47 protein-coding genes (2 of these 47 cut by a window edge) are annotated in these 57671 nt (G+C 52.9%); 39 read left to right on the forward strand and 8 right to left on the reverse strand.

The window, feature by feature from the left end; genetic code table 11:
- The 12 genes from secA to B5F54_RS01975 form a co-directional block, all read left to right on the forward strand.
- Positions 1–730, forward strand: partial view of a preprotein translocase subunit SecA gene (gene secA, locus B5F54_RS01920; RefSeq protein WP_087229759.1) — the end only. Its footprint begins 2024 nt before the window's first position; only the last 730 of its 2754 coding nucleotides appear in the window; its start codon lies off the left edge, out of view; its stop codon occupies positions 728–730.
- A gap of 313 nt (positions 731–1043) precedes the next feature.
- Positions 1044–1949: a phosphate ABC transporter substrate-binding protein gene (locus B5F54_RS01925; RefSeq protein ID WP_087229762.1), complete on the forward strand. Its 906-nt coding sequence runs from the start codon at positions 1044–1046 to the stop codon at positions 1947–1949.
- A 124-nt stretch (positions 1950–2073) separates the two neighbouring features.
- The gene (gene pstC / locus B5F54_RS01930; protein WP_087230285.1) at positions 2074–3432 is read left to right on the forward strand and encodes a phosphate ABC transporter permease subunit PstC; all 1359 of its coding nucleotides are present in this window, start codon (positions 2074–2076) and stop codon (positions 3430–3432) included.
- On the forward strand, positions 3422–4294 hold the full coding sequence (pstA, locus tag B5F54_RS01935; protein ID WP_087229765.1) for a phosphate ABC transporter permease PstA: 873 nt from the start codon (positions 3422–3424) through the stop codon (positions 4292–4294). Before pstC ends, pstA begins: the two co-directional genes overlap by 11 nt.
- Before the next feature lie 15 nt (positions 4295–4309).
- Positions 4310–5068 (forward strand): phosphate ABC transporter ATP-binding protein PstB, encoded by a 759-nt coding sequence (gene pstB, locus B5F54_RS01940; RefSeq protein WP_087230288.1) that lies wholly within the window; start codon positions 4310–4312, stop codon positions 5066–5068.
- Between the two features lie 86 nt (positions 5069–5154).
- Complete coding sequence (gene phoU, locus B5F54_RS01945) at positions 5155–5820, forward strand: phosphate signaling complex protein PhoU (RefSeq protein WP_087229768.1); 666 nt, start codon at positions 5155–5157, stop codon at positions 5818–5820.
- 87 nt (positions 5821–5907) lie between these two features.
- On the forward strand, positions 5908–6594 hold the full coding sequence (locus tag B5F54_RS01950) for a response regulator transcription factor (protein ID WP_087229771.1): 687 nt from the start codon (positions 5908–5910) through the stop codon (positions 6592–6594).
- A 75-nt stretch (positions 6595–6669) separates the two neighbouring features.
- Positions 6670–8403, forward strand: coding sequence for an ATP-binding protein (locus B5F54_RS01955; RefSeq protein ID WP_087229774.1), 1734 nt, complete (start codon positions 6670–6672; stop codon positions 8401–8403).
- Between the two features lie 264 nt (positions 8404–8667).
- Positions 8668–9975 carry a phenylacetate--CoA ligase family protein gene (locus B5F54_RS01960; RefSeq protein ID WP_087229776.1) on the forward strand — a complete coding sequence of 436 codons (1308 nt, stop codon included), beginning with the start codon at positions 8668–8670 and terminating at the stop codon, positions 9973–9975.
- Between the two features lie 61 nt (positions 9976–10036).
- Positions 10037–11779 carry an indolepyruvate ferredoxin oxidoreductase subunit alpha gene (gene iorA / locus B5F54_RS01965; RefSeq protein WP_087229779.1) on the forward strand — a complete coding sequence of 581 codons (1743 nt, stop codon included), beginning with the start codon at positions 10037–10039 and terminating at the stop codon, positions 11777–11779.
- Complete coding sequence (locus tag B5F54_RS01970; protein WP_087229782.1) at positions 11776–12357, forward strand: indolepyruvate oxidoreductase subunit beta; 582 nt, start codon at positions 11776–11778, stop codon at positions 12355–12357. Before iorA ends, B5F54_RS01970 begins: the two co-directional genes overlap by 4 nt.
- A 96-nt stretch (positions 12358–12453) precedes the next feature.
- Positions 12454–12885 carry an ACT domain-containing protein gene (locus tag B5F54_RS01975; protein ID WP_087229785.1) on the forward strand — a complete coding sequence of 144 codons (432 nt, stop codon included), beginning with the start codon at positions 12454–12456 and terminating at the stop codon, positions 12883–12885.
- 221 nt (positions 12886–13106) lie between these two features.
- Here B5F54_RS01975 and B5F54_RS01980 read toward each other — a convergent pair whose 3' ends face one another.
- The 3 genes from B5F54_RS01980 to B5F54_RS01990 form a co-directional block, all read right to left on the reverse strand.
- A complete protein-coding gene (locus B5F54_RS01980) occupies positions 13107–13655 on the reverse strand; it encodes a flavodoxin domain-containing protein (protein ID WP_087229788.1) in 549 nt (182 codons plus the stop codon).
- A gap of 84 nt (positions 13656–13739) precedes the next feature.
- Positions 13740–14111 (reverse strand): VOC family protein, encoded by a 372-nt coding sequence (locus B5F54_RS01985; RefSeq protein ID WP_087229791.1) that lies wholly within the window; start codon positions 14109–14111, stop codon positions 13740–13742.
- Between the two features lie 87 nt (positions 14112–14198).
- Positions 14199–15821, reverse strand: a complete 1623-nt coding sequence (locus B5F54_RS01990; protein WP_087229793.1) for a peptide ABC transporter substrate-binding protein — start codon at positions 15819–15821, stop codon at positions 14199–14201.
- A gap of 262 nt (positions 15822–16083) precedes the next feature.
- Between B5F54_RS01990 and B5F54_RS01995 the strand changes: the two genes are divergently transcribed.
- Positions 16084–16473 carry a desulfoferrodoxin family protein gene (locus tag B5F54_RS01995; RefSeq protein ID WP_087229796.1) on the forward strand — a complete coding sequence of 130 codons (390 nt, stop codon included), beginning with the start codon at positions 16084–16086 and terminating at the stop codon, positions 16471–16473.
- Between the two features lie 201 nt (positions 16474–16674).
- Here the strand turns inward: B5F54_RS01995 and gpmI are convergent, their stop codons facing one another.
- The 4 genes from gpmI to B5F54_RS02015 all read right to left on the reverse strand — a co-directional run bounded on the left by gpmI (position 16675) and on the right by B5F54_RS02015 (position 20957).
- On the reverse strand, positions 16675–18195 hold the full coding sequence (gene gpmI, locus B5F54_RS02000) for a 2,3-bisphosphoglycerate-independent phosphoglycerate mutase (protein WP_087229798.1): 1521 nt from the start codon (positions 18193–18195) through the stop codon (positions 16675–16677).
- Positions 18196–18237: 42 nt separating this feature from the next.
- Positions 18238–19008, reverse strand: a complete 771-nt coding sequence (gene tpiA, locus B5F54_RS02005) for a triose-phosphate isomerase (protein WP_087229801.1) — start codon at positions 19006–19008, stop codon at positions 18238–18240.
- Between the two features lie 115 nt (positions 19009–19123).
- Entirely contained in the window at positions 19124–20320 is a 1197-nt protein-coding gene (locus B5F54_RS02010; protein ID WP_087229805.1) for a phosphoglycerate kinase, read from the reverse strand.
- Positions 20321–20453: 133 nt separating this feature from the next.
- Positions 20454–20957, reverse strand: a complete 504-nt coding sequence (locus B5F54_RS02015) for a tRNA (cytidine(34)-2'-O)-methyltransferase (protein ID WP_087229808.1) — start codon at positions 20955–20957, stop codon at positions 20454–20456.
- A gap of 206 nt (positions 20958–21163) precedes the next feature.
- Between B5F54_RS02015 and B5F54_RS02020 the strand changes: the two genes are divergently transcribed.
- From B5F54_RS02020 to B5F54_RS02125, 22 genes are all read left to right on the forward strand, one after another.
- The gene (locus B5F54_RS02020) at positions 21164–21349 is read left to right on the forward strand and encodes a hypothetical protein (protein ID WP_237966721.1); all 186 of its coding nucleotides are present in this window, start codon (positions 21164–21166) and stop codon (positions 21347–21349) included.
- 307 nt (positions 21350–21656) lie between these two features.
- Positions 21657–23402 (forward strand): hypothetical protein, encoded by a 1746-nt coding sequence (locus B5F54_RS02025; RefSeq protein WP_172749506.1) that lies wholly within the window; start codon positions 21657–21659, stop codon positions 23400–23402.
- 20 nt (positions 23403–23422) lie between these two features.
- Positions 23423–24724, forward strand: a complete 1302-nt coding sequence (locus tag B5F54_RS02030; protein WP_087229814.1) for a hypothetical protein — start codon at positions 23423–23425, stop codon at positions 24722–24724.
- A gap of 354 nt (positions 24725–25078) precedes the next feature.
- Positions 25079–27688: a hypothetical protein gene (locus B5F54_RS02035; RefSeq protein WP_087229817.1), complete on the forward strand. Its 2610-nt coding sequence runs from the start codon at positions 25079–25081 to the stop codon at positions 27686–27688.
- Between the two features lie 504 nt (positions 27689–28192).
- A complete protein-coding gene (gene ptsP, locus B5F54_RS02040; RefSeq protein WP_087229820.1) occupies positions 28193–29818 on the forward strand; it encodes a phosphoenolpyruvate--protein phosphotransferase in 1626 nt (541 codons plus the stop codon).
- Between the two features lie 64 nt (positions 29819–29882).
- Positions 29883–31334: an N-acetylglucosamine-specific PTS transporter subunit IIBC gene (nagE, locus tag B5F54_RS02045; RefSeq protein ID WP_087229823.1), complete on the forward strand. Its 1452-nt coding sequence runs from the start codon at positions 29883–29885 to the stop codon at positions 31332–31334.
- Positions 31335–31592: 258 nt separating this feature from the next.
- On the forward strand, positions 31593–32069 hold the full coding sequence (locus B5F54_RS02050) for a PTS sugar transporter subunit IIA (RefSeq protein WP_087229826.1): 477 nt from the start codon (positions 31593–31595) through the stop codon (positions 32067–32069).
- 239 nt (positions 32070–32308) lie between these two features.
- On the forward strand, positions 32309–32809 hold the full coding sequence (locus tag B5F54_RS02055; protein ID WP_087229828.1) for an RNA polymerase sigma factor: 501 nt from the start codon (positions 32309–32311) through the stop codon (positions 32807–32809).
- Positions 32810–33450: 641 nt separating this feature from the next.
- A complete protein-coding gene (locus B5F54_RS02060; protein WP_087229831.1) occupies positions 33451–34368 on the forward strand; it encodes an ABC transporter permease in 918 nt (305 codons plus the stop codon).
- Between the two features lie 18 nt (positions 34369–34386).
- A complete protein-coding gene (locus B5F54_RS02065) occupies positions 34387–35445 on the forward strand; it encodes an ABC transporter permease (protein WP_419761401.1) in 1059 nt (352 codons plus the stop codon).
- 12 nt (positions 35446–35457) lie between these two features.
- A complete protein-coding gene (locus tag B5F54_RS02070; protein ID WP_087229834.1) occupies positions 35458–36480 on the forward strand; it encodes an ABC transporter ATP-binding protein in 1023 nt (340 codons plus the stop codon).
- Entirely contained in the window at positions 36477–37445 is a 969-nt protein-coding gene (locus B5F54_RS02075) for an ABC transporter ATP-binding protein (protein WP_087229837.1), read from the forward strand. Before B5F54_RS02070 ends, B5F54_RS02075 begins: the two co-directional genes overlap by 4 nt.
- Positions 37446–37556: 111 nt before the next feature.
- Positions 37557–39200 (forward strand): peptide ABC transporter substrate-binding protein, encoded by a 1644-nt coding sequence (locus B5F54_RS02080; protein WP_087229840.1) that lies wholly within the window; start codon positions 37557–37559, stop codon positions 39198–39200.
- Between the two features lie 81 nt (positions 39201–39281).
- Positions 39282–39443, forward strand: a complete 162-nt coding sequence (locus tag B5F54_RS17480) for a hypothetical protein (protein WP_172749507.1) — start codon at positions 39282–39284, stop codon at positions 39441–39443.
- A gap of 214 nt (positions 39444–39657) precedes the next feature.
- On the forward strand, positions 39658–40836 hold the full coding sequence (locus B5F54_RS02090; RefSeq protein ID WP_087229846.1) for an ABC transporter substrate-binding protein: 1179 nt from the start codon (positions 39658–39660) through the stop codon (positions 40834–40836).
- A 124-nt stretch (positions 40837–40960) separates the two neighbouring features.
- Positions 40961–41842: a branched-chain amino acid ABC transporter permease gene (locus tag B5F54_RS02095; protein WP_087229849.1), complete on the forward strand. Its 882-nt coding sequence runs from the start codon at positions 40961–40963 to the stop codon at positions 41840–41842.
- 12 nt (positions 41843–41854) lie between these two features.
- On the forward strand, positions 41855–42832 hold the full coding sequence (locus B5F54_RS02100; protein ID WP_087229852.1) for a branched-chain amino acid ABC transporter permease: 978 nt from the start codon (positions 41855–41857) through the stop codon (positions 42830–42832).
- Positions 42833–42835: 3 nt separating this feature from the next.
- A complete protein-coding gene (locus tag B5F54_RS02105) occupies positions 42836–43597 on the forward strand; it encodes an ABC transporter ATP-binding protein (RefSeq protein WP_087229855.1) in 762 nt (253 codons plus the stop codon).
- 10 nt (positions 43598–43607) lie between these two features.
- Positions 43608–44312, forward strand: a complete 705-nt coding sequence (locus B5F54_RS02110) for an ABC transporter ATP-binding protein (protein WP_442856099.1) — start codon at positions 43608–43610, stop codon at positions 44310–44312.
- Positions 44313–44471: 159 nt separating this feature from the next.
- On the forward strand, positions 44472–45941 hold the full coding sequence (locus B5F54_RS02115; RefSeq protein WP_172749508.1) for a polysaccharide deacetylase family protein: 1470 nt from the start codon (positions 44472–44474) through the stop codon (positions 45939–45941).
- Positions 45942–46231: 290 nt separating this feature from the next.
- Positions 46232–48850, forward strand: a complete 2619-nt coding sequence (locus B5F54_RS02120; protein ID WP_087230297.1) for a cation-translocating P-type ATPase — start codon at positions 46232–46234, stop codon at positions 48848–48850.
- Positions 48851–49079: 229 nt separating this feature from the next.
- Positions 49080–49580 (forward strand): hypothetical protein, encoded by a 501-nt coding sequence (locus tag B5F54_RS02125; RefSeq protein ID WP_087229864.1) that lies wholly within the window; start codon positions 49080–49082, stop codon positions 49578–49580.
- Positions 49581–49670: 90 nt separating this feature from the next.
- On the opposite strand, the gene spoIID is transcribed toward B5F54_RS02125, so the two are convergent.
- A complete protein-coding gene (gene spoIID / locus B5F54_RS02130; RefSeq protein WP_087229867.1) occupies positions 49671–50651 on the reverse strand; it encodes a stage II sporulation protein D in 981 nt (326 codons plus the stop codon).
- Between the two features lie 320 nt (positions 50652–50971).
- Between spoIID and B5F54_RS02135 the strand changes: the two genes are divergently transcribed.
- From B5F54_RS02135 to B5F54_RS02150, 4 genes are all read left to right on the forward strand, one after another.
- Entirely contained in the window at positions 50972–52309 is a 1338-nt protein-coding gene (locus B5F54_RS02135) for a citrate/2-methylcitrate synthase (protein ID WP_237966730.1), read from the forward strand.
- Positions 52310–52469: 160 nt separating this feature from the next.
- Positions 52470–53339 carry a hypothetical protein gene (locus tag B5F54_RS02140; protein ID WP_087229873.1) on the forward strand — a complete coding sequence of 290 codons (870 nt, stop codon included), beginning with the start codon at positions 52470–52472 and terminating at the stop codon, positions 53337–53339.
- A gap of 126 nt (positions 53340–53465) precedes the next feature.
- A complete protein-coding gene (gene gap, locus B5F54_RS02145; protein WP_087229876.1) occupies positions 53466–54485 on the forward strand; it encodes a type I glyceraldehyde-3-phosphate dehydrogenase in 1020 nt (339 codons plus the stop codon).
- Positions 54486–54942: 457 nt separating this feature from the next.
- On the forward strand, positions 54943–57671 hold the 5' portion of the coding sequence (locus B5F54_RS02150; protein ID WP_087229879.1) for a discoidin domain-containing protein. Its footprint extends 2644 nt past the window's final position; 2729 of the gene's 5373 nt are visible here — the first part of the coding sequence; it begins with the start codon at positions 54943–54945; the stop codon falls past the right edge of the window.

Genomic DNA, 57671 nt, shown 5'->3' on the forward strand with positions numbered 1-57671 from the left:
CGACGTCATGAGCCGCCAGCGTGAGATCGTCTATGGCCAGCGCGACCAGGTGCTCAACGGCGAGGATTTGCGCGACCAGATTGTCAAGATGATCGAGCAGGCGATCGAGGCGCAGGTGGACAAATATTTGCCCGCTGCAACCCTGCGCGACGACTGGGATTTGAACGGCTTGCGCGAGCATTATATGGGCTGGCTGATCGGCCCGGACGATTTGCAGTATGACGAGACCGAGATGGAGAAGCTGGAACCCGGCTTTGTGAAGGATGAACTCACAAAGAAGGCAATGGAACAGTACGAAGCGCGTGAGCAGGCGTATGGCGACAAGGTCATGCGCGAGTTGGAGCGCGTCATCCTTCTCAAGAACGTGGACCGCGAGTGGATGGACCACATCGACGCGATGGAAGAGCTGCAGAAGGGTATCCGCCTGCGCGCCTATGCCCAGCGTGACCCGGTTGTGGAATACCGTCTGGAAGGCTTCGATATGTTCGACGAGATGATCGCGACCATCCGCGAGAACACCGCCCGCATGATGCTCACCGTGCAGCTGCGCACGCAGGAGGAGCCGAAGCGCGAGCAGGTGGCGAAGCCCACTGCAACCAGCGCCGACGGCACCGATACCGCCCAGCCTGTGCGCAAGGGCAAGAAGATCGGCCCGAACGATCCCTGCCCCTGCGGGAGCGGCAAGAAGTTTAAGAAGTGCACCTGCGCAGAATACCATCCTCAGAATTGATGGATTAAGTTAAGCGCGTTTAACCGTTTTGTAAAAAGAAATGGCATAGTTACCCCTTGGAATAACCGGTGGTTCCGGGATTCCAAGGGGATTTTTTTATGCCAAGAACGGGGAGAATCGGTCATTTTTCACACATAAATAGAGGGATTTTTCAAGCAATTGGACAGGACGACCACTGGTTAAATCATGGCTCAAAAATGCATATTAATTTTATTTTGATCTAAACTAAGCTTAACCTGTTTTTAACATTCCGCCGATAGAATAAGCTCGTACTTAAAGAAACCATGAAGAAAAATGTAAGGAGCAATGAAACATGAAAAAAGTTCTTTCGATTCTAATGGTACTGGCTATGATGTGCACGAGTATGGCGTTCGTTGGATGCAGCTCTGCGGTAGAGGGACAGTCTGAGACTCCGTCTTCCCAGGCAGCGGACAATGCGGCGGGCGACGATGCGGAAGCGCCTTCCTCTGAGGAAGCGACCACAGAATTGAGCGGCGACCTCACGCTGAATGGTTCCACCTCGATGGCGAAGGTTTGCCAGGCACTTGGCGAAGCATTTATGGCGAAATATCCGGATGTGACCGTGACGAAGAGCGGCAATGGTTCCGGCGATGCACCGGAAGCTGTTAACTCCGGCACAGCCCTGATCGGCGACCTGTCCAGAAACCTGAAGGATGAAGAAAACCCGGATCAGTTTGAAATCAACCAGATCGCAATCGACGGCATCGCGATTGCAGTTAACAAGGATAACCCGGTCACCGAGTTGACCAGCGAGCAGATTACGCAGATCTTCACCGGCGAAATCACCAACTGGAAAGATCTCGGCGGCAATGACCAGGCGATCACCGTGATCGGCCGTGAAGCGGCTTCCGGCACGAGAGACGGTTTCGAATCCATCTTTGGTTGCGAAGGCAACTGCAAATATGCAGCGGAAGTTACTTCCACCGGTGAGGTTGTCTCCAAGGTCGGTTCTGACCCGTCTGCAATCGGCTACGTTTCCCTCGACTCTGTAAACGATTCCATCACGGCTTGCAAGGTTGACGGTGTAGAAGCTACAGAGGAAAACATCATTGATGGTTCCTACAAGGCACAGCGTCCGTTCATCCAGATCTATAAGAAGGGCTCTGACAGCGAGCTGATTAAAGCTTGGTTTGACTTTGTATACTCCGACGAAGGACAGCAGATCATTTCGGATGTAGGGCTTGTACCGGCACAATAAAAAATAGCCCCGGAGCGCTTGCTCCGTATGAAATGCTCCGGCGCTCGGTTTGGGTGCCGAAGCATTTTGCTGCATCCAAAGGAGTTTGACAAATGGGGCTCAATAAAGAATGGAGGACCTGCTGATGCAGACATCTTTGACTGATGAACATGTTGAACAAAAGCGAGCGATTGCCAACCGGGTCAAAACGATTGTGGCGATTGCCTTGAGTGCGGTGATCATTGTTTCTTTCTTTTTTCCTTACATTCGGTTTGTATTTCGAGATACATCCTATCCGTTGACCGGTTTGCAGCTAGCTACGGTCCGTGGTATGATGGTTTACGGGCCGCAGATGAGCGGATTGGTAACAATCCCTTTACTTACCCGCATTGCAGTCATCGCGGGCGTGGTGTTAGCGTTAGCTGGCATTGTGCTTCTTTTGGTTAGAAAGCCGGTTTGGGCTGGCGTTGCTTATATCCTTGCCGGCGTCACGCCCCTGGTTTCCCTGATTACAACTTCGAATATTCAAACCGCGGTTACTTCCCTGAATATTAGTGAGATCGAAATTCAGTACCTTTGGCCTTTCCTCTGTACATTAGCGTTTGGTATCGCTGGTGCCATTCTGTCCCTTTGGACCCAAGGCACAGAACGCTTGGCGCAGTCGATTTTTAAGGTGTTTTCCTGTGTGTCCGTGGGGTCGGTGGCAGTCATCACCATCTATATCATTGTTTCCGGCGCCCCAGCGTTGGCAGAAATCGGCGTGGGCAATTTCCTGTTTGGTACGGAATGGGAAGCAAGTTCAGAAATTTTTGGGATCTTGCCCATGATTCTCTCGTCGATTGTGGGCACGATAGGCGCCATCATCATCGGTGTGCCGGTCGGCCTGCTGACGGCGATCTTCCTTTCGGAGACGGCAAACCCGATCTTGGCAAAAATTGTGCGCCCGGCAGTCGAGCTTTTGGCGGGCATCCCTTCTGTAATTTATGGCTTCTTCGGTATGTTGGTGATTGTGCCGGCAATCCGTACGTTCCCGCCCTTCCAGGGGCATACAACGGGCGACAGCCTGTTGGCGGCCATTATCATTTTGGCGATTATGGTCCTCCCAACCATCGTCAATGTTTCGGAGACCGCTTTGCGCGCGGTTCCGGTTTCTTACCGGGAGGCGTCCTTGGCTTTGGGTGCTACGCCGACCACGACGATCTTTAAAGTGACTGTCCCGGCGGCAAAATCCGGTATCCTCTCCGGCGTGATCCTGGGTGTAGGCCGTGCGATCGGCGAAACCATGGCGGTCATTATGGTGGCGGGCAATGTGCCCAATATGCCGCGCCTGTTGGGCTCGGTACGCTTCCTGACCACGGGCATTGCGATGGAGATGAGCTATTCGACCGGCCTGCACCGTCAGGCGCTGTTTGCAATCGGCCTGGTGCTCTTTGTCTTCATCATGATTGTTAATATCAGCTTTACGTATATCTCCAAGAAGGGAGTGCAGATGGATGCCAACTAATTCACTTTATTGCAAGCACAGCCGCCCCAAAGACACTTTTTTGAAGGTCCTGATCAATTTGGCGGCAGGGATTACGGTTGTCGTCCTGGTTGGGATTCTGGGATATATCCTGGTGAATGGCGTCCCTTACATCACCTGGCAGTTTATCTCCACACCGTATTCGGAAATGAACCCGGATCAAAAGGGTATTTTGCCGATGATTATCAATACCCTGTACATTGTTGTGATTACGCTGCTGATCGCAGTTCCAATCGGCATTTCTTCTGCAATTTATCTAACCCAGTATGCCAAGCAGGGCAGGCTTGTCCGGTCCATCCGTTTTACAACGGAAGTGCTTTCCGGTATCCCATCGATCATTTTTGGCCTGTTTGGTTACACCGTGTTTTGTATTCTATTCCGTTTGCAGGTGTCCATCTTGGCGGGCTGCCTTACGATGGCGATCTGTATCCTTCCGACCATCGTGCGCACAACAGAGGAATCTTTGCTGTCGGTGCCGACTAGCTATAAGGAAGGGGCCCTGGCGCTTGGCGCAGGGAAATTGCGTGTGATCTTGGGAATTGTGCTCCCTTGCGCAATGCCGGGCGTATTGACGGCGGTCATCCTGGCTGTCGGGCGCATTGTGGGCGAAAGTGCCGCTTTGCTGTTTACCTCGGGTATCGGCTATAGCATGCCGAGAGGGTTCTTCCGCCAGATTATGACAAGCGGCCGGACACTGACATTGCACTTGTATCAGACAGCACGCGAGGCTTCTACACCGGATGCGATGAATATTGCATTTGGCACCGCAGCGGTGTTGCTGATTTTGGTATTCCTTCTAAATTGTTTGACAAAAGTAGTTACCAAAGCTGTAAAGAAGGGTTGAGAACATACAATGGAAATGGGAAATAGTAAAATTGTAATGAAGGATCTAAACCTCTACTATGGGGACTTTCATGCACTGAAAGGGATCAATATGGAAATTCCAGCCAATAAAGTTACCGCGTTTATCGGACCTTCCGGCTGCGGAAAATCCACTTGCTTGAAGACGTTAAACCGGATGAACGATCTGGTGGATAATTGCAAAATCACTGGTTTGGTGACCTTGGATGGGGAAGATATTTATGACCCGCGTACGGACGTGACCTTGTTGCGCCGCAGGGCCGGTATGGTATTCCAAAAGCCGAATCCATTCCCGATGACGGTATACGACAACATCGCCTATGGGCCGCGCGTCCATGGGATCAAGAACCGTCAGAAGCTCGATGAAATTGTGGAGACATCCCTGAGGAGCGCCGCTCTGTGGGATGAGGTAAAGGACCGCCTAAAGAAGTCCGCGCTCGGCTTGTCCGGCGGCCAGCAGCAGCGCCTGTGCATTGCGCGTGCTCTGGCGGTGGAGCCGGATGTCATCCTGATGGACGAACCGACCAGCGCCCTGGACCCGATTTCTACTTCTAAGATTGAAGATTTGATGGATGACTTGCGCGACCGGTATACGGTGGTCATTGTTACGCATAATATGCAGCAGGCAGCCCGTATTGCCGACCGCACGGCGTTTTTCCTCTTAGGGGAACTGGTGGAATATTCCGATACGCTGTCCATGTTCAATAAGCCTAAGGACGAACGGACAGAGCGCTATATCACCGGCCGTTTCGGTTAATTCTTCTTCCATTTTCAGCGGATTTGCTGTATAATATCTAAATAAGGCAAATTTATTGTGTATTATAAACGTAGGAGATTGGAATTATGGCAAGAAAACTATTTGACCGTGAGATTAACGATCTGATCCACTCGATGACTGAATTAGGGAACAAGGTGGACGGGCGCATTCAGATGACGATCGATGCCCTGCGTACGCTCGATATGGAAAAGGCGAAATATGTGGCGACTAGCGACGGTGAGATCGACGGCGAAGAGCATAAGATTGAGCAGATGTGCATGAATCTGATTGCGTTGCAGCAGCCGATCGCCAGCGACCTGCGTACGATTGCGGCCTGTTTGAAGATTTTGACCGATATGGAGCGTGAGGCTGACCAGTGCGCAGATATTTGCGACATTCTCACCATCGCTGAGCTTGACCGGAGCAGTTTGGCGCTGTCCCATGTGGTACAGATGATGGAAGCGGCGCATGATATGTTCCGCGGCGCATTGGATGTATTCCTGAGCCGTGACGTGGAGAAGGCGCGGGAAATCTGCAAGGCGGACGACAATGTGGATTCCATGTTTTCCAAGATTGTCCTGGAAGTTTGCGGGATCATCACGGAGAACCCGCAGAATGTTATGTGTGACGTCGATTTGATCTTCATCACGAAGTATGCGGAGCGTATGGCAGACCATGCGACCAATATCGCGGAGTGGGTCATCTATATGGAGACTGGCGTGCATCCGGACCTCAATACAAAAGTCGTTTGAGTTCGCTTGTAGGGCGGCAGGGCATCCGCTGGCCGCCCCATACATAGTTGTTGTGCGGAAGCGCGCAGAGAAAGAGAGGGGCATTTTATGCCTTTGGTATATATTGCAGACGACGAACCAAATATTCGCCGCCTGGTTGCGTTTGGCTTAAAGGACAGCGGCTTCGAATCCGCTGAGTTTGCAGATGGGGAGACGCTTTTGGCCGGGATAAAGGCGCGGAAGCCGGATGTTATTATCCTGGACTGGATGATGCCTCCGCCGGATGGTTTGGCAGTGTGCCGTACGCTGCGGTCCGATGCAGATACACGGGATATCCCGATCCTGATGCTGACGGCGCGCGGGGAAGAGATTGACAAGGTGTTGGGCTTAGAGCTCGGCGCGGACGATTATATCGTCAAGCCGTTTGGGATCAAAGAGCTTTGCGCACGTGTGCGGGCGGTTCTGCGCCGGACGGCGCGTTCCCAGGAGCCGGAGCAGAAGTTGGAAGCCGGCACGCTGCAAGTGGACATCGCGCGCCATACGGTTACAAAGAATGGAACAAAAATCGAATTAACCGCCAAAGAGTTTGACCTGCTGGCAATGTTGATGAAAAACCGTGGGAAAGTGCTCACACGCGACAGCCTGCTGGATAAAGTTTGGGGTGTGGAATATTTTGGAGACACCCGTACCGTGGATGTGCATGTGCGCTATTTGCGGCAAAAAGTAGAAGATGACCCGGATCATCCGGTCTTAATCCAGACGGTGCGCGGCGTTGGGTACCGGTTTTCCGAATAAAATTGTTGGCATGCCTTTTGGGGTGTGCCACTTTTTTTACATCGTATTTATCTGACAAGCAGAGGGGACAGCAAAATGAAAAAGCGGATGATGCTGTGCAACATCATCATAATTGTCGTAGGCTTTGTAGCCGCCTTTTTGACAGCCACATTGCTAGTACAAAATCAATACGAGCGGGAGTTCACCAGGCAATTGGATACCGCGCTGGCGGTACTCTCTACACAGATAGAGGATTTGGAAGATCCGGAAAAAGAAGCTTCTGCTTTGGGGGAAGCGCTGCAAGAGGCGGGGTTGCCCATCCGCATCACCATCCTGGATGAGGAAGGAAACGTCCTGGGGGATAGCGAGGGGCGGGAGATCACAGAAAACCACGCAGACCGCCCGGAGATCCTACAGGCGCGTGAAGAGGGTGTTGGGTATGATATGCGAAAGAGCAACAGCGTGGGAACACAATATTACTATGAGGCGCGGCACGTAGGGCAATATTATTTGCGTGCGGCGTTGCCTACAGGCGCGCTGGAGGAGACAATCCAGCAGATGTGGATGGATGCAGGGCTCGGTATGCTGTTTGGTATTGTGATGGTGTGTATGGCGTCGAGCATTTTTGTCACGTGGATCAGCGAACCAGTCAAACGGATGAGCGTTGCAGCACGCCGCTTGGCGGACGGCGAATTTTCCATCCGGGTGGAAGGGAAATTTAGCTATGAATTTGCAGAGCTGGCCCAGGCGTTTAATCAGATGGCAGACAGCACGGAACACGCGGTGAGCCTTCTCAAGACAAAGCAGGAACAGTTGGAAGGGGTCCTCCAGGGGATGAATGACGGGGTACTTGCAGTAGACGAGGGCGGGGAAGTGCTCTTCCTCAACCAGAGCGCACGCAAGTTGCTCCACTGCCCGTCGATGCAGGTCGGGGACCATCTGGAAGGTAGCCTTCTGTTGACAAAAGTTTCCGCCCTGCTGCAAGAAACGATCTGTGCCGGAAAACCGATCAATGACGAATGGATCAATTTGCCGGAGGATAAGCGGTATACCGTTTATGCAGCGCCGATGGAGGCGCGGCCCACAGGTTCGGCATTGGTGGTCCTTTCCGATGTGACGCGCATGCGGAAAATGGAGCAGATGCGCAGTGAGTTTGTCTCCAATGTCACCCATGAACTCAAAACGCCGCTGACCTCGATCCGCGGCAGCATCGAGCTTCTGAAGAGCGCGGACCGCGATGAGGAAACACGCCGGTATTTTTATGATGTATTGGATATTGAGACAGACCGCCTGACCCATTTAATTGACGACCTCTTGGTGCTCTCCCAGATTGAGAACGCCAAGGACGACCCCTCCATGCGCCCTTGCAATGTGAAAGAGGCGCTGGAAGCCTGTGTGGAGCGCGCAAAGTCGCTCGGCCAGGAGAACCATGTCCGCATGCATATCGATGCCGATCCGGAGCTCTATGTGGCTTGTACGCCGACACGCTTACAGCAGCTCTTTGGGAACCTGATCGACAATGCGGTCAAATACAACGTCAAGGACGGCAGCGTGTTCATCACGGCGCAGCGCCAGCGTCAGACCGCTGTGGTGCGGGTGAAGGACACAGGGATTGGCATTGCGAAAGAGCATTTCCCGCGCTTATTCGAACGTTTTTACCGCGTGGATACCAGCCGTTCCAGGGAGATCGGCGGCACGGGCTTGGGCCTTTCCATTGTCAAGCATTTGGTAGCGCTGTACGGCGGGGAAATTGGGGTGGAGAGCGAGCCCGGAAAGGGGACTGCCTTCACGATTTGCTTGCCGTTAGCACCAAAAGAAAAGGAAAAATAAGGAGTGTGTGGTGATATTTCCCTTTGCTTTTGTACTATATCACCAAAAAGCGTTAAAGAAACTGCACACATTGCTCGAAACCGTATGCCTTCCACAAAAAGCAGGTTGCATTTCGACGGAAAAAGAGTTAAAATAACAAAAGACAACCGCACCAGAGCTGGCCTTTGGTGCGGTAAATTTTACAGCATCGCCTCCACCAAACGACGGAGCACGGCCCCCGCCGTTTTTCCTGGAGCGGCTGTTGTGTGGAGGTGTACCCGATCCATGTTTTATCAAAAAGACGTGGAAACCATGCGCCGCGCAGATATTGAGGCGCTACAGCTGCAAAAGCTGAAAAAGATGGTGGATTATTGCTACAATAACATCCCGTTTTATCATGAGCGGCTGCAAGAAGCCGGCGTTACCGGCGATAAGATAAAGACCTTGTCGGATATCCAATATATCCCCTTTACCACAAAGGATGACATCCGCGACAATTATCCCTTTGGCATGATGGCGTGCCCAATGAAAAATATTGTGCGCATCCACGCCTCCTCCGGGACCACCGGCAAGCCCACGGTCGGCGTGTATACCAAAAAGGACATCGACACCTGGGCGGAGCTGATCGCCCGCATTGGGGCGGCTTCCGGCGTGACGGATGAGGACATCATCCAGATTTCCTTTGGCTACGGCCTGTTTACCGGGGCGCTGGGCCTGCACTACGGCTTGGAAAAGCTGGGCGCGACGGTTATCCCGGCATCCTCCGGAAATACGCAGAAGCAGCTGATGATGTTCCGCGATTTTGGCGTGACCGGGTTGGTGGCGACCCCGTCCTATGCGCTGTATCTGGGCGAGATGGTCAAGGAATCCCCGTATCCCGCCAGCGCATACAAGCTGCGCATCGGCCTGCTGGGGTCCGAGGGCTGCACCGAAGAGATGCGGACGCAGATCGAAAAGAACCTACATATGTTTGTCACCGACAACTACGGCATGACCGAACTCGGCGGCCCGGGCGTTTCCGGCGAGTGCGAACTGCGCTGTGGGCTGCACTTCGCGGAGGACCACTTCCTGCCGGAGATCATCGACCGGGATACCCTTGAGCGCAAGGGGCCGGGTGAAGTGGGCGAGCTGGTGGTCACCACGCTGTCGCGCGAAGGAATGCCGGTCCTGCGCTACCGCACCAAGGACATCACCCGCATCAATTATGAGCCCTGTGCATGCGGACGCACCCACGCGCGCATGGATAAGGTGATGGGGCGCACCGACGACATGATGATTATCAAGGGCGTCAACGTATTCCCGTCGCAGATCGAGAGCGTTTTGGTGGGGATGGAGCATGTCGGCCCGCACTATCAGCTGATCGTGCGCAAGAAGAACTTCCTGGATACCCTGGAGGTCAAAGTGGAGCTCAGCAACGGCGAACTGTTGCAGAGCTATGGCGAGCTGGAGGCGTTGCAGCATAAGATCCACGACCGCCTGAAGAGCGTCCTTGGCCTGGAGACAAAGGTCACGCTGGCCGAACCCAAGAGCTTGGAGCGCTTCCAGGGCAAGGCAAAACGCATCCTGGACCTGCGCAACGAGCCGGAGGAATAAGCGAACATGGGAATTTCATCCGTCCATGCGGCGGATAGGTCTGATATATAGGAGAGGTAAAATGAAAAAGTTACTGTTGGGAAACGAAGCGGTCGCGCGCGGCCTTTACGAGGCCGGTGTGCGGGTGGTGTCCAGCTATCCTGGCACCCCCAGCACGGAGATCACAGAGGCGGCCGCCACGTATGAGGAAATTTACTGCGAATGGGCTTCGAACGAGAAAGTGGCGGCGGAGGTCGCTGCCGGCGCGAGCTTTGCCGGGGCGCGCTCATTCTGCGCGCAGAAGCACGTGGGCCTGAATGTGGCTGCGGACCCGCTCTTCACGATGAGCTACATCGGCGTGAACGGTGGCATGGTGCTTGCCGTGGCCGACGACCCGGGCCTGCATTCGTCGCAAAACGAACAGGACTCCCGCAACTATGCGATTGCCGCAAAGCTCCCGATGCTAGAACCCGCCGATTCTGCGGAGTGCCGGGACTTCACGAAGCTGGCCTACGAGCTCTCCGAGCAGTTCGATACGCCGGTGCTCCTGCGCTTGACGACGCGCGTCGCGCACAGCCGCAGCCCGGTGGAGCTGTACGAGCGCGAGGAGCACGCACTCAAGCCGTACGAGAAAAACCCTGCGAAAAACGTCATGCTGCCCGCTTTTGCGAAGCCGAAGCACTATAAGGTGGAGGAGCGCACGCAGAAGCTTTCCGCCTGGTCGGATGAAGCGGACATCAACGTGTTGGAGGACAATCATTCCGAGGTCGGTGTGATTGCTTCCGGCGCGGTATATCAGTATGCAAAAGAGGCGTTGGGCGATACCGTGTCCTATTTGAAGCTGGGGATGGTACACCCGCTGCCCCTCAAGAAGATCCAGGAGCTGGCCTCCAAGGTCAAGACGCTCTATGTGATTGAAGAACTCGACGATGTGATCGAGTCGTTCTGCAAAAAGAACGGGATCGCCGTGCATGGCAAGGATGTGTTCCCGCGCTGCGACGAATTCTCGCAGAATGTGATCCGCCAGTGTATGCTGGGCAAAGTGCCGGAGAGCAAAAAGGTGGATGCGGAGACGCCGGGCCGCCCGCCGGTGATGTGCTGCGGCTGCCCGCACAGGGGCCTGTTCTATGCCTTGAAGAAGGCAAAGGTCTATGTCAGCGGCGACATCGGCTGCTATACCCTCGGCGCATCCGCCCCGTTGAGCGCGATCGATACCTGCATCTGCATGGGCGCGTCCGTCTCTGCGCTGCACGGCTACAACAAGGCCCGCGGCAAGGACGCGGAGCAGAAGAGCGTTGCGGTCATCGGCGACTCCACGTTCATTCATTCCGGTATTACGGGCTTGATCGACATCGCCTACAATCAGAGCAATTCCGTGGTCATCATCCTCGACAACTCGATTACGGGCATGACCGGCCACCAGCAGAACCCGACGACCGGTTACAACATCAAGGGCGACCCCACCACAGCGGTCGATTTGGAGGCGCTGTGCAAAGCGGTCGGCATCAAGCGGGTGCGCGTCTGCGACCCCTATAACCTCAAAGAGGTAGAGTCAGTTCTGAAAGAGGAACTGGCAGCGGAGGAGCCTTCTGTCATCATCAGCCGCCGTCCGTGCGCGCTGTTGAAATATGTGAAACATAAGCCGTCCCTTGTGGTGGATACGGAGAAATGTATTGGATGTAAAGCGTGCCTGGGCATTGGCTGCCCGGCGATCAGTGTGCACGGCGGGAAAGCTGCAATTGACCGCACGCAGTGCGTAGGCTGCGGCGTATGCACCACCCTGTGCCCGAAGAGCGCGATCACAGAACAGGAGGTACAGGCATGAGCAACGTGAAAAGTGTCATGATTGTCGGCGTAGGCGGGCAGGGAACGCTGCTGGCCAGCCGTGTGCTGGGCAGCGCGATGTTGAGCCAGGGCGTCGATGTAAAGGTTTCCGAGGTGCACGGCATGAGCCAGCGCGGTGGGTCCGTGGTGACGTATGTGCGCTATGGCGATAAGGTGTATTCCCCGATCATCGCGCAGGGTGAGGCGGACGTTCTGCTGGCGTTTGAAGCATTGGAGGCGGCCCGGTACCTGCCGTGGTTAAAGCCGGAGGGGACCGTGGTGGTCAACACCCAGCAGATGGACCCGATGCCCGTTGTAACGGGCGTGGCCGAATACCCGAAGGACATACTCGGAAAGGTGCGCGAGCAGGGCGTAAAGGTCGTTGCGCTGGACGCTTTGGGGATGGCGGAAGAGGCCGGTTCATCCAAGGCGGTCAATGTGGTTTTGATCGGCGCCATGGCCAAGAAACTGGATCTCCCCAAGGAGGTCTGGATCGATACCATCAAGGAGACGGTGCCGTCCAAATTTATCGATATGAACCTCAAAGCGTTTGAACTGGGGTACAACGCGGACGTATAAAAAAGCGCGAAGCTTGTTTCGGTTGGCGCCGGTCCCGCATGCGGGAAGCCCAAGCGCGTAACTGAAAGAGAATCAAACCATAAAGGAGGAATCGGTATGCAGATCCAGCAGATTTCCGTTTTTGTGGAGAATAAGTCCGGCCGCCTTGCAGAGATCACGGAGGCGCTTGCCGCAGCAAATGTGGATATCCGGGCGGTTTCCATCGCGGATACCAGCGATTTCGGTATTTTGCGGTTGATTGTCAATAAGCCAAAGGAAGCCGTAGAAGCTTTGAAGGCTGCGGGATTGACGGTTTCCCTCACGAGCGTGATCGCCATGGGGATCGACGACCACCCCGGCGAATTTGCCAAAGCCATGCGCGTGCTGGCGGACAATCAGATTGGCGTGGAATATATCTATGCGTTTGTCAGCCGCGAACATGGAAAAGCCTTTGTGATTCTTCGTGTGGACGACAGCGAGCGGGCAGTAAACATGCTCAGGGAGAATGGAATTACCATCTTGAGCGCGGAAGAAATCTACGATTTGTAATTTATTTAGATTTTTATACGAATTGGAGCGGATGGGGGAGTCTTCCTGTCCGCTCTTTTGTTTTAGCGGGGAACGGAAATTCAGGGGGATTTATAGAAAGGGACAGGGGGTTGCTAAAAAGGGAGAGGGAAGCGGTGTACTGTGCCACGCGGGAAGGATTACGGGAAAAGAAAACGGAAGGGAAAATTTTTCCCTTCCGTTTTATAATGAGATAAGAGGTCCTATTCCGCGCCTCTGCGGACAAAGGACACAATCGGTTCGATTTCGGAGCGGTCTATAAAATTCACGTCCTTGCCGTAGGTTTCCAGGAGCTGGCGGTCCTCCTCCCGCAGGGAAGAGGGAGCCTTTTTCAAGAGCATCTTCCGGAGCATGGCCATCATCGCCCGGTGTACCACCGTTAAGTGCGGATAGTCCAGCCGGCCGCGCAGGTGGAAAAAGGTGCATTGCGCTGCGATATTTGCTGGGAGCGCCTTGTGCAATTGGCTGCGGATCTGTTCGACATTCGCTGGGTCCTTTGGGTCTGCAATCCCACAGGTAAACAGGATCAGGGGTTTCCCTTCGCATTTGGAGAAATGCTTCAGAAAAGTGGGAAGCCCTTTGACCCCTCCGGCATAGAGGCCCCCGCCGTACAGGATACAATCATAGCCGCCCAATACATCGGCGGAAATCGCGCGGACTGCATAGAGATCTGCGTCCAGCGCTTCTGCCAGCCAGCGCGCATACTGTTCGGTTGCGCCGTATTGCGAACTATAGACAACGATCGTTTTCATAAATTCCCCCTTAGAAATGCAGAGCATGTGTAGCACGGGAAAGCTTTCGCTTGTGCGGCCTTTTATAAAAGATGAAGTTCTCCGCTATGTAAGCTGGAATCCATCGATTTTCTGGAATTCCACCGTGTAACCGTTCGGGTCCTCCAAAAAGAACGAATAGACCGGTTGGGATGGATGCTGCGCAGGGGCGCTCTGCGGCTGAATGCCGAGTGCGCAGATGCGCTGGTATTCCGCATCGACGCTCTCCCGGTTGGCGCAATTGAGCGACAAGCACAGGTGTTTGCGGGGGATTTTCCCGTCCCCATAGGCGACAAAGGCAAAATACCCTTGCTTTGCGTGGAAAATACGGACGGTATCCGAGGCGAAGACCGTGCGCAGGCCGACCACTTGGGTATAAAACATCTCGGTTTTTGCAAGGTCAAGGCAGGGATAAAACGCCATACAAGAGGTAATCATCGACTGGCCTCCCAGAAAGATATGGATGAAAGCACATGCGCATGCCGCATAGGAATCATGGAGATGTGCTGCCCGGCGTAAAGCGCTTTATAAGCTATCCTTGCCGGCATTGATAAAATCGACGCCTCCGCCATAGGGATGGAACACAATCCCCGTCACGCCGGGAGCGGTGGCAAAATAGTGGCTTTCGTAGAACAAGGGGTAAAAGATACATTGCTCGTTGAGGTGCCGCTCCATTGCGGCGCAAGAAACAGCGGCCTCCGTACCGCTCTGATTTTCCGCATTGGCGAGGTTTTCGTCGAACCCTGCGGAGCGCAGATGGGCCGGATTGTTCGGATTATCGCTGCGGAACAGGTTCAGGACGGCCAATGGGCCGGACGATTCCGGCGTAATGGAACAGATGGCGATCTGGTAATTCCCCGAAGAAACCCGGGACGCCAGTTCGTTGTCGCTGAGCGGTTCCATATTAAAATAGTCGTCAAATTGTGTATTCCATTCGGTCAGCATCTCGTTGACCATCAGCTTGACATCCGGATCGTCCGGGCACAGGATGGTCACCTTTGGGAGGGCCTCCAGGCCCAGCTCCTGGATACCGGCGGCCAGATACTGCGCCGCGGCTGTATCCTGTAGGGGATAGAAAGCGCCGCCGCCCGCCAATTCGCGGTAGTCGTGTCCGAAGAGCTTTGTGTCCGGCGGGATGATGTTTTCCGCAGCTGTTGCGCCCTCCGGAAGATGGGCCAAGACTTTTTCACGCGAAAACGCCTGGGTAAAAGCCTTGCGGATATTGAGGTTTTGCATCACCTCATCTTGCGTGTTAAAGCACAGCCCCCACGTGGTATCTTCAAAGCCGGTCACAGTGCAGCCCGCTTCCTTGGCTTCTTCGACCAGGTCGGAGGGCATGGCGATGGCGTCCACGGTTCCATCCGTCAAAGCGGCCACGGGGTCGGAAACATCGACCTTTTTGTTGCCGATGCTGAACTTGACGTCGGACGGGAGCGGCTGGCTATTGCCGGAATAGCTGGGAGAGCGGCGCAAATTGATGTAGGAACCGTGTTCCCAGCCGTACACGCCGTCGATGGCAAGGGGGCCATTGCACAGCAACGTAGAACGATCCAGGCCGTAGCGTCCGCCTGTGGTGAGGAAAAAATCCTTGTGACAGGGCATGAAGACGGCGGAAGCGGTACGCTCCGGGAAGTCTTCGCAGGAATATTCCAATTGCACCGATAGGGTATGGGCATCCAAAGCGGAAACCCCCAGCTGCTCCACCGGCAATTCCCCGGCATGGACGGCGCGAGCGTTTTGGATGCAATACATGGGGCTGCATGTGGACGAGTTGGTTGCGGGGTCCAGCGCGCGCTGGAAGGCATAGACGAAGTCGTCAGCGGTCACAGGCGTATTGTCATCGTCGTTCCAAACGGCGTCCTCGCGCAGCTGGAAGGTGAATTGGGTAAAATCGGCGTTGGAAGTCCAACTCTCCGCCACACCGGGCACAGCATTGCCGTCGGCGTCCAGGCGGGTTAATCCCTCAAAAAGGGCCTGGATGAGGATGATGCCGGATTCATCGGCGGCGATTTGCGGATCGAGCGTCTCCGGCTCCGCGGCCAGATGGTATTGGAAGGATTTGTTTGCATTGCTGGGTTCGTCTTGCTCACATGCGGCAAGGGAAAACAAAAGAATCACACACAAGAAAATTGCCGCAAAACGTTTCATTCCGTCACTCCTTCCCGTTTTTTCATTTATTCTAACATCTTTTCTGAGGCAATGCAATGTGGATACAAAATTGTCATAGAAACGTAAGCTTTGCGTAATCCAATGCCGGATGGAACCGAAAAATTGCCACTCGAAAAGGATTCGAAAAAATGGAAATGCTCCTATACAACCCCCGTTTCATAGGGTATAATAAATGTGTGGGAAACATGCATCCCACAAAAAATATTTATGACTAAGAAAAATCGGAATGGAGGTCAAAAGGATGAGCAAAGAAGTCAAGTTTTATATTTGCAAGCATTGCGGGAATATTGTCGGGTTGATTCATGATTCCGGCGTGCCGCTGGTTTGCTGTGGGGAAAAAATGAGCGAATTGGTCCCCAACACCACAGAGGGCGCAACGGAGAAGCACCTGCCGGTGGTTGAGATGGATGGGAATGTTGTCAAGGTCAGCGTGGGAAGCGTTGAGCATCCATCGACGGAAGAGCATTATATTGCTTGGGTATATCTGCAGACGGCGCATGGCGGCCAGCGCAAGGCCATCCAGCCGGGAGAGAAGCCGGTTGTATCCTTTGCATTGCAGGATGACGAGTTGATCGCCGTTTATGCGTACTGCAATCTTCATGGCCTGTGGAAAACAGAAATTAAGAAATAAATCTTCCATCTACAATCCACACATAGGAAAAGGGCGCTTCCCCTCTCGGGGAAACGCCCTTTTCCTGTTTGGAGGACGGATTGTCAATTTGTATTGTAGAACGGGATATTCCAGCAACTGCTAGTAGGTCCGCGTTCCACAAGCTGGGGCGGAAGCCTGTTTCCTTCCGCCCCCTCTAACACAATGGGAAGAACGGCCGGTTTATTCCTCGATGAGGGAACGGCCGTCCATTTCCGCAGGCTGGGGCAGGCCCAGGATCTGCAGCATGGTGGGGGCGATGTCCGCAAGGCGGCCGCCTTTGCGCAGCTTCTTGCAGGGATAGCCGACCACACAGAAGGGAACGGGGTTGGTTGTATGCGCGGTGAACGGGGAGCCATCTTCCTCGTACATCTTGTCCGCATTGCCGTGGTCCGCTGTAATCAGCGCCACGCCGTCCTGCTTGGCGATCGCGTCCAATACGCGTCCAACGCAGGTATCCACTGCTTCCACAGCGGCCTTTGCAGCGTCAAATACACCCGTATGGCCGACCATGTCGCAGTTTGCATAGTTCAGGATAATCACATCGTATTTGCCGGATTCAATGCGCTCGATCAACCGGTCGGTGACCTCGTAAGCGCTCATCTCCGGCTGCAAATCGTAGGTGGCCACCTTCGGGGAGTTGACCAGCACGCGGTCCTCGTTGGGATACTGCTTTTCGACGCCGCCGTTGAAGAAGAACGTCACATGCGCGTATTTCTCCGTCTCTGCAATGCGCAGCTGGGTCAGGCCCTTGTCGGAGATGTATTCGCCAAAGGTGTTCTTCAGGCTCTGCGGCTTAAAGGCCACCAGGACGTTCGGCATGGTAGCGTCGTACTGCGTCATGCAGACGTATTTGACCGGGAAGAAGCCCTTCTTGCGCTCAAAGCCGGTGAATTCCGGATCGACAAAGGTGCGCGTAATTTCGCGCGCACGGTCCGGGCGGAAGTTAAAGAAGATAATGGAATCGTCCGCGCCGATTTCTGCGCCCTCTGCGCAGACGGTTGGAACGACGAATTCGTCGGTTACATTCTCTTTATAGGAATCCTCTACCGCCTGGACCGGGTCGGCACACTGGATGCCTTCGCCGTATACCATGGCCGCATAGGCCTTCTCCACGCGCTCCCAGCGGTTGTCGCGGTCCATCGCATAGTAGCGGCCCATCACGGTGGCAATTTGACCCACGCCGATCTCTTTGAGCTTCTCGGCGCACTCGGCTACATAATCCTTGCCGGAGGAAGGCGGGACATCGCGGCCGTCGAGCAATGCATGGACATAGACCTTTTTCAGGCCGCGGCGCTTGGCCAATTCCACCAAGGCATACAGGTGGGTATTGTGGCTGTGCACGCCGCCGTCGGAGAGCAGCCCGATGAGGTGCAGCGCGGCCTTTTTCGCAATGGCGTTGTCCACTGCGGAGATGAAGGCGGAATTCTCAAAGAAATCGCCATCCTGGATGGCTTTGGTGATGCGGGTCAGCTCCTGGTACACAATGCGGCCGGCGCCGATGTTGGTGTGGCCGACTTCGGAGTTTCCCATCTGGCCATCCGGCAGGCCGACGTCCATACCGGAAGCCCCGATCTGGGTGATCGGGTTGCTGCCGAAGACGCGGTCCAGGTTCGGCTTGTTGGCCGCCTTGATTGCGTTGCCGTAATCGCCGCCAATGCCAAAACCATCTAAAATCATCAAAATCAGAGGTTTTTTACTCATGTATGATTCGATCTCCTACTCTATTAAACATTGCAGGGGATATTAGCCCTGCGTAGCAGCTTTGACAATCTCCGCGAAGTCTGCGGGTTTCAAGGAAGCGCCGCCGATCAGGCCGCCGTCCACATCGGGCTGCGCCAGCAGTTCCGCCGCATTCTTCGCGTTCATCGAACCGCCGTACTGAATCGTCATCGCATTGGCGGCCGCCTCGTCGTAGAGGCCCTTCACGGTCTCGCGGATGATGGCGCAGACCTCGTTGGCCTGCTCTGCGGTCGCGGTCTTGCCGGTGCCAATTGCCCAGACCGGCTCATAAGCGATGATCACGCGGGAGAGCTCGTCCTTGCTGACGCCCTGCAACGCGATTTTCGTCTGCATAGCCACCAGCTCGGCGGTGATGCCCTGTTCGCGCTGCTCCAAATATTCGCCCACGCAGAGGATCACGGTCAGGCCGCTGTCCAATGCAGCGCGCACGCGCTTGTTGACGGTGACGTCCGTCTCGCCAAAATAGGTGCGGCGCTCGCTGTGGCCGATGATAACGTATTTTACGCCCATTGCGGTGAGCATATTTGCGGAAATTTCTCCCGTGTAAGCGCCGGAAACTTCCCAGTGGCAGTTCTCCGCGCCCACGCCGATGTTGGTGCCTGCGGTTGCCTCCAGAGCGGTGGCAAGATCCACATACGGGACGCAAACAACGACGTCACAGCCTGCGCCAGCGACCAACGGCTTGATGCCTTCGATCAGCTCTTTGGCCTCGGCAGGGGTCTTGTTCATTTTCCAGTTGCCGGCGATGACGGCTTTTCTCAGTGCTTTGTTCATGGATGTCTATCCCCTTTTATATGATAGTCAAAAAAGAAGCCTCCGGCGGGAACCGCACAGCCGGGAACGAATCCCTGGCAGGCGGGAGTCCCCGCCGAAGGCGCGGATGCTCAAATTAGTCCTTATCGTTCAAGCAGGCAATGCCCGGGAGAACCTTGCCCTCCAGGAACTCGAGGGAAGCGCCGCCGCCCGTGGAGATATGGGTCATCTTGTCCGCGAAGCCGAGCTTCTCAACCGCAGCAGCGGAATCGCCGCCGCCGATGATGGAGATTGCGCCGCTGTCTGCAACAGCCTTCGCAACGGCGATCGTGCCGTTTGCAAAAGCATCCCACTCGGAGACGCCCATCGGTCCGTTCCAGACCACGGTTCCAGCACCCTTGATGGCGTCTGCGAACAGCTCACAGGTCTTCGGGCCGATGTCCATGCCCATCCAGCCGTCCGGGATTTGGTCGGAATCGACGACCTTGTTCTCTGCGTCGGCCTTATACTCGGTTGCAACAACGTTGTCCACCGGGAGCAGGAACTTGACGCCCTTTTCCTTGGCCTTTGCCATCGTGTCCTTTGCCAGCTCGACCTTGTCGCTCTCGCAGATGGAGGTGCCGATGGAATAGCCCAGTGCGTTCATGAAGGTATAAGCCATGCCGCCGCCGATGATGAGGGTGTCCACCTTGTCCAGCAGGTTGGTGATGACGCCGATCTTATCGGAGACCTTCGCGCCGCCCAGAATGGCGACGAACGGGCGCTTCGGGTCGGTGAGCGCGCCGCCCATGATGGTGATTTCCTTCTGGATCAGATAGCCGCAGACAGCCGGCAGATAGTCGGCAACGCCAGCGGTGGAAGCATGCGCACGATGTGCCGTGCCAAATGCGTCATTGACATAAATTTCCGCCAAGGAAGCGAGCTCCTTTGCGAAGGCCGGATCGTTCTTTTCTTCTTCCTTATGGAAGCGGACGTTTTCGATCATCTCGACCTCGCCGTCCTGCAGGGAAGCGGCGATGCTCTTTGCGCTCTCGCCGACAACGTCCTTCGCCATCTTGACTTCCTGGCCGAGTGCCTTGGAGAGGTATTCAGCGACCGGAGCGAGGGAATACTTCATGTTGAATTCACCCTTCGGGCGGCCCAGATGGGAGCAGAGGATGACCTTCGCTTTGTGGTCGATCAAATATTTAATGGTTTTCATAGCCTCGTTGATGCGCTTCGGGTCGGTGATGTTGCCCTCTGCATCAAACGGGACGTTAAAGTCGCAGCGGACGAGGACTCTCTTGCCCGCTACGTCGATGTCTTCGACAGTTTTTTTATTCAGGTAATTCATAACGTTTGCGCTCCTTTATTTGAATTTTCAGAGTCTTCTACGCTTGATTTTCAGTATACAATAAATGGGAATTATTTTCAAGAGAGAAGACCCGATTTTTGCAGGGTCCAAGGCGGTTTTCCGGCGCTTTCTGTCAATCCCAGGAGAGCCGGTGAAGCTGCCCGGCGCAGAGAAGATCCGGATAATTCCACTGCCGCAATACTTCATAGACGCCGATCGCCACCGAATTCGAGAGGTTCAGGCTGCGCGCGTCCGGATTGTTCAGCATGGGAATGCGGACGCAGTTATCCGGGTGCTGAAGGAGCAGCTCTTCCGGCAGTCCGGCAGTCTCCTTGCCAAACACCAGATAACAGCCGTCCGGATAGGTGACGTCGGAATGCACATGCCGCGCCTTTGTAGAAAAATAGTAGAAATTGCCGCTGTTTTGCCTGAAAAAATCGGAAAGACTATCGTAATAGGTGATGTCCAAAAGATGCCAGTAATCCAGGCCCGCGCGCTTGAGCTTCCGGTCGTCGATTTTAAACCCCATCAGCCCGACCAGGTGAAGCCGGGCGCCGGTGGCCGCGCAGGTGCGGGCGATATTTCCGGTGTTTTGCGGGATTTCCGGTTCCACCAGTACAATGTTGAGTGTTGCCATGTTTTTCATTCTCCCCCGGGACATGCCCGATTTCAGTTTTGCTAAGATGCATGGCCATTATACCATCAATCGCCAGAAACCGCAAAATTTTGCAAAAGGACCGGAAACAAACGGAACCGATATTCACCCATAAGGAGGGGAAACTAATGCGGGGGAACACCCTGATCGAATTGTTGGAAAAATCGAATGCAATTTGGAGGTCGTATATGATGTATAAGGAAACGATGGGCTTTGTCAAAGGAATCGGCGCGGGTATTGTCGCCAGTGTTGCGGTGGCGGCGGTCGGCAGCCAAATGATGAAGAAGAACCGCCATCTGCGCCGGGATGCACACCGCGCCATGCATGCGGTCGGCCATGCGATGCAGAATGTGGAGCATATGTTTAAAGCGTAATTGCTTTGCCATAGCTGTTTCAGGGGCTCCGCGATGATAGTAGCTCATAAAAATGGCGGTATGCTGGGAATGGCTCCCTGCATCTGCGGAAGCAGAGGAATCTTGCTCCAAAGAAACAGCGAGGCCCCTGTCCAGGAAATCTCCTGGGCAGGGGCCTCGTTTCTTGTTTTGCTTGTGCAGCGGACCCGTGAAAAGGCGCTGTGCGTCTGAAATCCTTGCGGAACCAGCGCGAAACATGTATAATGACCTTATATATAATGATAGAGATAGAAAGCCTTTGCTTTCTTTGATTAAGGAAGGATCGACTATGCAAAGCGAAACGGACATCCTTTTTTATGCCGTGTACCATCGGGACTACGACGGCCCTGCCGCCAAGCCCTCCCTACTGAGCCAGGCACGGCGCGAATGCTTTACACAGGACCGGACGGTGTCTGTGCGGGAAGAAGACTTCAACTCCGGCGTCAAGACGGTTTATCGTGGAAGAGTAGGCTGGCATCGCTTCACGTGGTCTGTCCGGCGCGGCGGCGCTTTGGTCCAGCAGGCTTTTCGCGATGAAAATGGATTTGAACTGGTTCATTTCGGGGAGCGCGGCGAGCCGGTGAGCAAAGCGCGTTTTTCGTTGGAATTGCGTTGGGAGAGCACCGCTTATTATATGGACGGCCGGAGGGATCAGCTTCCGGCGGCTGTGCTATCCCCAATTGCAGGCGGCCTGCTTTTGACGGAGTGGAACCCGGACAGCGGGAAATACAGCCGGATCAAACTGGTCCCCTGCGCGCTGCGCCGCGGCACGCCGGAACAAAGCTTGGCGGATGCGCGCTTGGGAGAGCCCCGCGTCTGGGCGGAGACCTCGGAAGGGGATTTTTGCTACTGCACGGAGGAAGAAGCGGCGTTGCGCCGTTCTTTGGTGGAACGCCCGCCGGAGGCAATCCCTGAAGATCTTGTTTATCGCCCGGAGGATTCGGAAACCGGCGGGGAAGAGCCCGCCTTCGCAGGGTTTACATACATCGCCAATGATGCGGATACTCCTGAGACAGAGACGGAAACAGCGGGGGCGGAGCCCGAGGAGGCCATCGCAGAGGGACCCTCCCCGGAGCTACCGGCTTCAGAATCCCCTGCGGCTGCGCAAGAGGGGGACTATGCGGCGGACCATGAGCTTTTTTCCGCGGGCCAGGACGCTGCAAAACCGGCCCAGTGGGGCACGGCCTGCCCGCCGACTTTGGACGTTCCGCAGCCCTCCTGGCAAGAAAAGGAGCTTCCGCTTCCTGCGTTGAATTCCGGCCTTTCCCAGCTTTTAAAGTTGGTGCAAGCGGAGCTCAAGGCCCAGGAACAAAAGGAGCCGGAACCTGCCGCGGAGGAAAAGCCGGCAGAGGACGATGCGTTCGAAGAAGTCGTACGCCCGCCGCATGCGGAGCGCTACGCGGTGGCGGCGAAAAACCGGCACGGGATTGTTGTGCATGCGCCGGAGTTAAAGCAAAAAGCTTCGCAGCAAACCGGCGAGGAGGCCGATGGATCGCCAAAGCCCGCCGCTATGCCGGTCAAACGCATTATTATCAGTGCGGAAGAGAGTTATGCCTACTTTGGCGATCTTTTAAATGGAATGCGCGAAGGCAACGGGCGCACCGAGATGACGAATGGCCATACCGCCTACGAGGGCGGATATCATGAGGACAAGCGCGACGGATTCGGTACCTATTATTATAAGTCGGGCAAGCTTTGCTATGTCGGCAACTGGAAGGACAATCTACGCCACGGTTCGGGGATCTCCTTTAGCTCCCGCGACGGTTCCATTTTTGTCGGAAAGTGGCGGGATAATATCCCGACGGGATGCGGGACGGCCTTCGACGCGGAAGGCAACTTATTATATACGGGCGAATGGAAGGACGGCAAACGCGATGGGCACGGAACCGAATACCGGAATGGGGCGGTTCTATACGCAGGGGAGTGGAAAGACGACCTGCGCCATGGCAAAGGGACGCTGACATTGGCGAATGGGACGGTCATCACCGGCATTTTTGAAAACGGGAAAGTGCAGGGGTTGGACGATTTATTATAGGAGTATGGGGGTGAGCCGTTTTGCAATGGCTCGAACTACATAATGTAGAATATGGGGAATGCATTGTTTTGGGCGGTTCCCATCACGATATTCTGATGGTGGACTGCGGAAGCATCAACCAGAAGATCCGCGAAGGGGATCTGGATTTCAGCGCCTATGTGGACCCAACGTTGATGGAGCGCTATTCCGGCTGCTCAGGGCGTGAGTTTTTGTTGACCCATTATCACAGGGACCATCTCTGTGGGCTGTATCAGATGCTGTCGAAACGCGGCGGGTATTTTGACCGCATCCTTTTGCCGGTATCCCCGGCGGACGCGCGCGGGCAGCATTTGTTGCTGGATTTTGCTCTATTTGTCTATGCCTTTTTGCCGCGGCAGAGCGATTATGCGCAGGTCAATTTGAGCGCCCTGCGAATTTTTAGCCGCATTGCGAAAAGTGCGGGGGCGGACCGCGTCTATCCGATTGCGGGCGGCTCCAGTTTTTTGTTTGACGGCGTGACGTACGAGGTGCTTTGGCCGGACCGGGAGGGGTACCCCTTTTCGGAGCTCTTCGCTTCGGCGGTGGAACAGTTAAACGTCTGCTTGGCTTCCCCGTTTTTGCCGGAGGCGGCCCGCCGCTTTTTGGAACTCAAGGCGCGCTACGGGAAGGCGTATGGCGCCTGCTGCCAATCGTCCCCCCTCCGGGCGGAAGGAATCGCGCAGTTGGACGCCCTCTTGGAGCAGATTGACGCGCTGATTCCAGAGCTGCATCTTTTGCCGACTGCCCCGGACGTCGTACAGATTCTGACCGATCCGGGCACGACGGCAGCCTATTCCGATGAACTGAACACGGCCAGCGTGATCTTCCACAACCGCCGTACCAGTGAAGCCAGTCTTGACGACATCCTTATGACGGGTGATGCGGCCCCTGAGAGTTTTGACGCCATTGCGGACCGTCTCTATCATGACTATTATATTGTAAAGGCGCCGCATCATGGAACAGCAAGTCATTGGAGCCATTGGCTTTCAGAGATAGCCGCTTCCCATATTCTCATCAGCAACGGGGAGTATCAGAAGGGTGGGAAAATTGCATCGGAATATGTGGATTTACCTGCGGTGAAACATTGTACAAACTGTGCGGCCTGTTCCTGGTATGCCTCCAGCGGTTGTTCCTGCAATCGGGTAGCTTGCTGCTACGATTTGCCCATGGGCGCAGGACTGACCATCAAATGCCCGCGCTGCCGCGACCGGAAGGGAACGGCGCCGTGCGGGATTTATGTGGTCTCACATGGCGGGGAACGTGCCTGCCTGTGCGATGATTTGCCCGTACAGCCAGGCTTATAAATCGGAAAAACACGGCCCCGCGGCTGTTGGCAGAAGCCTGCCAAGGCTGCCAATATTTTAGAGCAAACGCTTCCAAAAGGGCAAAAACCTAGGATTCATGCGGGTTTTTCGCAAAAAAATCCAAAAAATATTGTGATTTCCGCACTTGACATTGCGAAATAAATATCTTATAATCCAAGTAACATATGAGGGACGCATATGTGGGTTGTCTTTCTAGCGCCATCTAGGAGGGGCCTCCCCCGTATCGTCTTAGTCAAGGGCTAATCCTGTTAATGTCCGTGACGTTCATTATGTTCATTTCTCTTATGGCATGCGCAAATACGCAAACCACGATTTTTAAGGAGGACAAAAAGGATGAGAAAAATTACAGGAAAAGCTCTCGCAGCAGTGCTCGCAATGGCATTGCTCACGTCTAGCTTTTCGGGAACTTTTGCTTTCGCAGCTTCCAGTGAAAGAGCTGGCAGCGTAAGCTTCAGCGGCGACGATGAAGTTACCCTCGTAAAGGATACCGAGGACCCGAACGAGTACAAGTTTGATCTCGAAGGTCTGATCGGCACCATGACCCTGACCACCACCGATAAGGCGGAAAAGGACGTTGCAGTTGACAGCGAGGATCTTTCCTTCCGTCATGCAAAGGGCGACAACCTGATCTCCATTAAGGACGGCAAGGCCAGAGTTAAGAGCGACAAGACCGGCACCGAGACCATCATGGTCTATGGCGAAGCGACCATCACCCGCGACGACCGCGACATCACCCTGAAGGGCCAGAAGGAAATCACCATCCACGTAGTGGAGAGCGGCTATCTGTTTGTTGGTGTTGACGGCGTTCCGGAGACGAAGACCGGCGAAGAGGTTCCGGCTTTGGAGCTTTCTTACAACGATCTTGACGTCAAGAATGTTGCAGTTTATAAGGCAGTTGCCGGTGCAAACCTGGAAGCTACCTATAAGAAGACCACTGTCAATGAGGACGACGATCCGCTCCGCATTGAGACTTCTTCCACCACCAGATTTGATGTGGACGACGAGGATGACGTTACTACGATCCAGAACAGAGGCAAGGGCACTGGTACGATGAAGCTCTCCATCAAGAGCGCAACCGGCAGTGACAAGACCAAGTTCAACACCACCGAAGAGAGCACCACGGCTACGATCCTGAAGAGAATCGACGTGACGGGCAACGTTACGATCGACAAGGACGGCAGCAAGACGACGATTTCGCCGTATGCTTCCGCTCCGAACATGGATTCCGACAGCAATGTTGCCGGCTATGACATCAAGGTTCTGAAGGGAACCAACGTCAATGTAACTGGCAGCGCAAGCGTTGGCAAGATCACCGACGCAGCAGACGTTTCCGTTGAGGATAAGGCGAAGGTCGGCGACATCACCGATGCAACCGGCATGGTTTCCATCTCCGGCGGCACGGTTGGCGCACTCGACGTCAAGGGCAGTGTTGAGATGAGCGACGGTACGGCAGCTTCCATCGAAGCAGATGAGAACATCTCCATCGTTGGCGGTACTGTAAGCGGCGACGTTCTCACCGATAAGGACGTTACCATTGATGCAGAAGACGACGAGATCGATACGGTTGTGAACGGCAAGGTCGAGGCAACCAACATCTCCGTTGATTGCAGCAGCGAAGACGGCCAGATCCGTTTGGCGAAGGTTGTCCTGAAGGACGACGGCGAACTGAACCTGACGGGCGGCAATGTAGAGATCACGGAACTGGATTGCGCTTATGAGGGCAACGTCAACTTTGTTGACTTCCAGGGCACCCTGCCGACCATCCTGAATGCACAGGATATTTCCGTTGATGAGGATTCCACCGTTGTTGTGACTGGCGCTGTAGAGCTCGGCTCCCTCGATATCGCTGAGGGCGGCTCCATCGAGTTCAGAGACGCTGTTGAAGTTGAGAGCGTTTCCGGCGACGGCAAGCTGGTTGTTGGTGCAGATAAGCTCTATGTTTCCGATAGCATTTCCGGCGATGTGAAACTGAGACTGGCTGGCGCAAACGTGAATGTTGGCGATGTTGCTTACAAGGCAGCTAAGGACGTTGGCTCCACGGATGCATTCAGCGGCGTAGGCTTCACCGTTGAGAGAAAGTCTGTCGACAGCAACACCGATTCCTTCCTGGTAAGAAGCGTTTCCTTCGCGGGCGTTGCTCTGGATAAGAGCGAAGTCACCATCGCTAAGGGCTTCTCCGATACAGTTACTGTTTCCAACTATCCGGCAAGCACTTCCCTGCCGGCAGGTGCTTCCATCGTTTGGGATTACAGCGACGCTGACAGAGATGTATTCGACATCACTGCTGATGGCGCAACCCTGACGATCTCCGTTAAGGATTATGACGATGTCTATGCAACCTCCAACAGCTTTGAGCTGATTGCAACGGTTGTTGACTCCGACGGCTATGAGATCGAAGATTATGATCCGGCAACTTGCACCGTAACGGCTATTCCGGAAGTTGTTGTTTCCAGCGACCTGTCCGGCATCGTTGAGGTTCCGCAGGGCTCCACGAAGGACTTCGTTGTGAATTCCCAGGTTGAGGCTCCGGTTACCATCGGCACTGGCAATGTTGCTGTTCATGCTCTGAAGACTCCGTTCGCAAACGGCCAGGCTACCTACACCATCAAGGCTACTGGCGCTGTTGGCACGACCGCTGGCGTTTATGCTACGGTTCCTGGCCAGAACGCTGTGAAGCTCTTCATCATCAAGGTTACGGAGCCTGTTGTGACTTCCGACACGACGGTTGACTTCAACCTTGCAGCTGGCAACCGCTATGTCTTCAAGATCACTGCTCCGTCCGCTCCGTCCTTCACGGTTGGCAACGGTGCTGTTCTGAAGACCCAGGCTGGTAAGATCGATGGCAACGACTACTACTTCGCAGTCTATGCAATCGGCTCCGCTGGCCAGAGCACCGGCGTGTATGTCAATGGTGTTAAGGTCTGCACGGTAACGGTAGGCTAAGAATTAGCAAGTTTATAAGTATAGCTATTTGATTTGATTCGATAGTTGTATTTGCGCAGCAGCGGTTCGGGCATTTTGCCCGGGCCGCTGTTTTTCTTTTTTACCGTTTTCCAGATCGTGCAGGAGGTGTGAAAAAGCTCCATTTAATAACTGGAAAAACTGCAAATTGATAAATTCCTTGTTATAATAGGAAAATTTGTTCATTATAACAACAGTAAGCGGGATGTAAACATTAACAGAAGATTATTTTACTATCAAACGATAGATTTCAGTCAATCCTATTTATTTCCCGAATGCTTTTTTTGGTATTTATGGTTTGAGATAGAATAATTGCGTACTACTTTTGCACAGAAGTGGACAAGATTTACAATCTAGTATGGATTTTTTTTAAATATATTGACAATTTGTTGAAAAAGCTATAATATAAATATTACATTAACAGATTGTTCACAGTTAAAACGTTTCCTGTGTGCAAAAGAGATGGTTATAGAAAGTGGTGATGAAATGCAGGCCTTAAAAGGGATTGCAGCCTCCAATGGTATTGCAATTGGGAAATTGAAGCTCTGTGTGAAGCTGGATGATAAAATTGCGAAAAAGCCGATTACCGATGTGGAGGCGGAGATTAAGCGTGTTGAATCCGCAAAAGAAGAGGCGGAAGCTGCGCTGAATCGGATTTACCTGGATGCCTTAAAACGAGTAGGCGAAGAGAATTCGATGATCTTTCAGATCCATATCATGATGCTTCAGGACGACGATTTCTTTGATGCAATTAAAGATTGCATTTCTGACGAAAAGGTGAATGCAGAATATGCTGTTTGGCAGGCAGCGCAGCAGTTTTCAACGATGTTTGCCCAGATGGACGATGAATACATGCGTGCACGCAGTGCCGACGTTGTCGATATTTCGAAGCGCTTGTTGAGTTGCCTTGACCCGAATTTGGACAGTGGCTTGGATAGTTTAAAGGAAGAAGCGATTGTTGCTGCTTCTGATTTGATGCCGAGCGAGACCGTCCAAATGGATAAGAGCAAGGTCCTGGCGTTTGTTACCGAGCAGGGTTCAAAGAGTTCGCATTCGGCGATTCTGGCCCGTACGATGAGCATCCCTGCTGTAGTAGGACTTTGTGATGCGTTTTCAAGCTTGAAAGATGGCGCGATGACCATTGTAGACGGCAGCGCGGGCGACGTAATTATAGAGCCGGATGAGGCTACCCTCAAGGAATACGAGCAAAAGCGCGACGCTTTCCTGCAACATCAAAAAGATTTGCAGCTGCTTAAAGGGACAAAGGCTGTGACGAAAAGCGGCGTAGAAATGGAGATCAATGCCAATATAGGGCATCCCAGCGATGTAGAGATGGTTTTGGAAAACGATGCCGATGGGATTGGTTTGTTCCGCAGTGAATTCCTCTATATGGAGAGCGACGATTTTCCAACAGAAGAGCAACAGTTTGAAGCATATAAAACGGTCCTGGAGGGGATGAAGGGCAAGCGTGTGATTATCCGCACACTGGATTTAGGTGCAGATAAGCAGGTCCCTTATTTGAATATTCCTAAGGAAGAGAATCCGGCGATGGGATATCGTGCGATTCGGATCAGCTTGGACCGTAAGGAGCTTTTTGTTACCCAATTGCGTGCATTGGTTCGGGCTTCTGCTTTTGGCAAGCTGGCTATCATGTTCCCAATGATTACTTCGGTGGAACAGGTTAAGAAAATCAAGGAGTTGCTCAACCAAGTAAAAGCAGATTTGAAGGCGGAAGGTGTTGCGTTTGCACCGGACTTTGAAATCGGGATTATGATCGAAACGCCCGCTTCTGTCATTTTGAGTGATTTACTGGCGAAAGAAGTGGACTTCTTTAGTGTTGGGACCAACGACTTAACACAGTATACACTTGCTGTAGACCGTATGAATCCGCAGATTTCTTCGATGTACGATCCTCGCCATCCGGCAGTCCTCCGCATGATTCAGATGGCAGCGGAGAATGCAAAGAAGGCGGGAATCTGGATTGGGATTTGTGGGGAATCCGCTGGAGATACCGAATTGACAAGGTTCTATGTAGACATTGGAATCAATGAGCTTTCGGTTACCCCAGGCACGGTGCTGGAGCTGCGCCGGACGGTGCAGCAGCTTGATTAAGGTAGAAACCGGGAAAGGGACCCGGTTTGTATGAATTAATTAATTTTTTCGAGGAGGTAAAATTATGCAAAAGGTCCTTGCAAAGCTTCAAAAGCTTGGAAAAGCTTTGATGCTTCCAATTGCCTGCTTGCCTGTAGCAGGTATCCTGATGGGAATTGGTTACATGATCGATTCCAACGTTATGTCCGGTCTTGGTGATCCGAATGTCATCGCTTTCTTCTTGGTGAAAGTCGGTGGAGCGATCATTGACAACATGCCCATTTTGTTCGCGATCGGTGTTGCGATTGGTCTCAGCGACGATCACGAAGGTACATCCGCGCTGGCCGGCCTGGTTTCCTGGTTGATGGTCCAGCAGATTTTGAATCCCAGCGTCGTCGCAGTTTTGACTGGGGCGGAAGCAGATGCTGCTTTCTCCAAGGCAAACAACCAGTTCATCGGCATCATCTGCGGCGTTGTTGGCGCACTTTGCTACAATCGTTTTAAGAACACGAAACTTCCGGAGGCATTGTCCTTCTTTAGCGGCAAGCGTTCGGTAGCTATTGTGACGGCATTGGTTAGCGTAGTAGTTGGCTTGATCTTCTTCTTTGTATGGCCGGTTGTTTACAATGCACTTGTTGCATTCGGCGAGGCAATCATCAGCCTGGGTGCGATCGGCGCTGGTATCTACGGCTTCTTCAACAGACTGTTGATCCCGGTTGGCCTGCACCACGCATTGAACTCCGTGTTCTGGTTTGATGTTGCTGGTATCAATGATATCGGCAATTTCTGGGGCGGCACGGGCACTCCCGGCGTCACCGGTATGTACATGTCCGGCTTCTTCCCGATCATGATGTTCGGTCTGCCGGGTGCTGCTTTGGCAATGTATCACACTGCGAAGCCGAGCAAGAAGCAGGTTGCCGGTGGTATCCTCTTCGCAGGCGCGCTGTGCGCATTCGTCAGCGGCGTAACCGAGCCGTTGGAGTTCTCCTTCATGTTCCTTGCTCCTGCACTGTATGTCGTCCATGCCCTGCTCACCGGTATTTCCATGGCGGTTGTAGCGGCTCTCCCGATCCGTGCAGGCTTTAACTTCAGCGCAGGCTTTGTAGATCTGTTCTTCAGCTCCTGGGTGCCGCTGGCACAGAATCCGTGGCTGTTGATCCCGATCGGCCTCGTAGTTGGCGTAATCTATTACATCGTCTTCCGTTTCGCCATTGTTAAGTTCAACCTCAAGACCCCTGGCCGTGAGGACGACGACGATGAGGAAACAGAAGGTTTCTCCAAGCTGGTCAAGGACCAGGGCTATGACGGCCTTGCAAAGAAGTATGTCGACATCCTTGGCGGCAAAGAGAACATCAAGGAAATCGAATCCTGCATCACCCGTATCCGCCTGGTGCTGAAGAGCAACAAGAACCTTGACGAAAAGGCAATCAAGGCTCTGGGTGCTTCCGGCGTCATGAAGGCTGGCGATCAGGTTACGCAGGTTATCGTTGGCACGAAGGCAGAGGCTCTCGTGGATGCGATGAAGAAGTATCTGTAATTTTCAGCATTATATTCCTGTGATCGTATGAATGGCAGCAGTCTCCCTCCGCAAGTTCAGGGAGACTGCTGTTTTCAGATGATTGTATGCAGGGGTCAATTGCATCGTCGATTGATGAAGAAAATTCTTTTAAGGCCTCAGAGCTTTGAGGATTTTTCCCGGTCACGATGCACAATAATACCTGGTGGGTCCCTTTTTCGATTAAAATGGAGAAACAGGGATTGTTATATCCCGGAATAAAATTTGGAGGTATGTTCCATGGGACTGTTTGGTAAGAAAGACAGCAAAATTGTAGCGCAGCAAACGGGAAAAGTTGTGCCGATCACAGAAGTTCCCGACCCAGTATTTTCTGATAAGGTCTTGGGGGATGGAATTGCGATCATTCCGACCAGCAATACTGTAGTGGCACCGGTTTCCGGTACGATTGCCCAGGTCGCACACACATTCCATGCAGTTGGCATTGAAGCGGACGATGGGACGGAGGTGTTGGTCCATTTGGGAATTGACACCGTAAAGTTAAACGGCGAAGGCTTTACTTGCCATGTAAAAGTTGGCGATCATGTAAATGCTGGGGATAAGTTGATGGACATGGATATTGAGGCGATTGCAGCGAAAGGGTTCCAGACGATTTCTCCCTGTATCATCACGACAATGGACGACCTTAAGAGTATGGAAGGGATTACGGGAGAAGCTACTGCGGGCGAGACAACGGTCATCACGTACAAAAAAAAGTGAATTTTTCACACAGGCCTCCGGAGACAATTTGTTTTCGGAGGCTTATTTATTAAAATTATAATGTTATAATAGTGGGGGAAATTGGAAACTAGATTTTTATATGGTAATTTTATAAATTGATAAAGCGATCAAAATAGTTTCAGCGGGTTTCATTCCATATAAAATTTCTTAATGGGCGCTTTTAACGATCTTTTCCAGGAATTGTTCCCTAGAACAGAGTTTAAGGTGATGCATAGACCATGATGGAAATGAGAGATAGGGGCTTGACCGGTTTAGGTGAAATTCAAGCGATCTTGGAACATTATCAGATGGATTTGCAAAATGAGGTTAGAAGGGTTTTACAGGACCCCATATGTGTTGAGGAAGCGATTGCTTGTGCAGAAGAGAGGATTTACAGTGCAGCAAGTTGGATTTGTAAACTTCGGCAAAGCAATTTGAAGGCACTCATTTTGATTATTGCCCGCAATGCTGCCAAATCTCTTCAAAAGAGTAAGGATTGCATGTTTAACCCATTAGGGGAGGATCAGGATCTGATTCTGCATGATTTGGAACAGAGATCGTTTCCTTATTTGCCCAAGTTGCGTTCCAATTATCAGGACGTAATTGTCCTGAAATATTATTTTGAGCTGCCTAACCCGGTTATTGGCACTCTGTTGGGGATTTCAGAGAAAAATGTATGTATACGGATTTATCGTGCGAAAAAGCGGATTCAGGAGCTCATAGAGCAGGAAAGGGCCTAATTTTAAAGGAACCTCCCTTTCAAGGGCGCTTTATATCAAATGTGAGGCGCATGGCGCATGAACAGAGGCTTTTCGGAAATCCTAAAAAGAACAAGTTCGTTTACGAAATTTAGGTTGGCTAAGATAGAAGGAAAGTATGCATTTTAAAATATAAAACTTGCATAAACAAGCTTCCGCAAACAGCGCATCAGCAATTGGGATGTTTGGCAAACGGCGTGATTTCTGGGTTTATTTGGCTCTATTTGCTTGGCCTCCCAAAGGGGGCTATGGAAAATGAAAAATAAAAACTTGAACTTGCATTTTGTTCATAAATTTGTTATAATAGATCACATCAATAGGACACGTCCAATGATGGAGGTGTCCTATTCAACGTTATATAGCTACGAATCCTATTGAATTATCAAGGGTTATATGTTACAATAATAAAATATTAATATTTTATTCCAATTTTTGACAAACTTTCTGTAGGAAATGTGGATTATGTCCATTGGTTTTGGTGCAAAATGTTGAATTTAGGGGATTGCCGGGGGGAGTAGTCTACAAGATTTGACGGCTTTTCCGAAGACCGGTTCAGTATGATGCACCGAGGAAAGAATGCAAAAAGAAGGCAGCAAATCTTTTAGACTAAGGAGTGGCAAACAGTGGCGAAGTATGTATGTAAACGTTTGGGATACGCGATTTTGACCATCTTTTTGATCTCTGTTATTACGTTTACAGTGATGAACCTGATCCCTGGCGGGCCGTTTTTGAGTGAAAAAGCGGTAACTCCCGCCACCCAAGCAGCTTTGGAAGCAAAGTATGGTTTGGACGTGCCAAAGCCCCAGCAGTATTTAAACTATATGAATGGACTGCTCCATGGCGACTTTGGCGAATCCCTGAAACAAAAAGGAAGAACGGCAAACGACATCATTTTTTCGACCTTCCCCGTATCTGCCCGCCTGGGTGGAATTTCCATTTTGGTTGCGCTGGTAGCAGGCGTCGGGCTTGGTTCCGTCGCTGCCATGTGCAGAGGAAAGTGGGGTGATCAGTTGATTATGGTCGTCTCTACTTTAGGGATTGCTGTTCCGAGTTTTGTTGTGGCTACCGCGTTGATGAAAATCTTTGGTGTAGAATTAAAGTGGTTGCCAACGATGGGTTTATCAACTCCGCTGCATTACATCCTACCTGTGTTTACGCTTGCGTTCTATCCAATGGCCTACATCACACGCTTGATGCGTTCCAGTATGCTGGATGCACTCAACCAGGATTATATCCGTACAGCGCGGGCGAAAGGCGTCAGCAAATTTAAGATGTTGTTTAAGCACGCGCTGCGCAATGCGATTCTCCCAATTATCACGTATGCAGGCCCCCTGTTGGCCTTTACGTTGTCGGGCAGCTTTGTTGTGGAGAAAATCTTCAACATTCCCGGCCTTGGCCGTGAGTTTATCAATTGCATCACCGGGCGTGACTATCCCATGGTGATGAGCACTACGATTTTCTTGGCGACTTTTTTGGTGTTGATGAACGTTATCGTGGATATCCTCTACAAGATAGTGGACCCGCGTATTAAACTGAGATAAGAAGGGAGAGACGGTCTAATGGTGGATATTAAGCTGAAAAAAAATCCGCTGAGCCTCCAGCTTGACCCGGACGATTTTCTCCCGGCAAGCGAAGACGAGAAGAAACAGCTGGACATTATGCGCGAAAGCACAACCTTCTGGAAGGATGCGCTGAAGCGTTTTAGTAAGAATAAGGTGGCTATGGTTGCCGCAGTGGTGATCTTATTGGTAATCATTTGTGCGTTTGTTGTCCCAAACTTTTATCCTTATGAATACGACCAGCAGATCCGCGGCAGCGAAAATCTGTGGCCGATGCAGTATTCCGAGGAAGAGCAGGCGCTGATTGATTCAGGAGAAAGCGTTTTCCCCCATATTTTTGGCACGGACAAGCTGGGACGTGATTTGGGGATTCGCGTGCTCACGGGCGCCAGGGTTTCCCTTTTGGTCGGCTTGATTGCAAGCGCACTGGTTTTGTTGATCGGTTCCATCTATGGCTCTGTGGCAGGGTATTTTGGTGGAAAAGTAGACTTGATCATGATGCGAATCGTGGATATCATCTACTCGATCCCTGATATTTTGATTATCATTCTATTACAGGTTACTTTAAAATCCCCTCTGCAGGCGCTGTTTGATAGCAGCCCAATCTTTGACGGCCTCAATCGTGTGGGCGTCGGATTAATCAGTATCTTTATCACATTTAGTTTGTTGTATTGGGTGAGTATGGCACGTATCGTACGTAGCCAGGTGATGACGTTGAAGGAGCAGGAATTTGTCACGGCGGCCAAGGCGCTGGGCGCTTCAAATGGCCGGATTATCCGCAAGCATTTGCTTCCGAACTGTATTGGCACGTTGATCGTAACCGCCACGCTGCAGATTCCTTCCGCAATCTTCACAGAGGCGTTTCTAAGCTTCCTGGGGCTCGGTGTTGCAGCTCCGATGGCAAGCCTTGGCTCTCTCGCCTCGGATGCGATCAGCAGCATTAACTCGTTCCCATACCGTCTGTTCATCCCTGCCGTAGCCATCAGCATTATTATTTTGGCGTTTAACTTGTTTGGCGATGGCCTGCGCGACGCATTCGACCCGAAGCTAAAGAAATAGGAGATTTGTAAGATGAATACAGAAGATACCTTACTCGATATTGAAGATCTCCATGTTTCCTTTTTTACCCCCGCTGGCGAAGTCAAAGCCGTTACAAGCGTAACCTATAGCATGAAGTACGGCGAGGTGCTTGGAATCGTTGGAGAATCCGGAAGCGGAAAGAGTGTTTCCGCTTACTCCCTGATGGGGATCATCGCAGATCCAGGCAAGATCGTTGGAGGCACAATTTCCTTTAATGGTCATGAACATATGGAAAAGATGACGGAAAAGGAATTCCGAAAGATTCGCGGAAGCGAGATCAGTATCATTTTCCAGGACCCGATGACCTCCTTAAACCCGGTTTATACCATTGGAAACCAGCTGATCGAGATGCTGCGCCTGCATACGACCAAGACAAAGAAAGAATGCTGGGATCGTGCGGTAGAGCTATTGCACCTGGTTGGAATGAATGAACCAGAAAAGCGTATGAAGCAGTATCCGCATGAGTTTTCCGGCGGTATGCGCCAGAGGGTCATGATTGCCATGGCGTTGGCCTGCGAACCAAAGCTTTTGATCGCGGACGAACCGACGACGGCATTGGATGTGACCATCCAGGCGCAGATTTTGGAACTGATGGTTGAGTTAAAGAAAAAAATCAATATGTCCGTTATCATTATCACCCATGATTTGGGCGTTGTTTCGGACGTTTGCGACCGCATTGCGGTGATGTATGCGGGCAAAATTGTGGAGATCGGTTCAACAGACGACATCTTCTACAACCCGCAGCATTGTTACACCCTGGGCCTGCTCAAGTCCATTCCGAAAATCCATGAGGATGAACATGAGCGTTTGATCCCGATTGAAGGCACGCCGGTCGATTTGCTCAACCCTCCCGCGGGCTGCCCGTTTGCATCGCGCTGCGACAAATGCATGAAAATTTGCCTGCGTGAAATGCCGCCCTATACGGAGATCTCCGAGGGACATGTCAGCGCTTGCTGGCTGATTCAGAAGAGGCAGATGGAAGAAGCGAAAGCCGAAGGGGGGAAAGAAGCATGAGTGAGAAACTTTTGGAGGTACAGCACCTTCAGCAGTATTTTCCCGTCAAGGGCCGGCTGTTCCACAAAACGTATGTGCAGGCGGTCGATGATGTCAACTTTCACATCGATAAGGGCGAAACCTTTGGCCTGGTAGGTGAGTCTGGCTGCGGTAAGACGACGACGGGCCGTACCATTCTACGCCTCTATGAGCCGACGGGTGGCAAAATCATCTACAAAGGGGAAGATGTTACCCACGTAGATTTTGCGCCATACCGCAAAAAGATGCAGATCGTGTTCCAGGATCCTTATGCATCCTTGGATGCGCGTATGACCGTTGGCGATATCGTCGGAGAGCCCATTGATATCCATAAGCTTGCGAAGAGCAAGCAGGAGCGCCACGACATGATCCTTTCGTTGTTGGAACGCGTCGGGCTCAATTCTGAGCATGCGAACCGCTATCCACATGAGTTTTCCGGCGGCCAGCGCCAAAGAATCGGAATCGCGCGCGCCTTGGCGGTCAATCCGGAATTTATCGTCTGCGACGAGCCGATTTCCGCATTGGACGTTTCCATTCAGGCGCAGATTGTGAATATGTTTGAAGATTTGCAACAGGAGCTGGGCTTGACCTATCTCTTTATTGCCCATGATCTTGCGATTGTCAAGCACATCAGTAACCGGATTGGCGTCATGTATCTCGGCAAGCTGGTTGAGCTGGCAGGGAGCTCCGAGCTTTATAAGAACCCGATCCATCCTTACACACGTTCGCTGCTTTCGGCAATCCCGATTCCGGATCCGAAGGCCAGCCGTGCGAAAAAACGCATCGTGTTGGAGGGAGACGTTCCCAGCCCGGTCAATCCGCCGTCCGGTTGCCGGTTCCGCACCCGTTGCCCGTATGCAACAGAGCGTTGTGCGGCAGAAGTGCCGGAATTTAAAGATTACGGCGGGGGACATTATGCAGCGTGTCATAGAATTGGTGAAGTTTGATAAAATAGCAAATGCTTTTTTTGCGAATTCCGGTAGTTCTTGGGCTTTTAATTCGCAATTTAGCGGATTAAAATAGATTTATCCAATTTTAAAAACTGGAGGGATTTATTCATGAAGAAGATACTTGCAACCATCTTGGCAGTTGCTATGTTGGCGACAACCTTCGTGGGCTGCGGTAACGGTGGCGAAACCGCTTCGACTCCGTCCGACGACGGCGGTGCGGCTGCTCCCGAAATCACGGCTTGTATCGGCCCGGAGCCGGAGACTTTGGACCCGGCCCTGAACAAGTCTGTAGACGGCGCCTGCTATGCGGTCCATGCGTTTGAAGGCATCTACAAGTTCGATGAGAACGGCAACACGATTCTTGGCCAGGCAGAAAAGGTTGACGTCAGCGATGACGGTTTGACTTGGGACATCACCCTGCGCGACGACATCAAGTGGTCCGATGGTGAGCCGGTCACGGTGGACGATTTCATCTATTCCTGGCAGCGTGCCGCTTCCCCGGAAACGGCTTCCGACTATGCAAACCTGTTTGACGTGATCGAGGGCGGCGCTGATGTGTATCAGGGCAAAGCCGATCCGTCCACGCTGGGTGTTACAAAGGTGGACGACACCCACATGACCGTTCAGTTGGCAGCTCCCTGCCCGTACTTTGATAAGCTTTTGGCATTCCCGATCTATTATCCGGTTCGCCAGGATGTTGTTGAAGGCAACGACAGTTGGACCCAGGATCCTTCTACGTTCATCGGCAATGGCCCGATGATGCTGACCGATTGGAGCCACAAAGAGAGCATTACCTATGTGAAGAACCCGTATTATTATGATGCGGACAAGGTTACCGATAGCACTTTGAAGTTTATCCTTTTGGAAGACGACAACGCAAAGCTGGCAGCTTATGACAACGGCGAGCTCGACTATGTGTTCCAGCTGCCGGTTGACGAACTCGATGCTTTGAAGGAGCGCGAGGACTTCGGCACCATCAATGAGATTGGTACGTATTATCTCGCATTCCAGACGGAGAAGGAACCCTTTAATGATCCGAGAGTCAGAAAGGCTCTGACGTTGGCGATCGACCGCAACTACATTGTTGAGACCGTTTCCAAGCAGGGCGAAGTCCCGGCAGCGGCAATCGTTGCTGAGAAGGTTTCTGAAGGCGATACGACTTTCCGTGAGGTTGGCGGCGATTATTTCTCCACTGATCCGGCCGATTACGAGAAGAATGTTGAGGAAGCAAGACAGCTCCTTGCCGAGGCGGGTTATCCGAACGGTGAAGGCTTCCCGACCTTTGAGTACACCACCAACACCGCAACTCTGCATCTGGGTGTTGCAGAAGCTCTCCAGAACATGTGGAAAGAAGAGCTCGGCATCGAGTGCAAGATCGCACAGCAGGAATGGAACGTCTTCCTGGCAACCCGTCCGGCAGGTACCTTTGAAGTGGCCCGCGACGGCTGGGTTGCAGACTATGACGATCCGCTCACCTTCCTGGAGATCTTCAAGAGCGACAACGGCAACAACGACTGCCATTGGAAGAATGCGGAGTTTGATGCTTTGATCGATCAGGCGAAGGCAGAGGCCGATTCCGCGAAGCGTTTTGAAATCTTGCATCAGGCGGAAGATCTGTGGGCGGAAGAGATGCCTGGCGCCCCGATCTACTACTATGCGGATACCTATCTCAAGAAGCCGAACCTGGAAGGCTATTGGGATTCCCCGCTGGGCTATAAGTTCTTTATGTATTGCACCAAGACAGCGGAATAAGATGCTATTCTGCTGAAACATAAGCCGAGGAGGCACCTTGCTTTGCGAGGTGCCTCTTTTTGTTTTGCATGGATGGGGAAAATGGAAAAGATAGGAAGAGCGCTTTGCAAGAAAAAGCAAAAAAATTGCAATGTTATCCTCAATATGCGTATAGGGCATAAAATGAATTGGGCAATCAGCCGATTCTTGCACAAAAGCGCGCATCTTGCCTATTTTGATATTGCAAAAGGATGGCCTGCGTAGTATAATCACAATAATGAACTGTATGTGAACGGATTAAACACGGCGCCGCGTGACCATTTTCACGCTGGATGAAATGGATCACCTGCAGTTTCCTGCGGTAAAACGCGATGGACGTAGGTGAAAGTTCCGTCCGGCAAGGCCACCCGGTCGTTTTCATATTAGAGGGATTTTGGCGCAAGGGTTTGATCCAAATTTGAAATGGGGGTTCAGAATCATGAAAAAGCGTTTTTTAGCAATGGTTTTGGCGGCGGCCATGATGCTGACGGCAATGGTCGGCTGTGGCAACGGCAATACACAGGATGGTGGAAATGCCAACAATGCCGGTGCAACGGGTGATACGATTAAAATCGGCGGCTTGGCTCCTCTGACCGGCGATGTCTCCGTCTATGGCGTGGCGGTTGACAACGGCGTAAAAATGGCAGTTGAAGAGATCAACGCAGATGGCGGCGTGCTGGGGAAGCAGATTGAGTACATCGTATATGATGAAAAGGGCGATGCGACCGAGGCGGTCAACGCTTATAATAAGCTGGTGCAGAGCGACAATGTTGTAGCAATTGTCGGCGACGTTACGTCCAAGCCTACGCTTGCGGTTGCGCAGCAGGCGGCAAAGGACAAGATCCCGCTGATCACGGCCAGCGGCACGGCGGAAAACATCACCCAGGCGGGCGAAAATATTTTCCGCGCCTGCTTTATCGACCCGTTCCAGGGGGAACTGATGGCTTCCTATGCCTCCAAGAAACTGGAGAAAAAGACTGCAGCCATCATTTATAACATTTCCGACGACTATTCCAAGGGCCTGTATGAGGCGTTTGAAGCGGCTGCCGGAGATCTTGGTATTGAAGTGGTGCAGGTCGAAGGCTACGGCAAAGGCACCGTCGATTTCAAGGCACAGCTCACCAATATTAAGAGCAAAAACCCGGACGTCATTTTCCTGCCGGTCTATTATCAGGACGTGGCCCTGATTGCCGTGCAGGCCAAGGAGTTGGGCATTGAGGCGCAGTTCCTGGGCGCAGACGGCTGGGACGGCGTCATCGGCCAGGTGGACGAGAGCAATATGGATGCGGTCAATGGCGCGTATTTCTGCAGCCAGTATTCCGCACAGAGCGACGACCCGAATTTGCAGGCGTTCTTGTCGAAATATAAGGAAACCTATGGCATGGATGCAAGCCAGTTTGCGGTATTGGGCTACGACGCGATGAAGATGCTCGCCCAGGCGATCAGCGAGGCGGGTTCCACGGATTCCGCCGCAATTACATCTGCGATGGCAGCTATCGACTTCACCGGTCTGACGGGCCACATGACCTTTGACGAAAACCGCAACCCGGTCAAGAGTGCGGCAATTACGCAGATCGACAATGGCGAGTATAAGTTTATCGAATACTACGAAAAATAATTTTTCGACAAATTTATACGAATTGTAAAACAGAATGGAACAAAATGGAAAAGAGGGCGATTGCGGTCACCCTCTTTTCCGGTTATTCAAAAGAAGAGCTAATGAAATTGAGGGAGGAGCAGCCATGGATCTTTTGGCGCAGGTGTTCAATGGGCTTGGCATTGGAAGTATTTATGCCCTGGTTGCACTGGGGTACAGCATGGTGTATGGCATCGTGCAGCTGATTAACTTTGCCCACGGCGACATCATCATGGTGGGCGCATATGTTACATATGTTGGTTTAGTAATGGCAGGAATGCCGCTTTGGGCGGCGGTTTTGGTTTCCATCCTGTTCTGCGGGGTGGCTGGTGTGCTCATTGAGAAGCTGGCATACAGCCGGCTTCTGAAAAAAGGCGCCCCCAGGATTTCCCTATTGATCACAGCGATCGGTGTCAGCATTTTCCTGCAGAACCTTTCGCAGCTGCTGTTTTCGTCCAGCGCGAAATCCATGCCTGCTATGTTCCCGAATGGGATGCTGGAGCTTGGGGCGTTGCAGATCAGTTCCAACACAATTCTCAACATCGTGACTTCGATTGTCATGATGATTGCCTTACAACTCTTGGTCAACAAAACCAAGATCGGCAAGGCCATGCGCGCAACCAGTGAAGATGCGGGTGCGGCGAAGCTGATGGGGATCAATACCAACTCGACTATCGCCTTTACCTTCGGTGTAGGTTCTGCACTGGCGGCAGTGGGCGCCGTATTGTATTGCAACACATTCCACCAGATTACCCCATATATGGGCGGCATGTTGGGCCTAAAGGCGTTTGTCGCCGCGGTTCTGGGAGGAATCGGAAGTATACCGGGCGCGATGCTCGGCGGCTATATCCTTGGAGTAGCCGAGAGCTTGACCACGGCAGCGGGCGGCTCGCAGATCACCGACGCAGTGGTCTTTGGCATTTTGATCCTGGTCCTGCTGATCAAGCCGGCGGGCCTTCTCGGAAAAAATGTCCGGGAAAAAGTTTAAGGGGGTGGCAGCATGAAACAGAAAAAGTGGATTCCGAATGTCATCATCCTTGTTTTGGTGCTGGCGCTCTATATTTTACTCTCCGTATTAATCAGTGCGAATATTATCAATCCATATTACTCCGGCATTTTGACCATGGTCTGCATCAATGTGATTTTGGCTGTTAGCTTAAATTTGGCCACCGGCTTTTTGGGCCAGCTGGTTTTGGGACATGCAGGTTTCATGAGTGTGGGCGCGTATTCGGCGGCGTTGTTCACCATGTATTCCGGATTGCCCACAGTGGTTAGTTTCCCGTTGGCGCTGTTGGTCGGCGGCATTGTGGCGGCGGCCTTCGGCGTCATCATCGGCGTGCCGGCACTTCGTCTGAAGGGCGACTACCTGGCCATTTTGACGTTGGGATTCGGCGAAATCATCCGTGTGCTGATCCTGGCCATGCCGTTTACCGGCGGCGCAGCGGGCTTGTCCGGCATCCCACTTTTGACAACCTTCACATATGTGTTTATCATCGCCATTATAACCGTTGCGGTGATCTTTGCCTTTATTCATTCCCGCCATGGACGTGCGGTCATTGCCATCCGGGAAGATGAAATTGCGGCAGAAGCGGCCGGAATCCATACCACCTACTATAAGCTGCTCGCGTTTGTCCTGGCGGCGTTCTTCGCCGGGATCGCCGGTGGCCTCTATGCACATCATATCGGCGTTTTGGACCCGAGCAAGTTTGACTTCAACTATTCGGTGGAGATCCTGATTATGGTGGTTTTGGGCGGCATGGGCTCGATTACGGGTTCCATCGTGGCGGCGATTGTGCTGACGCTCCTTCCGGAGCTGCTGCGTGGCTTCTCCGAGTACCGCATGTTGATCTATTCCGTCATTTTGATCTGCGTGATGCTGTTTAAGCCCTCCGGCCTGTTGGGGCAGCATGAATTGTCCCTGACCAAGATCTTAAACAAATTCCGCGGCAAAAAAGCGGAGACAAAAAAGGAGGCGTAAGAAATGGCCGTTTTGGAAGCAAAGAATTTGGGAATCGCCTTTGGCGGCCTGCGCGCACTCCAGGATGTACAGTTCTCCATTGGCGAGAAAGAAATTATCGGCCTGATTGGGCCGAATGGTGCGGGGAAAACGACGGTGTTCAACCTGTTGACGGATGTGTATGTCCCTACGGAGGGGACCATCACCCTCGAAAACCAGAACATTGTTGGGAAAAAGACGTACCAGATCACGCAGGGGGGAATCTCCCGCACATTCCAAAATATCCGCTTGTTTAAAGATATCTCTGTGATTGACAATGTCAAGATTGCCATGAACTTCCAGATGAAGTATTCGGTCCTTTCCGGGATTTTCCGCCTTCCTGCGTATCGCAGGGAGGAGGAGCGGGTGGACAAGCGCGCGCATGAGCTGCTGCAGGTATTCAACCTGGACGAAAAGTCAGAGGATCTCGCCAAAAATCTCCCCTATGGACAGCAGCGCAAATTGGAGATTGCCCGTGCGCTTGCAACCAATCCGAAGGTATTGCTGCTCGATGAACCTGCTGCGGGGATGAACCCCACAGAGACAAAAGAGCTGATGGAGACCATCCGTTTGATCCGCGACCGGTTCGGGATTGCCATCCTGTTGATTGAACACGATATGAACTTTGTGATGGGAATCTGCGAGCGCATCTATGTGCTGGATTATGGCAAGGTGATCGCTGAGGGAAATCCGGAGGAGATCCGCAACAATCCGCGCGTGATTACCGCGTATCTGGGAGGGGAATGAAGACATGGCTATGCTTTCTGTGAAGGATCTGCAGGTCTACTATGGGTCGATCCATGCGATCAAGGGCGTCTCCTTTGAGGTAAACGAAGGGGAGATTGTCACATTGATCGGTGCAAATGGCGCGGGCAAGACGACGACACTGCATGCCATCTGCGGGCTGGTCAAGGCAAAAGCGGGAGAGATTACCTTTTGCGGTCAGAACCTGCGAACAACGGACCCGCATAAAATCATCCGTCTCGGACTGGCGCAGGTTCCGGAAGGGCGCCGAATCTTTGCGCGGATGACGGTGCAGGAGAACTTGGAGATGGGCGCCTATATCCGAAAGGACAAGAGCGGCATCGACGAGGATTATGAATCCGTATTCAAGCGGCTGCCGCGCTTGAAGGAGCGCCGCAAGCAGATTGCCGGGACGCTCTCTGGCGGCGAGCAACAGATGCTGGCGATTGGCCGTGCACTGATGGCCAGGCCGAAGATGTTGTTGCTGGACGAACCTTCCATGGGCCTGTCCCCGTTGTTGGTAAACGAAATTTTTGAGATCATTCACGATGTCAACCGGTCGGGCGTGACCGTACTGCTGGTGGAGCAGAACGCAAAAAAGGCACTGTCCATCGCCAATCGGGCGTACGTTTTGGAGACGGGAACGATCTCTATGTCCGGCGATGCGGACACCCTCAGCCGCGATGAAAAGGTGCGCAAAGCCTACCTCGGCGGCTAACGATCCATTTTGTATACAAGTGAGAACCCTCTGTGTATGACCACGGAGGGTTTTTTATTTACAAGATTACGAATACAAAAGGAAAATTTTTCTGCCAATGGTTTATCGTCTGTATGCAGCGCCCTTTCTTTGGGATACTACTTACGAGAGGGTGATACCATGCGAAGCACAAAAGAACTGCGGAGCGCACGTGCGGCAATTTTTATCGGGGCCATTTTGACGGTTTTAGCGGCCGCAGCCATATTTTTCGTTATGCACATGGGCGACAACAAAAATTTGTCCGAACGGGAACGGCAGGCGTTGGCACAGACGCTTTATTTTCCAAATCCATCGGAAAATCAGCAGATCGGAGAGACGGAATCCATTGTAAACAATGACCCAGATCATGCGGTCAGTATCCACTATCCGGTTTTCGGCATTCAAGCGATCGATTTACAGGTTTTGGAGGTAGTGGAGGACTTGCAAAAGGGCCATCGGGAACAGTTGGGACAGGAACAGCAGACCACTACAACGGATGTGCAATCCGATTTGCTGGTGGATTATCAGTCTTATATGGCCGGGGACCGGACTGCCTCCATGGTACTCACGGTGAAGGAACAATTTTCCACTTGGTCCAACGCACGGGATCGAACGATCGCCATGGTTTTTGACCTGCTAGAGGGGAGGCAGCTGGGGCTCGGGGACATTTTCCAGAACGATTATCTGGAACGCCTTTCCGAAGGGGTACGAAAATCGTTCCGCGAATCGTCCGGCAACCTTAGCGCAACCGAAACGGAGCAGTTTTTGGCGGGCACCACACCGGATATGGATAATTTTCAAAACTTTGCCCTCACAACGGATGCCGTACGCATCTATTTTGAGCAGGGGCAGATTTTCCCGGAACAGGATGGAGCACCAATGGCCGAAATCCCTTATGAAGACCTGACGGGCGCTCTTCGGATCCGAACCGAGGGGCCGCTGCTCTCCGTCGCGGCTGCGCCGGAGGTGGAACTCACAGAACCGGAGCCGGTCGCCGTCGATCCAGACCGCCCGATGGTTGCCCTGACCTTTGACGACGGCCCCCATCCGATTGTGACGCCCCGCATCCTGAATTTGCTCAAACAGTACAACGCGCGCGCAACCTTTTTTGTCCTGGGAAACCGCGTGGACAGCTACGCCGATGTATTACAGCGGGAATACACAGAAGGGCACGAAATTGGAAACCATTCCTATAACCACGCTTCCCTTTCCAAACTGGGTGAACAGGAGATCGCTTTTCAGGTGCAGGAGACGGATGAACGCATTTCGCATTTGCTTCCCACAGCGCCGGTGCTCTTGCGGCCCCCTTATGGGGCGATCAACGATGCGGCGAGAGAGGCCATACAAAAGCCGTTTGTCCTCTGGTCGATCGATACGCAGGACTGGAAGAACCGCAGCAGCGGCGCCATTGCCAGCGAGGTTTTGGAAAAGGTAAAGGATGGGGATATCATCCTGATGCACGACCTGTACGCCGCGACAGCGGATGCGTGTGAAGTGATCCTCCCCGCGTTGGCAGCGGAGGGTTACCAATTTGTCACAGTATCCGAGCTATTGGAGAAACGGGACATCGTTCCAGCGGCAGGGCAGGTCTATACCCACGCCACAGCGTAATATGGAAAGAAATTGTAAATTTTTTGTGGGACGGTTGACAAGCGAGCGGTTTGACGGTATACTAATCTCGAATTAAAAACTCATTCTGTTGTTCATCCATCAAGAGGGAGTAGTTTCATAGACATGCCGTCAACATACCCGATTTGAAAAAATCTGGCGGTGTGTGCCGTTGATCGGTTAACAAGACTTTTGGATGGCTGTCCTGCATTACGCTTGGGCAGCTGGCCGGAAGTCTTTTTTTGTTATATACGGCCGGCAGCAGGAAGAACTGTATGGAAGGAGAAAACATTATGGCAGACACATTTTTCAACCGCTCTGTGGAAGAGGTCTTGCGAGAGCAAGAGAGCTCTTCCGGAGGCTTATCCAATGCACAGGCAGCGGACAGGCTAAAAAAATACGGACCCAATGCGCTGGTGGAGGGAAAAAAGAAGAGCGTCCTCCAGGTGTTCCTGGAGCAGTTTAAAGACCTATTGGTAGTGATCCTGATCGTGGCGGCCATTATCTCCATGCTGTCCGGGCAGGGAGAGAGCACCATCGTCATCTTTGCCGTTCTGATTCTCAATGCAGTCCTCGGCACCGTGCAGTACTTCAAGGCGGAAAAATCCCTGGAAAGCCTCAAGGCGATGTCCTCCCCAACGGCGAAGGTTTTGCGTGGAGGCGCAAAGGTGGAGGTCCCCTCCAAAGAGGTGGTGCCGGGCGACATCGTGTTTCTGGAAGCGGGCGACCTGGTGGTTGCAGACGGGCGTGTGATTGAGAACTTTTCCCTCAAGGTGAACGAAAGCTCTTTGACCGGCGAGTCCGAGGGCGTTGAAAAGACCGAGGAGGTCATCCCCGGCGAGAAAGTAGCCCTGGGCGACCAGAAGAATATGGTCTTTTCCGGTTCCCTTGTGACGTATGGCCGCGCCACTGTTGTGGTGACGGGCACCGGCATGCATACGGAGATCGGCAAAATCGCCTCGCTGATGAACCAGACCCAGCAGCGCAAGACGCCGTTGCAACAGAGCTTGGACGACTTCAGCAAGAAATTGGCGGTCATCATTCTGGCGATCTGTGTGGTGGTCTTTGGCCTGTCCCTGTATCGGGAGATGCCCATCCTCGACTCCCTGATGTTCGCCGTGGCACTGGCAGTGGCTGCAATCCCAGAGGCGCTCAGCTCCATCGTGACCATCGTGTTGGCGATGGGGACGCAGAAGATGGCCAAAGAAAATGCCATTATCAAAGACCTGAAGGCGGTGGAAAGCCTCGGTTCCGTCTCGGTCATTTGTTCCGATAAGACCGGTACGCTTACACAGAATAAGATGTGCGTCCAGAAAATCTATGCCGACGGCCAATTGCTGGACGGGAAGGACCTCCAATTGCCGAACGACCCGCAGCGCCTGCTGTTAAAAATCGCGATCCTAGCGAGCGATGCAACTTCTGTGGACGGCGCGGACATCGGCGACCCGACCGAGGTGGCGCTGGTGCAGTTGGGCGACTTGTTCGGGGTCGAAGAAGTGGCCTACCGCCAGCAGCACCCGCGTCTGGGCGAAATCGCCTTTGATTCGGACCGTAAGCTCATGAGCACCTTGCACGACATCGACGGGACCCCCACGTTGTTGACCAAAGGCGCGATCGATGTGATGTTGGGCCGTGCAACGAAGATTTTCACCAGCAAAGGGGTTTTGCCCCTGGATGAAGCGGGCAAGCAGGAAATTCTGCGCGTCAACAATGCGCTTTCGGAGCAGGGCCTGCGGGTGCTGGCCTTTGGCTATCGCCCGTTGGATGCGGTGCGCCCCCTCTCCTTGGAGGACGAGACCGATATGACCTTTGTGGGCTTGATCTCCATGATCGACCCGCCGCGTGAGGAATCCGTGCAGGCGGTTGCAGACGCAAAGCGCGCTGGCATCCGCACGGTGATGATCACCGGCGACCACAAGGTGACCGCCACGGCGATTGCCCGTAAGATCGGCATCTTTACCGATGGGGATATGGCACTCGAGGGCGTGGAGCTGGATGCCATGTCCGATGAAGAGCTGGATCAAAAGCTCGCCAAAATCGCGGTCTATGCCCGCGTCTCCCCGGAAAACAAGATCCGCATTGTGGACGCTTGGCAGCGCAAGGGCCGCATCGTCTCGATGACGGGCGACGGCGTGAACGACGCACCGGCCCTGAAAAAGGCGGACATCGGCGTTGCCATGGGGATCACCGGCACAGAGGTCAGCAAAGATGCCGCTTCCATGATCTTGGAGGACGACAATTTTGCCACCATTGTCAAGGCGGTCCTAAACGGACGCAATGTCTATGAAAACATCAAAAATGCGATCCAGTTTTTGCTTTCCGGCAATATGGCAGCCATCCTCTGCGTGCTCTTCGCATCCATTGTGGGCCTGCCGATGCCGTTTGCCCCGGTGCATCTGCTGTTCATCAACCTGCTGACCGACAGCCTCCCCGCGATTGCGATCGGCATGGAGCCTGCCCGCAAGGACCTTTTGGACCGCAAACCGCGCGATCCCAAGGAACCCATTTTGAATCGGTCCCTTCTGGGGAAAATCTTTGGGCAGGGCCTGTTGATTGGCATCGCGACCATGGCGGCGTTCTACATTGGCTATGGCTCGACGCAGAATGCAGCGCTCGCAATGACGATGGCGTTTGCTACTTTGACGCTTGCCCGCCTGTTCCACGGGTTTAACTGCCGGGGAGAGAAGTCGATCTTTCGTCTGGGCCTTGGCAGCAACAAATATTCCCTGATGGCGTTTGCAGCGGGGATTGTGCTGTTGGCCGCTGTGTTATTGCTGCCCTTCTTGGAGACGTTGTTCCAGGTTGCCCCGCTGACCCTGGCAAACGTTGGCATGATCGTTTTGCTTGCCATCCTGCCCACCGTTTGCATCCAGATTTTCAAAGTCATCCGTGACCTGGTGAAAAAGGGCTAAACGCCTGCGTTTCCTGCCCAGAGAACCTTCTGCGCATAAGATGTTCGAAAGCCTCTATCCATGTCAAAAAAGATGTGGGTAGAGGCTTTTTTGTTTCGGAGATTCGATCTAAATCATTCGATTTATTCTTACAAATTAGAGCTTTTAATTTTGTAAAGAAATTTCACTTCAAAACCACTTGTTATTTTGCCGAAAATATATTATATTGATCTTGGAAGGAGGGAGAATCATGGGTGCTTTTTTGCGGAACCATGCAGGCGTGATTCAAGCCGCTTTGGGCGTCGTGATCTTGTTGTTGCTGATCGTATGGTTTAGTTCGCCTGTCTATTGGGTCGCCTGTACATTGACGGTTTTGGCAGCCAGCCTGTTCCGCGCGTGGCTGTCCTATTTCTCCATCCGGGAAGAAGCGCGGGAGGAAGGGCGGCGTTTTCTTGGCTGGGCGGAACCGGCGTTTTTGAACATGCTCGATACGACTTGTTATGCCTATACATGGCTGTTGGTTGCATTCCTCAGGCAATTCCCTGCGCTCCGCTGGCTTTGGTACATCCTGTTGGCCATCGGCTGGGGTGTTATGTTTGTATTGGCTTTAAGAGGGGAAAAGGTACAGTGCCAAGAGGCGGGGAAACCCTTTGTTTGGTATCGTGCGCGTGCCTTCTGGTTGTCGCTTCTTTGCTTAGCGCTTTTTTTGTTACCGGTCATCGTTGCTTATTGTTCGGGGTTGTTTACATAAGCTGTATTTTCCCACAATGGCGCTCGTCCCGCCGGAACGTCAATATGCAGAAGAGAACGCCTCCTGTCCTTTGGGACGGGAGGCGTTCTCTTATACGGAAACCAGCGTGGTGTTGGGGTAATACCACGCCAAAATTTCCTGATAATCCGAACCCTGCTGCGCCATAAATTGCGCGCCGGTCTGGCTCATGCCCACGCCGTGCCCATATCCCCGGACCGTAAACGTAAAGATGCTATCCGCACAGGCGAGGGTAAAATTGGAGGAGCGCAGGCCGAACGCCGAGCGCACGTCGTCGCCATCCACCGGCTGCCCGCCGATGGTGATCTGTTTCACCGAGCCGGAATTCGTGCATGCAGCTTCGCCCACCCAGGTGGATGGGTCGCCGGAAAAATCCGCGTCCGGCGCTTTTTCCTGGATGGCGTTCCGGAATTCTTCGGCGCTGAACGAGGCGGTGGTCTGGTAACCGCTGGCAAACAGGTCGCCGGGGCTGGCAACCGGGACGAGGTAGTCCAGCTTTCCGCCCCATACGTCCTCCGAGCTCTCCGTCTTTCCGGAGGAGATTGCGAAATAGGTGGCGTCGATCAATTCCCCATCGCTTTGAAGGGTCTGGCCCGCGATGCAGTCGATCACCTCCGTGAGTTTGTCGTAATACTCCTGAAAGGATTCTCCCCAGCGCTCCTGCATCTGTTCTTTGCTGACATAGACCTTCCAGTTTTGGGGGTCAGCGGAGAAGTCGCTGTCCGCGTTTTGCTCGCGGGCCAGCGCACGCTGCCGGCTGTAATAGGTGTAAGCGGCGACCGCCTGTGCTTTTAAGGCCTCCGGCTCCGCGCTGGGGGCCATTTCCGTGACGATGGCCCCATAGAGGAAGTCCCGGTCCCCGACGGTCAGGACCTCGTTGGTGGATTCGTCCCGGATGCGGAACGAGGCGTTCTCAAGATCCGCCGGGGGGCCGGAATCCGTCACCCGCGGGGAATCTGGAAGCGATCCGGACAGGTTCGCTCCGATCGCCAGGAAGGGGATGCACAGCATGGCGAGAAAAAGCAATAAGCATAAAATCGTCGTACCTTTCATTTTTACACCTCCGCAAACAAGCGCCTTGTCCGCATTTCTACGGCTATTCCATTTTTACATGGAGGATGTTTGAATTATGCATAAGGATGCTGTAAATTGCAACGATATTCGCATTTTCGAACAAAAAATGAAATAATTGACAATTTTTCATGCATTTTTACGGCCTTTGTCTCTGTTCCAAGGATTGACTTCCCTATGGCAATCCTTTACAATAAAATCGTTGCACAAAAGGGAGTGGGTGAAACAGGTCGGTTTTGCCCGATGATTGAAAGAACGGAGTGAATGTTAGGATGGAAGAGACACAGCAGAATGATCAAAAAATGGAATTTCGAGCGCTCTGTGAGGAATTTCGGGCGAATAACCAGATTCCCCCGGAAAAATTTGACCTGTATCAGGTAAAACGCGGCCTGCGGAATCCCGATGGGACGGGTGTCATGGCCGGTTTGACGCTGATTTGCAACGTGCATGGCTATTTGATCGACGACGCGGAACGCATCCCGGATAAGGGTATCCTGACGTACCGCGGCATCAACGTGGAGGATATTGTGGAGGGCTGCCGCCGGGAAAACCGCTTTGGCTTTGAAGAGGTCGCCTGGCTGTTGCTGTTTGGCAAGCAGCCGACCCGCTCGCAGTTGGAGGGCTTTAGCAAGCTGCTCAACAGCTGCCGGGAGCTGCCGGAGTATTTTGCCGAGGATATGATTATCAAGGCGCCGTCCCGCAACATCATGAACAAACTGGGCCGTTCGGTATTGGCACTGTATTCCTATGACGACAACCCGGATGATCCTTCCTTGGAAAACAACATGCGCCAGGCTATCCAGCTGATCGCGCGTTTGCCCACCATTATGACGTATGCCTACCAGGTGAAACGCCGCCATTTTGACCGGCAAAGCATGTTTTTCCACCCGCTGGACCCGAACCATTCCACGGCGGAGGCCATCCTCAATGCCATCCGCCCGGACCGCGTCTTTACCGATGAAGAGGCCAAGCTGCTGGATCTGTGCATGATTCTGCATGCGGAGCACGGCGGCGGCAACAACTCCACCTTTACCACGCGCGTGCTTTCCTCCACGGGGACGGATATTTATTCCGCAATTTCCGCCGCCATCGGTTCCTTGAAGGGGCCGCGGCACGGTGGGGCGAACCATCGCGTCATGATGATGATGGACGACTTGATGGGGCATGTGAAAAACTGGGAGAGCGACGACGAAGTGGGAAGCTACTTGGAAAAGATTGTCCGCAAGGAGGCCGGCGACCGCTCCGGGCTGATCTATGGCATGGGCCATGCGGTCTATACGCTGTCCGACCCGCGCGCCGTGATTTTAAAAGAAAATGCGCGTAAAATGGCGGAGGAGCACGGCATGCTGCGGAAATTTGAGCTGTTTGAGCGCGTGGAAAAGCTCTCGCCGGATGTATTCGCAAAGGTGAAGAACGACCGGAAGGTCATCTCTGCAAATGTGGACTTTTACTCCGGCCTGGTGTATGAGATGCTGGGGATTCCGAGCGACCTGTACACGCCGATGTTCGCCGTATCCCGCATTGCGGGCTGGTGCGCACACCGCATCGAGGAAATGGAAACCTGCGGCCGCATTATGCGCCCCGCATACCGCTCCTTGACGCATGAAAAGCAGTACATACCCATTGACGAACGGGAATAAGAGGCTTCGTACCGCCAGGCAGTGTTTCAGCGCTGCCTGGCGGTTTTTGATTCACGGCAACATTTTGCTATTATGTGAAATAAGAAAATTAAGGTTCCTGCAATTGTGTAGAATAGAATACAATGTCGCTTGATACTATTGTAAAAAGGGGAAATATCCGATGTCTATGAAACATGCCTGGTTGGTTTTTCTGGTTGCGCTGGTTGTGGTGCTTCCCGTTCGCCTGTATCAGCTTTTTGCCCTGATGGAAGAGGATACTGGATTTTTAAACGGCGGTACGGCGACTACGGCGGTGCTGGTGGTTGTCCTGCTGCTTGCATTTGCTGCGATCGTGGTCATTTCGAAGGGAAGCAAGCGGATGCCGGCGAGATATACGCCTTTGCGGAGCATCCCCACGGCTGTCCTGTCCGGGCTGACCGGCGCGTTGCTTCTGGTCAACTCTGTCAGCAATATTTTTATCTATAGTGTGCAGATCAATGGGACGGCTCCCAGTGGGGAGAGCACAACCCCTGCCGGTGTGATCGGCCTGGCAATGGCGATTGTCGGGATCCTGGCGGCGTTCGCCATTTTTCTGGCGGCCTATGGCTTTGCCACGGGGACGAACCCAGTGGGCGAGCATCCGCTCGTCGCGCTTTTGCCAGCGGTTTGGGGATGCATTTGCCTGGTTCTGCTGTTTATCTCCTATACAGCAGTGGTCAATGTGTCGGAAAATGTGTACGACATGTTTGCGGTGGTATTGCTCCTTTTGTTCCTGTTTGCACAGGCGAAATTTTTCGCCGGCGTGGAGGGCGAAAAGAGCGGGCGCATGTTGGCTGCGACCGGACTTCCGGCAGCACTGCTGGCGCTTTTGACCTCCGTGCCGACCCTGCTGATGGCGGTTCTGGGAAGGACCGTCCCGGGGCTGTTCCCTGCAGGGCTTCATCTGGTCAATTTGTGCATGGCTTGCTACATTTTGTCCTTTTTGTTCGCCGCGCGTAAGCTGCCCGCGGGCGTAAGCGCTGCCATCCGAACACCAGAAGAAGAAAATTGAAGAGTTTTCCAGAAAAATATTTAAAAAATGTAAGTTAAATTTATATCAAACTCTTGTATTATCGCTGCGAATGCTATAAAATAATAGCAGGATAGACCACTATAAAATTCAGGAGGTACAAGTTCTATGTCTATTAAAGTTGGCATTAATGGCTTTGGCCGCATTGGCCGCCTGGTATTCCGTGCCGCTGTTGCGCAGCCGGAGACCTTTGAGATCGTTGGCATCAACGATCCGTTCATCGACCTCGACTATATGGTTTACATGGTGAAATACGACACCATGCATGGTCATTTCGATGGCACCGTAAAGGCTGAGAACGGCAAGCTCGTTGTCAATGGCAAGGAGATCAGCGTTTTTGCTGAGAAGGAGCCGTCCCAGATTCCGTGGGGCGCTGTTGAAGCGGAGTACGTTGTGGAGTCCACGGGCGTGTTCTGCACCACCGAGAAGGCTTCCGCTCATATTCAGGCTGGCGCTAAGAAGGTTGTTATCTCCGCTCCTGCAAAGGATAAGGAAACCCCCACGTTTGTCTGCGGTGTTAACCTCGACACCTACACCAAGGACATGAAGGTTGTTTCCAATGCTTCCTGCACAACGAACTGCTTGGCTCCTCTGACCAAGGTTATCAACGACAAGTTCGGCATCGTGGAAGGCCTCATGACGACGGTTCACTCCACCACTGCAACCCAGAAGACCGTTGACGGCCCGTCCAAGAAGGATTGGCGCGGCGGTCGTGCAGCTGCTGGCAACATCATCCCGTCCTCCACGGGCGCTGCTAAGGCTTGCGCACTGGTTATCCCGTCCGTTAAGGGCAAGCTGACCGGTATGTCCATGCGTGTTCCGACCCTGGACGTCTCCGTTGTTGACCTCACCGTAAGCCTGGCGACCAAGACCACTTACGAAGAGATCTGCAAGGCGATCAAAGAAGCTTCCGAAGGCGAGCTGAAGGGCATCCTCGGCTACACCGACGAAGCGGTTGTTTCTTCCGACTTCCTGGGCGATCCGCACACCTCCATCTTCGACGAGAAGGCTGGCATCATGCTGAACGACCATTTCGTCAAGCTGGTATCCTGGTACGACAACGAATGGGGTTACAGCAACAAGGTGCTCGACCTCATCAAGCATATGTACAAGGTTGACCACGAATAATTTGGCCGGCGGTTAAAACCGAAACGTAAAGGCTGTGAGCCCCTGCTCTTTGCATTGCAAAGGGCAGGGGCTCTTTTTGTTTACCTAGCGGTTGTATCGCACAAAAGATCAAAAGGTTGCCTAGTTTAAAGGGCGTCTGCCCTCCATTGAGATTATGTTAAGCTTTTCATTTTATTTGGAACCGCGCTCGAGTGTTTTGCTGGATTTCCTAAAAAAATATAGAAAAATATTCCAAAAATTCGCCATAATATCTTATTCCTTGATAAATGTATGTATAATTAATAAATAAAACAGTCGGGCTCTAGTCGTTAAAAATATGTAATATATATAAAATTGTAAAGAGGATATATGATAAAAGGAATAGAAGGGAGGAGCGGAATTTTAAGGGCTTTTGCGGCCCTTCTCATGTGTCTTCTTGCAAATGGAATAAAAAGCTATTTTGGAAAGGAGATTTTGCATGATACAAAAAAAAGTCCGTAATCTACTGAGCGTAGTTTTAGCGCTGTTGCTCTGTTTGGGAAGCCTGACCCCCGCGTTTGCAGCCAAAAATAATGTACAGGCCGATCCGGATGCGGAGCTGTCCGTATTGGACATGGCCAACGTGGATACGCTTTCCGGGTACCTATATGAGCGTTCCCAAAAGAATTATGACCGGTTGGAGAGCGACCCCTATCTGTTGCCTTCTGTTCTGGAAGGCGACCCCAATTGGCCGGGGGATTATCAAGGCCGGGCATTGCTGGGAATCATCAGCGAGGCAAAGGCAAACCAAGACCGCGCCCCGCAGAACCTGGAAGCCATGATGCAGGCTTTGCCGGACAAGCTGCTCGACGGCTGTTTCTTTAATGAAACCTTGAATCCCGATATGATTAATGAGCAGTTGATGGCCGGGCACAGCTGGTTCCTGCGTGCGATGTGCGAATTGTACGAATGGAACCAGGATCCCCGTGCGCTCGAAATTATAGAGGGTTTGGTGAATAAGCTTTTAATCCCGGCGAAGGACGGCTTTGCGCGGTATCCCATTATCGAAGGCGGACAGGGCGGCGGAGAGTCCGGCGAGATTATCGGGGAAGAGGCCGGTTGGAAGTTGTCCACAGATACCGGCTGCGTGTTTATCATGTTGGACGGGGCAACCCACGCATATCAAATTACGAAAAACGAAGAGCTCCGTTCGGTCATCGAGATCATGATTGAAAAGTTTATGCAGGAGGATGTGCGCACCCTAAAATTCCAGACGCACGCCACGTTGTCTGCCACACGCGGCATCCTGCGGTTCTACGGCGCTACCCATGAGCAGAAGTACCTCGATTATGCGGTACAGCGCATGGAGGAATATGTCAGCTCCGGCATGACGGAGACGTATATGAACTACAACTGGTATCAGCGCCCGGAATGGACAGAACCGTGCGCCATCATTGATTCCTATATCGCCTCCATGGAACTGTTCCGCTATACACAGGATGTGAAATGGCTGGAATTGGCCCAGAAGATTCTGCTCAATGGCATGGGCGCAGGCCAGCGCAGCAACGGTGGCTTTGGCACCGATACCTGCTGTGGTGTGACCAGCGATTCCCTGGACGTGAGTTCCTATGAAGCAACCTGGTGCTGCACGATGCGCGGCGGCGAAGGCATGGGGAAAGCATTGGGATATCAGTATATGACCGATGCCCAGGGCCGCCTGTATGTGCTGCAATATTCGAACAATCGCCTGACGTTTGCTTCCGGCGGCGGGGAGACAGTTTTGCAGCAGACATCCGGCTATCCAGAGAATGGAGACGTACAGTTTGCCGTGGAAAGCAGCACCGCTTCGGAGCTTACGATGCGGCTGTTTATTCCATCCTATGTGGATCTCACAACACTCCGCTTGACTGTGGATGGGATGGAGACAGAAGCAAACGTAGAGAACGGCTTTTTGGAGATTTCCTTTGATCCCACAACCGTGGACGAAATCGCACTCCATTTTGACATTCCGGTGATCCGCAATGTGACCATGCCCGCGGAGGACCACATGTTTGGGTACACCTATTCCAAGGGCTTTGCCCTTTTGGGATGGTTCAACGGTCCTGGAACAGATGTGGAAGGCGAGCAGAACCTTCCCTTCGAAGAACGCACGTTGAAGCCCATCTATGAGGCGTTCCATTTGAGCCAGTCCGACCGTTCGGCGACCTCCATTCAGGTGGTGGACACGCCCAATAAAGATATGAGCATTTCCACCGGCGCAGCAGTGTCCGCGTCCAGTTCCTATGAGGCGGACGGCTGGGGGATCTCCGGGCTGGTGGACGGCGCCTATACCAACGGCTGGAGTTCCATGCCGGGCAGAAATCAGACAGAAGACAGCACGGAATGGGTCCAGGTGGATCTGGGAGGCGTATGCTCCATCCAGGAGATCCTGCTGTATCCTTCGGATAATCTCGACGGCGCTATGATGCCTGTGGATTATGAAGTCTTGGTTTCGGTGGACGGAAACGAATGGACGCCGGTCAAGCAGGTGGAGGGAGACACGGTCACCAGCAAACCGCGCGCCATTCTGTTTGACGAGCCGGTTGAGGCTGGCTATATCCGCGTAGTGGGCACGAAGCTCCGCTTGGCGAATGAGACAGACGGCTACCTGATGCAGATTGGCGAGCTGGAAGTCTATAGCGATGATGTGGTTATGTTGCAGATCGCTTCCAATGACCCAATGGCCTATGCAGCGGTGCGCATCAATGGCGGCGATGAGAAAATCCTCCCATATACAGGCGCATTCCGTGAAGGGCAGGAGCTGACGATTGAACCGGTCATCCTCAACGAAGCGGACTACGGTTTCTTCTCCTGGGGCGGCGATGTTTCTTCCGATGAAGAAACCATTTCTTTGACGATGGACAGCGACCATTCGCTGGTGTTGAATCAGGCATTGGCAATATCCGAAAATCTGGCGCTGCATGCGGCGGTGAATGCGAAGAACACCATTGAATCTCCGCCGGATTGGAGCACATCGAACCTGACGGATGGCGTCCTTTTGACGCCGGGAGATGTCAGCGGTTCCAAGGGCTATACAAGCTCGGCAACTACCAATCCCGATGTCTCCGCAGACCCGTATTGGGTTGAAGTGGATCTGGGGGAAAACACCGAGTTTAACCGCGTGCACTTGTATCCACGCTCCGACTATTTTGCGGCCGATGGAAGCACATGTTCCTTCCCAGAGGATTT

Origin of the sequence: Anaeromassilibacillus sp. An250, from assembly GCF_002159845.1 — a bacterium.
GTDB lineage: Bacteria > Bacillota > Clostridia > Oscillospirales > Acutalibacteraceae > Anaeromassilibacillus > Anaeromassilibacillus stercoravium.

What these genes read in the sequence shown, in the direction of transcription:
- B5F54_RS01975 (WP_087229785.1), top strand. Translation starts at nt 12,454, where the DNA reads ATGCAGATCCAGCAGATTTCCGTTTTTGTGGAGAATAAGTCCGGCCGC.
- B5F54_RS02115 (WP_172749508.1), top strand. Translation starts at nt 44,472, where the DNA reads ATGCGAAGCACAAAAGAACTGCGGAGCGCACGTGCGGCAATTTTTATC.
- B5F54_RS02020 (WP_237966721.1), top strand. Translation starts at nt 21,164, where the DNA reads ATGATGTATAAGGAAACGATGGGCTTTGTCAAAGGAATCGGCGCGGGT.
- B5F54_RS01950 (WP_087229771.1), top strand. Translation starts at nt 5,908, where the DNA reads ATGCCTTTGGTATATATTGCAGACGACGAACCAAATATTCGCCGCCTG.
- B5F54_RS02080 (WP_087229840.1), top strand. Translation starts at nt 37,557, where the DNA reads ATGAAGAAGATACTTGCAACCATCTTGGCAGTTGCTATGTTGGCGACA.
- iorA (WP_087229779.1), top strand. Translation starts at nt 10,037, where the DNA reads ATGAAAAAGTTACTGTTGGGAAACGAAGCGGTCGCGCGCGGCCTTTAC.
- B5F54_RS02070 (WP_087229834.1), top strand. Translation starts at nt 35,458, where the DNA reads ATGAATACAGAAGATACCTTACTCGATATTGAAGATCTCCATGTTTCC.
- B5F54_RS02015 (WP_087229808.1), bottom strand. Translation starts at nt 20,957, where the DNA reads ATGGCAACACTCAACATTGTACTGGTGGAACCGGAAATCCCGCAAAAC.
- B5F54_RS02095 (WP_087229849.1), top strand. Translation starts at nt 40,961, where the DNA reads ATGGATCTTTTGGCGCAGGTGTTCAATGGGCTTGGCATTGGAAGTATT.
- B5F54_RS01955 (WP_087229774.1), top strand. Translation starts at nt 6,670, where the DNA reads ATGAAAAAGCGGATGATGCTGTGCAACATCATCATAATTGTCGTAGGC.
- B5F54_RS02125 (WP_087229864.1), top strand. Translation starts at nt 49,080, where the DNA reads ATGGGTGCTTTTTTGCGGAACCATGCAGGCGTGATTCAAGCCGCTTTG.
- pstA (WP_087229765.1), top strand. Translation starts at nt 3,422, where the DNA reads ATGCCAACTAATTCACTTTATTGCAAGCACAGCCGCCCCAAAGACACT.
- B5F54_RS01980 (WP_087229788.1), bottom strand. Translation starts at nt 13,655, where the DNA reads ATGAAAACGATCGTTGTCTATAGTTCGCAATACGGCGCAACCGAACAG.
- B5F54_RS01960 (WP_087229776.1), top strand. Translation starts at nt 8,668, where the DNA reads ATGTTTTATCAAAAAGACGTGGAAACCATGCGCCGCGCAGATATTGAG.
- pstB (WP_087230288.1), top strand. Translation starts at nt 4,310, where the DNA reads ATGGGAAATAGTAAAATTGTAATGAAGGATCTAAACCTCTACTATGGG.
- B5F54_RS01990 (WP_087229793.1), bottom strand. Translation starts at nt 15,821, where the DNA reads ATGAAACGTTTTGCGGCAATTTTCTTGTGTGTGATTCTTTTGTTTTCC.
- B5F54_RS02025 (WP_172749506.1), top strand. Translation starts at nt 21,657, where the DNA reads ATGCAAAGCGAAACGGACATCCTTTTTTATGCCGTGTACCATCGGGAC.
- tpiA (WP_087229801.1), bottom strand. Translation starts at nt 19,008, where the DNA reads ATGAACAAAGCACTGAGAAAAGCCGTCATCGCCGGCAACTGGAAAATG.
- B5F54_RS02120 (WP_087230297.1), top strand. Translation starts at nt 46,232, where the DNA reads ATGGCAGACACATTTTTCAACCGCTCTGTGGAAGAGGTCTTGCGAGAG.
- B5F54_RS02110 (WP_442856099.1), top strand. Translation starts at nt 43,608, where the DNA reads ATGCTTTCTGTGAAGGATCTGCAGGTCTACTATGGGTCGATCCATGCG.
- pstC (WP_087230285.1), top strand. Translation starts at nt 2,074, where the DNA reads ATGCAGACATCTTTGACTGATGAACATGTTGAACAAAAGCGAGCGATT.
- spoIID (WP_087229867.1), bottom strand. Translation starts at nt 50,651, where the DNA reads ATGAAAGGTACGACGATTTTATGCTTATTGCTTTTTCTCGCCATGCTG.
- B5F54_RS02090 (WP_087229846.1), top strand. Translation starts at nt 39,658, where the DNA reads ATGAAAAAGCGTTTTTTAGCAATGGTTTTGGCGGCGGCCATGATGCTG.
- B5F54_RS01995 (WP_087229796.1), top strand. Translation starts at nt 16,084, where the DNA reads ATGAGCAAAGAAGTCAAGTTTTATATTTGCAAGCATTGCGGGAATATT.
- nagE (WP_087229823.1), top strand. Translation starts at nt 29,883, where the DNA reads ATGCAAAAGGTCCTTGCAAAGCTTCAAAAGCTTGGAAAAGCTTTGATG.
- B5F54_RS01985 (WP_087229791.1), bottom strand. Translation starts at nt 14,111, where the DNA reads ATGATTACCTCTTGTATGGCGTTTTATCCCTGCCTTGACCTTGCAAAA.
- B5F54_RS02140 (WP_087229873.1), top strand. Translation starts at nt 52,470, where the DNA reads ATGTCTATGAAACATGCCTGGTTGGTTTTTCTGGTTGCGCTGGTTGTG.
- B5F54_RS02055 (WP_087229828.1), top strand. Translation starts at nt 32,309, where the DNA reads ATGATGGAAATGAGAGATAGGGGCTTGACCGGTTTAGGTGAAATTCAA.
- gpmI (WP_087229798.1), bottom strand. Translation starts at nt 18,195, where the DNA reads ATGAGTAAAAAACCTCTGATTTTGATGATTTTAGATGGTTTTGGCATT.
- B5F54_RS02105 (WP_087229855.1), top strand. Translation starts at nt 42,836, where the DNA reads ATGGCCGTTTTGGAAGCAAAGAATTTGGGAATCGCCTTTGGCGGCCTG.
- B5F54_RS17480 (WP_172749507.1), top strand. Translation starts at nt 39,282, where the DNA reads ATGGAAAAGATAGGAAGAGCGCTTTGCAAGAAAAAGCAAAAAAATTGC.
- B5F54_RS02065 (WP_419761401.1), top strand. Translation starts at nt 34,387, where the DNA reads ATGGTGGATATTAAGCTGAAAAAAAATCCGCTGAGCCTCCAGCTTGAC.
- B5F54_RS02075 (WP_087229837.1), top strand. Translation starts at nt 36,477, where the DNA reads ATGAGTGAGAAACTTTTGGAGGTACAGCACCTTCAGCAGTATTTTCCC.
- B5F54_RS01925 (WP_087229762.1), top strand. Translation starts at nt 1,044, where the DNA reads ATGAAAAAAGTTCTTTCGATTCTAATGGTACTGGCTATGATGTGCACG.
- B5F54_RS02035 (WP_087229817.1), top strand. Translation starts at nt 25,079, where the DNA reads ATGAGAAAAATTACAGGAAAAGCTCTCGCAGCAGTGCTCGCAATGGCA.
- B5F54_RS02050 (WP_087229826.1), top strand. Translation starts at nt 31,593, where the DNA reads ATGGGACTGTTTGGTAAGAAAGACAGCAAAATTGTAGCGCAGCAAACG.
- ptsP (WP_087229820.1), top strand. Translation starts at nt 28,193, where the DNA reads ATGCAGGCCTTAAAAGGGATTGCAGCCTCCAATGGTATTGCAATTGGG.
- B5F54_RS02010 (WP_087229805.1), bottom strand. Translation starts at nt 20,320, where the DNA reads ATGAATTACCTGAATAAAAAAACTGTCGAAGACATCGACGTAGCGGGC.
- B5F54_RS01970 (WP_087229782.1), top strand. Translation starts at nt 11,776, where the DNA reads ATGAGCAACGTGAAAAGTGTCATGATTGTCGGCGTAGGCGGGCAGGGA.
- phoU (WP_087229768.1), top strand. Translation starts at nt 5,155, where the DNA reads ATGGCAAGAAAACTATTTGACCGTGAGATTAACGATCTGATCCACTCG.
- B5F54_RS02100 (WP_087229852.1), top strand. Translation starts at nt 41,855, where the DNA reads ATGAAACAGAAAAAGTGGATTCCGAATGTCATCATCCTTGTTTTGGTG.
- B5F54_RS02135 (WP_237966730.1), top strand. Translation starts at nt 50,972, where the DNA reads ATGGAATTTCGAGCGCTCTGTGAGGAATTTCGGGCGAATAACCAGATT.
- gap (WP_087229876.1), top strand. Translation starts at nt 53,466, where the DNA reads ATGTCTATTAAAGTTGGCATTAATGGCTTTGGCCGCATTGGCCGCCTG.